The sequence below is a fragment of the Rhodococcus sp. OAS809 genome, from assembly GCF_040546695.1.
Classification (GTDB): Bacteria; Actinomycetota; Actinomycetes; order Mycobacteriales; family Mycobacteriaceae; genus Rhodococcus_F; species Rhodococcus_F qingshengii.
Map to the genome: position 1 here is coordinate 113,257 of NZ_JBEPOI010000003.1, position 53,488 is coordinate 166,744.

General features: G+C 60.8%; 56 protein-coding genes and 1 pseudogene (1 of these 57 cut by a window edge). 46 read left to right on the top strand and 11 right to left on the bottom strand.

All coding sequences use genetic code 11. From position 1 onward, the window contains the following. Both imuA' and ABIE52_RS33235 read left to right on the top strand, forming a co-directional pair. Nucleotides 1–467: the 3' portion of a DnaE2-dependent mutagenesis accessory factor ImuA' gene (imuA', locus tag ABIE52_RS33230; RefSeq protein ID WP_192713242.1), read on the top strand. The gene continues 337 nt to the left of window position 1, outside the view; only the last 467 of its 804 coding nucleotides appear in the window; its start codon lies off the left edge, out of view; its stop codon occupies nt 465–467. Between the two features lie 140 nt (nt 468–607). Next, on the top strand, nt 608–802 hold the full coding sequence (locus ABIE52_RS33235; RefSeq protein WP_354541597.1) for a hypothetical protein: 195 nt from the start codon (nt 608–610) through the stop codon (nt 800–802). A 445-nt stretch (nt 803–1,247) separates the two neighbouring features. Here the strand turns inward: ABIE52_RS33235 and ABIE52_RS33240 are convergent, their stop codons facing one another. After that, nucleotides 1,248–1,622, bottom strand: a complete 375-nt coding sequence (locus ABIE52_RS33240; RefSeq protein ID WP_192713240.1) for a hypothetical protein — start codon at nt 1,620–1,622, stop codon at nt 1,248–1,250. Between the two features lie 355 nt (nt 1,623–1,977). On the opposite strand from ABIE52_RS33240, the gene ABIE52_RS33245 reads away from it, so the two are divergent. The 11 genes from ABIE52_RS33245 to ABIE52_RS33295 all read left to right on the top strand — a co-directional run bounded on the left by ABIE52_RS33245 (nt 1,978) and on the right by ABIE52_RS33295 (nt 7,045). Continuing rightward, on the top strand, nt 1,978–2,241 hold the full coding sequence (locus ABIE52_RS33245; RefSeq protein ID WP_192713239.1) for a hypothetical protein: 264 nt from the start codon (nt 1,978–1,980) through the stop codon (nt 2,239–2,241). Beyond that, entirely contained in the window at nt 2,238–3,023 is a 786-nt protein-coding gene (locus tag ABIE52_RS33250; protein WP_192713238.1) for a hypothetical protein, read from the top strand. Before ABIE52_RS33245 ends, ABIE52_RS33250 begins: the two co-directional genes overlap by 4 nt. Beyond that, the gene (locus ABIE52_RS33255; protein ID WP_354541598.1) at nt 3,020–3,145 is read left to right on the top strand and encodes a hypothetical protein; all 126 of its coding nucleotides are present in this window, start codon (nt 3,020–3,022) and stop codon (nt 3,143–3,145) included. Before ABIE52_RS33250 ends, ABIE52_RS33255 begins: the two co-directional genes overlap by 4 nt. Nucleotides 3,146–3,289: 144 nt before the next feature. After that, nucleotides 3,290–3,562, top strand: coding sequence for a hypothetical protein (locus ABIE52_RS33260; protein ID WP_192713237.1), 273 nt, complete (start codon nt 3,290–3,292; stop codon nt 3,560–3,562). Next, nucleotides 3,559–3,699, top strand: coding sequence for a hypothetical protein (locus ABIE52_RS33265; RefSeq protein ID WP_192713236.1), 141 nt, complete (start codon nt 3,559–3,561; stop codon nt 3,697–3,699). Before ABIE52_RS33260 ends, ABIE52_RS33265 begins: the two co-directional genes overlap by 4 nt. Before the next feature lie 221 nt (nt 3,700–3,920). Continuing rightward, nucleotides 3,921–4,376 carry a hypothetical protein gene (locus ABIE52_RS33270; RefSeq protein WP_192713235.1) on the top strand — a complete coding sequence of 152 codons (456 nt, stop codon included), beginning with the start codon at nt 3,921–3,923 and terminating at the stop codon, nt 4,374–4,376. 88 nt (nt 4,377–4,464) lie between these two features. Further along, nucleotides 4,465–4,773 carry a hypothetical protein gene (locus ABIE52_RS33275; protein ID WP_192713234.1) on the top strand — a complete coding sequence of 103 codons (309 nt, stop codon included), beginning with the start codon at nt 4,465–4,467 and terminating at the stop codon, nt 4,771–4,773. Nucleotides 4,774–4,929: 156 nt separating this feature from the next. Beyond that, nucleotides 4,930–5,280: a hypothetical protein gene (locus ABIE52_RS33280; RefSeq protein WP_192713233.1), complete on the top strand. Its 351-nt coding sequence runs from the start codon at nt 4,930–4,932 to the stop codon at nt 5,278–5,280. Between the two features lie 167 nt (nt 5,281–5,447). Continuing rightward, entirely contained in the window at nt 5,448–5,984 is a 537-nt protein-coding gene (locus ABIE52_RS33285; RefSeq protein WP_192713232.1) for a hypothetical protein, read from the top strand. A gap of 503 nt (nt 5,985–6,487) precedes the next feature. Next, nucleotides 6,488–6,652, top strand: coding sequence for a hypothetical protein (locus ABIE52_RS33290; protein ID WP_192713231.1), 165 nt, complete (start codon nt 6,488–6,490; stop codon nt 6,650–6,652). A 165-nt stretch (nt 6,653–6,817) separates the two neighbouring features. Continuing rightward, on the top strand, nt 6,818–7,045 hold the full coding sequence (locus tag ABIE52_RS33295) for a hypothetical protein (RefSeq protein WP_192713230.1): 228 nt from the start codon (nt 6,818–6,820) through the stop codon (nt 7,043–7,045). A 121-nt stretch (nt 7,046–7,166) separates the two neighbouring features. On the opposite strand, the gene ABIE52_RS33300 is transcribed toward ABIE52_RS33295, so the two are convergent. The 3 genes from ABIE52_RS33300 to ABIE52_RS33310 all read right to left on the bottom strand — a co-directional run bounded on the left by ABIE52_RS33300 (nt 7,167) and on the right by ABIE52_RS33310 (nt 9,745). Continuing rightward, nucleotides 7,167–7,715 carry a DnaB-like helicase N-terminal domain-containing protein gene (locus ABIE52_RS33300; protein WP_354541599.1) on the bottom strand — a complete coding sequence of 183 codons (549 nt, stop codon included), beginning with the start codon at nt 7,713–7,715 and terminating at the stop codon, nt 7,167–7,169. Nucleotides 7,716–7,870: 155 nt separating this feature from the next. After that, nucleotides 7,871–9,247, bottom strand: coding sequence for a hypothetical protein (locus ABIE52_RS33305; protein WP_192713229.1), 1,377 nt, complete (start codon nt 9,245–9,247; stop codon nt 7,871–7,873). 75 nt (nt 9,248–9,322) lie between these two features. Continuing rightward, on the bottom strand, nt 9,323–9,745 hold the full coding sequence (locus ABIE52_RS33310; RefSeq protein WP_192713228.1) for a hypothetical protein: 423 nt from the start codon (nt 9,743–9,745) through the stop codon (nt 9,323–9,325). A gap of 303 nt (nt 9,746–10,048) precedes the next feature. Here ABIE52_RS33310 and ABIE52_RS33315 point away from each other — a divergent pair, with 303 nt between their 5' ends. From ABIE52_RS33315 to ABIE52_RS33325, 3 genes are all read left to right on the top strand, one after another. After that, nucleotides 10,049–10,330 carry a hypothetical protein gene (locus ABIE52_RS33315; protein ID WP_192713227.1) on the top strand — a complete coding sequence of 94 codons (282 nt, stop codon included), beginning with the start codon at nt 10,049–10,051 and terminating at the stop codon, nt 10,328–10,330. 223 nt (nt 10,331–10,553) lie between these two features. After that, entirely contained in the window at nt 10,554–12,518 is a 1,965-nt protein-coding gene (locus ABIE52_RS33320; protein WP_192713226.1) for a hypothetical protein, read from the top strand. A gap of 179 nt (nt 12,519–12,697) precedes the next feature. Next, nucleotides 12,698–13,483 (top strand): hypothetical protein, encoded by a 786-nt coding sequence (locus tag ABIE52_RS33325; RefSeq protein ID WP_192713225.1) that lies wholly within the window; start codon nt 12,698–12,700, stop codon nt 13,481–13,483. Between the two features lie 58 nt (nt 13,484–13,541). On the opposite strand, the gene ABIE52_RS33330 is transcribed toward ABIE52_RS33325, so the two are convergent. Both ABIE52_RS33330 and ABIE52_RS33335 read right to left on the bottom strand, forming a co-directional pair. After that, nucleotides 13,542–13,946: a ParB family protein gene (locus ABIE52_RS33330; protein WP_192713224.1), complete on the bottom strand. Its 405-nt coding sequence runs from the start codon at nt 13,944–13,946 to the stop codon at nt 13,542–13,544. Beyond that, a complete protein-coding gene (locus ABIE52_RS33335; RefSeq protein ID WP_192713223.1) occupies nt 13,943–14,905 on the bottom strand; it encodes a ParA family protein in 963 nt (320 codons plus the stop codon). Before ABIE52_RS33335 ends, ABIE52_RS33330 begins: the two co-directional genes overlap by 4 nt. A gap of 471 nt (nt 14,906–15,376) precedes the next feature. On the opposite strand from ABIE52_RS33335, the gene ABIE52_RS33340 reads away from it, so the two are divergent. From ABIE52_RS33340 to ABIE52_RS33390, 11 genes are all read left to right on the top strand, one after another. Continuing rightward, on the top strand, nt 15,377–15,814 hold the full coding sequence (locus ABIE52_RS33340; RefSeq protein ID WP_192713222.1) for an AAA family ATPase: 438 nt from the start codon (nt 15,377–15,379) through the stop codon (nt 15,812–15,814). 18 nt (nt 15,815–15,832) lie between these two features. Next, nucleotides 15,833–16,585 (top strand): hypothetical protein, encoded by a 753-nt coding sequence (locus tag ABIE52_RS33345; RefSeq protein WP_192713221.1) that lies wholly within the window; start codon nt 15,833–15,835, stop codon nt 16,583–16,585. A gap of 598 nt (nt 16,586–17,183) precedes the next feature. Continuing rightward, nucleotides 17,184–17,477 (top strand): hypothetical protein, encoded by a 294-nt coding sequence (locus ABIE52_RS33350; protein WP_192713220.1) that lies wholly within the window; start codon nt 17,184–17,186, stop codon nt 17,475–17,477. A gap of 47 nt (nt 17,478–17,524) precedes the next feature. Continuing rightward, complete coding sequence (locus ABIE52_RS33355; protein ID WP_192713219.1) at nt 17,525–17,944, top strand: hypothetical protein; 420 nt, start codon at nt 17,525–17,527, stop codon at nt 17,942–17,944. A gap of 85 nt (nt 17,945–18,029) precedes the next feature. Beyond that, complete coding sequence (locus ABIE52_RS33360; protein WP_192713218.1) at nt 18,030–18,479, top strand: hypothetical protein; 450 nt, start codon at nt 18,030–18,032, stop codon at nt 18,477–18,479. A gap of 492 nt (nt 18,480–18,971) precedes the next feature. Next, nucleotides 18,972–19,496, top strand: a complete 525-nt coding sequence (locus ABIE52_RS33365) for a hypothetical protein (protein ID WP_192713217.1) — start codon at nt 18,972–18,974, stop codon at nt 19,494–19,496. Continuing rightward, nucleotides 19,493–20,110, top strand: a complete 618-nt coding sequence (locus tag ABIE52_RS33370; protein ID WP_192713216.1) for an RES family NAD+ phosphorylase — start codon at nt 19,493–19,495, stop codon at nt 20,108–20,110. Before ABIE52_RS33365 ends, ABIE52_RS33370 begins: the two co-directional genes overlap by 4 nt. Before the next feature lie 39 nt (nt 20,111–20,149). After that, nucleotides 20,150–20,797: a Fic family protein gene (locus ABIE52_RS33375; RefSeq protein WP_192713215.1), complete on the top strand. Its 648-nt coding sequence runs from the start codon at nt 20,150–20,152 to the stop codon at nt 20,795–20,797. Nucleotides 20,798–21,012: 215 nt separating this feature from the next. Continuing rightward, on the top strand, nt 21,013–21,372 hold the full coding sequence (locus ABIE52_RS33380) for a hypothetical protein (protein ID WP_192713214.1): 360 nt from the start codon (nt 21,013–21,015) through the stop codon (nt 21,370–21,372). A gap of 44 nt (nt 21,373–21,416) precedes the next feature. Beyond that, a complete protein-coding gene (locus ABIE52_RS33385) occupies nt 21,417–21,776 on the top strand; it encodes a hypothetical protein (protein WP_192713213.1) in 360 nt (119 codons plus the stop codon). Between the two features lie 34 nt (nt 21,777–21,810). After that, a complete protein-coding gene (locus ABIE52_RS33390) occupies nt 21,811–21,975 on the top strand; it encodes a hypothetical protein (protein WP_020907607.1) in 165 nt (54 codons plus the stop codon). Between the two features lie 113 nt (nt 21,976–22,088). Here the strand turns inward: ABIE52_RS33390 and ABIE52_RS33395 are convergent, their stop codons facing one another. From ABIE52_RS33395 to ABIE52_RS33405, 3 genes are all read right to left on the bottom strand, one after another. Continuing rightward, a complete protein-coding gene (locus ABIE52_RS33395) occupies nt 22,089–22,832 on the bottom strand; it encodes a hypothetical protein (RefSeq protein ID WP_354541600.1) in 744 nt (247 codons plus the stop codon). 77 nt (nt 22,833–22,909) lie between these two features. Further along, on the bottom strand, nt 22,910–23,605 hold the full coding sequence (locus ABIE52_RS33400) for an Imm52 family immunity protein (RefSeq protein ID WP_354541601.1): 696 nt from the start codon (nt 23,603–23,605) through the stop codon (nt 22,910–22,912). A gap of 660 nt (nt 23,606–24,265) precedes the next feature. Further along, a complete protein-coding gene (locus ABIE52_RS33405; RefSeq protein WP_192713212.1) occupies nt 24,266–24,769 on the bottom strand; it encodes a hypothetical protein in 504 nt (167 codons plus the stop codon). Between the two features lie 2,474 nt (nt 24,770–27,243). Here ABIE52_RS33405 and ABIE52_RS33410 point away from each other — a divergent pair. The 7 genes from ABIE52_RS33410 to ABIE52_RS33440 all read left to right on the top strand — a co-directional run bounded on the left by ABIE52_RS33410 (nt 27,244) and on the right by ABIE52_RS33440 (nt 33,547). Beyond that, nucleotides 27,244–27,702: a hypothetical protein gene (locus ABIE52_RS33410; RefSeq protein ID WP_192713211.1), complete on the top strand. Its 459-nt coding sequence runs from the start codon at nt 27,244–27,246 to the stop codon at nt 27,700–27,702. Continuing rightward, nucleotides 27,699–28,484, top strand: a complete 786-nt coding sequence (locus ABIE52_RS33415; RefSeq protein ID WP_192713210.1) for a hypothetical protein — start codon at nt 27,699–27,701, stop codon at nt 28,482–28,484. Before ABIE52_RS33410 ends, ABIE52_RS33415 begins: the two co-directional genes overlap by 4 nt. A 51-nt stretch (nt 28,485–28,535) precedes the next feature. Continuing rightward, the gene (locus ABIE52_RS33420; RefSeq protein ID WP_192713209.1) at nt 28,536–28,778 is read left to right on the top strand and encodes a hypothetical protein; all 243 of its coding nucleotides are present in this window, start codon (nt 28,536–28,538) and stop codon (nt 28,776–28,778) included. A 67-nt stretch (nt 28,779–28,845) separates the two neighbouring features. Next, a complete protein-coding gene (locus ABIE52_RS33425) occupies nt 28,846–30,150 on the top strand; it encodes an ATP-dependent DNA ligase (RefSeq protein ID WP_192713208.1) in 1,305 nt (434 codons plus the stop codon). A gap of 256 nt (nt 30,151–30,406) precedes the next feature. Beyond that, a complete protein-coding gene (locus ABIE52_RS33430) occupies nt 30,407–32,440 on the top strand; it encodes a DHH family phosphoesterase (protein WP_192713207.1) in 2,034 nt (677 codons plus the stop codon). Next, complete coding sequence (locus ABIE52_RS33435) at nt 32,437–33,231, top strand: CPBP family intramembrane glutamic endopeptidase (RefSeq protein WP_354541602.1); 795 nt, start codon at nt 32,437–32,439, stop codon at nt 33,229–33,231. Before ABIE52_RS33430 ends, ABIE52_RS33435 begins: the two co-directional genes overlap by 4 nt. Before the next feature lie 49 nt (nt 33,232–33,280). Continuing rightward, a complete protein-coding gene (locus ABIE52_RS33440; RefSeq protein WP_192713205.1) occupies nt 33,281–33,547 on the top strand; it encodes a hypothetical protein in 267 nt (88 codons plus the stop codon). Between the two features lie 125 nt (nt 33,548–33,672). On the opposite strand, the gene ABIE52_RS33445 is transcribed toward ABIE52_RS33440, so the two are convergent. Next, the gene (locus tag ABIE52_RS33445) at nt 33,673–34,185 is read right to left on the bottom strand and encodes a hypothetical protein (RefSeq protein WP_192713204.1); all 513 of its coding nucleotides are present in this window, start codon (nt 34,183–34,185) and stop codon (nt 33,673–33,675) included. A 309-nt stretch (nt 34,186–34,494) separates the two neighbouring features. Between ABIE52_RS33445 and ABIE52_RS33450 the strand changes: the two genes are divergently transcribed. From ABIE52_RS33450 to ABIE52_RS33480, 7 genes are all read left to right on the top strand, one after another. Further along, nucleotides 34,495–35,007, top strand: coding sequence for a hypothetical protein (locus ABIE52_RS33450; protein ID WP_192713203.1), 513 nt, complete (start codon nt 34,495–34,497; stop codon nt 35,005–35,007). A gap of 1,213 nt (nt 35,008–36,220) precedes the next feature. Further along, complete coding sequence (locus ABIE52_RS33455) at nt 36,221–38,278, top strand: DNA primase family protein (protein ID WP_354541603.1); 2,058 nt, start codon at nt 36,221–36,223, stop codon at nt 38,276–38,278. A 59-nt stretch (nt 38,279–38,337) separates the two neighbouring features. After that, nucleotides 38,338–42,234 (top strand): hypothetical protein, encoded by a 3,897-nt coding sequence (locus tag ABIE52_RS33460; protein WP_192713201.1) that lies wholly within the window; start codon nt 38,338–38,340, stop codon nt 42,232–42,234. Nucleotides 42,235–42,277: 43 nt separating this feature from the next. Further along, entirely contained in the window at nt 42,278–42,982 is a 705-nt protein-coding gene (locus ABIE52_RS33465; RefSeq protein ID WP_192713200.1) for a GNAT family N-acetyltransferase, read from the top strand. Nucleotides 42,983–43,065: 83 nt separating this feature from the next. Next, nucleotides 43,066–43,431, top strand: a complete 366-nt coding sequence (locus tag ABIE52_RS33470) for a VRR-NUC domain-containing protein (RefSeq protein WP_192713199.1) — start codon at nt 43,066–43,068, stop codon at nt 43,429–43,431. Then, a complete protein-coding gene (locus tag ABIE52_RS33475) occupies nt 43,428–43,985 on the top strand; it encodes a glutaredoxin family protein (protein ID WP_192713198.1) in 558 nt (185 codons plus the stop codon). Before ABIE52_RS33470 ends, ABIE52_RS33475 begins: the two co-directional genes overlap by 4 nt. Nucleotides 43,986–44,020: 35 nt before the next feature. Next, nucleotides 44,021–46,255 carry a DEAD/DEAH box helicase family protein gene (locus tag ABIE52_RS33480; RefSeq protein ID WP_192713197.1) on the top strand — a complete coding sequence of 745 codons (2,235 nt, stop codon included), beginning with the start codon at nt 44,021–44,023 and terminating at the stop codon, nt 46,253–46,255. A gap of 43 nt (nt 46,256–46,298) precedes the next feature. Here ABIE52_RS33480 and ABIE52_RS33485 read toward each other — a convergent pair whose 3' ends face one another. After that, nucleotides 46,299–46,664 carry an Lsr2 family DNA-binding protein gene (locus ABIE52_RS33485; RefSeq protein WP_354541604.1) on the bottom strand — a complete coding sequence of 122 codons (366 nt, stop codon included), beginning with the start codon at nt 46,662–46,664 and terminating at the stop codon, nt 46,299–46,301. A 659-nt stretch (nt 46,665–47,323) separates the two neighbouring features. Here ABIE52_RS33485 and ABIE52_RS33490 point away from each other — a divergent pair. From ABIE52_RS33490 to ABIE52_RS33510, 5 genes and pseudogenes are all read left to right on the top strand, one after another. After that, the gene (locus tag ABIE52_RS33490; RefSeq protein WP_354541605.1) at nt 47,324–48,406 is read left to right on the top strand and encodes a hypothetical protein; all 1,083 of its coding nucleotides are present in this window, start codon (nt 47,324–47,326) and stop codon (nt 48,404–48,406) included. A gap of 127 nt (nt 48,407–48,533) precedes the next feature. Continuing rightward, on the top strand, nt 48,534–49,628 hold the full coding sequence (locus ABIE52_RS33495) for a hypothetical protein (RefSeq protein ID WP_192713350.1): 1,095 nt from the start codon (nt 48,534–48,536) through the stop codon (nt 49,626–49,628). A gap of 186 nt (nt 49,629–49,814) precedes the next feature. After that, entirely contained in the window at nt 49,815–51,116 is a 1,302-nt protein-coding gene (locus ABIE52_RS33500) for an AAA family ATPase (protein WP_192713349.1), read from the top strand. Nucleotides 51,117–51,235: 119 nt separating this feature from the next. After that, nucleotides 51,236–53,071: a hypothetical protein gene (locus ABIE52_RS33505; RefSeq protein WP_192713348.1), complete on the top strand. Its 1,836-nt coding sequence runs from the start codon at nt 51,236–51,238 to the stop codon at nt 53,069–53,071. 114 nt (nt 53,072–53,185) lie between these two features. Next, nucleotides 53,186–53,488, top strand: a pseudogene (locus ABIE52_RS33510) (hypothetical protein); the annotation flags it as partial.

The following is a 53,488-nucleotide window of genomic DNA, read 5'->3' on the forward strand; positions in this document are numbered from 1 at the left end:
TGATCGGAATGCCCGGACTCGGCCTTCTCGCATTCCACGAGCAAGGCGGAGATTTGGCGAAGGTCGCCCTCGTGCCTCAGCCAAAAGGCGCTGCAATCGACTGCGCCGCGATTTTGCTTGAGGGGTTTGATGTCGTTGTCCTGGGCCTCGCTGGTGGCGCCGTGACGCCCTCTCGTGGACGAGCAGTCGCCGCTCGGGCACGAAGCAAGGGCTCGCTACTTATCGTCACTGAGGGGCAATGGGACGGCCCGGATCTGCGGATCTCCTCGCGAGTTGCCGGGTACACAGGATTGTCTGCGGGACGCGGGCGGGTGACTGGAATTCAACTCGACGTCGCGGCCGCCGGCAAAGGATTCCAGCAACAGACCGGACGCATGGAGATCCGCGACGACGCCGGCCAACTCCGTTGGAATCCCGTCGACACCCCACACGTCACCGCGACGACACCCCTGAGGGCCGCGCTGTGATCAACACCGACCATTGGACCGAACGGTGGCCAGACCACCCCGTCATCAGAACATTCGATCCCCCGAGGGCAATCAGGGTAGACATCGGCCGGGCGCTCCCACTCGGTCGAGGTGGTGCGTCGCGGGCCGATCGTGTGAGCATGCGCGTGAAGACATCCGCGCTCTACATGTCTGGGTATCTCGATGGCGTCCAAAACTTTTGGGCCAAGATGCACGATAATCAATGGCTGGCCGGAATTACCGTGCGCGTCACCGATGCCGGCGGGAACAACAGCGTTGAAATCGACATGCTGGTAACTGCTGACGCCATCACTGAAGCGCCATCGGTGAGCTGACCTGAATGTTCAGCGTCCAATCCTGCAAAAGATGAGAATCTTTGCGTCAGGCGGGGCCGGCAGATCGGCGGTAGCGTTCACCGTGTGATGGCGATCTACACGACCTTGGCTTTGGTTATCGGTGTTGCTGTGCTGGCACCCCGTCCTGTGGGCGGCAGGAAGAACCTGACCACAGTGTTCGGCGGGACCGAGCATGAAGCAGTACGATCCGGAACGCGTTGGGCGGTAGACGTGTTGGCTGCAGAGGGGATTTCTCCCTCCAAACAACCCCTAGTCGCCATACGCGAGTTGCGTCGAGCGAATCGAGGATTGTCGCTCGCCGGGGCCAAGGTTCTTCACGACCAAATGAAGCTCACGCACTAGCTCAGACGGGACCGACCGCGCGCACGAAAAGGGCCGGTGAGCAACACACTCACCGGCCCTACGTGTACAAATTCGACCTAGGTCACCATTCCTGGAGAATGGAGATGTTCGCGTTCCAGATCGCCGGATCGGTGAGCGAGAAGGAAATTTCGCCGCGGTGCGACGCCGTTTCCTCGACCAGCTGGTCAATGCTGGCGTAGACGTACTGGCCGTCGCCCTTGTAGATCGATCCGTCGCCGAGGTACACGTTCCAGTAGTTGTTCGGAATGGGTTCGAGGAAATCCGCGGCGTTGGTGTCGGCGATGAATCGAGTCTCGTTCGGATCGAACGTGACACCGACGTAACCGTTCCCGGAGTACGGAGTCGCGGCGGACGCTGCCCCGGCTCCGAGGACCGCAACGGCACCGGCTGCAACCGGAATCATCAACGCAGCGACGGCCATACGTGAACGGGACATAGGAGACCTCCTGTGACACGAAGGCTGCGCTCCTGCAGCCTCACTTTGATGTCACTGACGGTATCGCATATTTCGGTAACCGAACATTTGCGACAAGATGACCTCGGTCACGTTCAGGTCTGTAGAAATTGTCCAGATAGACCTTCTTCCAACTTTTTGACTAGGTCTAATACAGGAGTTTCGGGTCACCTCGTCGATTGAGTCGGCAGCCCAGCCCTCGCACCGTCCGCCTCTAGCGAATGTCAGGCACTCAATCCGTCCGGTCGGACCACACGTCGTGACGACGTCGTCGTCAACAAGGCGGTGAGTGGGGAGATGAGCCCGAACTCGTCAAACATCAAGGGAGGAAACAACTATGAGCGAAACCGAGCAGTACGCCGTCAAAGTCCGATCCATCTACGAACACACCATGACCGTGGAAGTCGATCCGGAGGCCTACCGAGACTGGTGTGGTGAGAATGACAGCAGCGTCGAGGAGTACATCGATTCGCTTCTCGAAGAAGGGGATTCAGTGATCATTCCAGCTGCTGACGAGGACGGCGGCGAGTTCTACGCCTACGACATCGTCAGCGTCGAGCCGATCGCGCAGCCCGCCCAGACTTCCGAAGGAGAACTGTGAGTATCGAGTACAAGGCGAAACTTGTCTTCAACGAAAATCAGCCGCCCCGATCCGTCTGCTACTGCCAATACTGCGAAAACGAATGGCAACGAATCATGGACGAGCGGGATCCGGACGGCTGGATGTCGCGGCTGCAGAGCTTCATGATCGTGTGCCCCGACTGCGGCTGCAAACGCTGCCCACGCGCCACCTATCACGGGCATGACTGCACAGCCAGCAACAAACCAGGCCAATCGGGCTCAACCTATGGCGATTTCGAGTTGGACACCGCCTGGATGGACGCTGAGAGAGACGAGTTGGTACCTCAACAAGATTCCGTGACAGCTCCAGGAAGCTCGCCATCCGCCGCGTCGCCCGAGGTGGAATTGCGGGCCGCAGCGCCGCATCCGTCCGACTCGATGTGGGATGTGGAGCCCGAGGTGGAATTGTGCCCCGCAGCGTCGCGATTGGCCGACCTGATCGAAGACGGTGGATTCGATTGGTGGACTCCCGAGATTGCCTTCGACCTTGCGCTATGGCTCGTAGACGAGGGAATGGTGATGCAGCCCAAAGCTGAGACCGACGCCCAGTTGTCCGACTTGATCAACTTCTACGGATTTGTCGTCGTCCGGGAAGAACCTTGCGGAGACGATCAAAAACGGGCGCCCGCCATGTGGGAGTACCTGCTCCATAGCGGGTGGGCCCGAGTCGGCCAGAGCTTCAATCCGGATGACCAAACGCCGACACTTCCGGTGACAACGGTCTATACCCGAGAACGCACGTTCGCCGGGGAACCGACGTGACCGACGGCGAATTCATGGTCGTGCTGGAAAGTCGCTTGGCGGAATGGACTGCGGCGCACGGCCGGACGGCGACACCTCCGCTGCAGGCTGTGGCCGGCCCGCCGCCGCGACTGAGCCAGTAACTCTGGCTCACAAACGATTTCGCTCACTCGTTGAGCCGCATAACTCTGGGCAGCAGAGCAGCCCTGCGGAGAAATACCCGAACAGGATCACTGATCACCTCGATTGACCATCGATCCTCCGGACCTCAACGACAGGGGCAACCCATGGCTGCACACACTGACCCGACCGCTGCAAGCAAGAACCACCAACACGCCTACGTCGATGAATGGTGTGAATGCGGGCGCAACGAATTCTTCGGAGTCTCCGTTGTCGATGCAGTACACGAAGTCGTCCAACGAGGGCTCGAACGTGTCGACTCGATCCCCGCATACACATCCGGTCCACGGCCAGCGCTCAATCCCCTCTACAAGTCAGCAGTGCTCGCACTCGCGGACAACCTGCGACGGGCAGTCGACCATGCTGAGGCCGACTCATGACTGCACGGGCAGATGACTCACTCACTCCACTCGAGAACAACGCCCTCAACTGGGTCTTGCTGTGCCAGAAGCTCGAGCTCGATCCGCACTCCACTTCGGTGATCGACGTCCTCCGCCTCGTGAAGACGTCGAAGTAAGCGCGGGGGCAGTGTTCAGACGTATCCAACGCTCGAAATATCTAGAAGCCCTGTGCTTCACGTCGAGGTGGCTCTGACCGGCATACGAAGAATCTTTCGTCCCACAAGCAAAAGACAACCAACGGGCAGCAGAGCAGCCCTGCGGAGAAATACCTGAACAGAATCAGCGATCACCCCCGATCGCACACCGATTCTCCAGACTTCGAAGACAGGGGCACACCATGACCGCACAGACCGCTACCGCTACCGCGCCGGCAATCGAGTCCACCGGCCTCAGTGCCTGGATCACCGAGCAGCGCGCCACCATCGCCGAATGGAACGCGCGCGGCGACCGGTACAACACCTTCGTTGCCGCCTCCCCCGCCGAGACGGTGACCGCCTTCGGCGCCTACATGGAAGACCTGACGGTGCACCTCGATGCCCTCGCCGATCCGGCTGTGACCGGTCTGCCAAGCTACAGCGCCCGCGATCTGCTCACCGAGCTGCGTCATCTGCGCAGCCTCAATGACAACGTCGTGCGCGCCAGTGGCTCCGGCCTCGTCCGCCGCGTGGCCGGATCCCCGCGAAACAAGATCCGCTGGGGCATTGCCGCAAGTGAGGGTTCTGCCTGGGTGTACTCGGAGGTCACCGACCGCACGGCGAAGTCGCTGGCGATCGCCCTCAAGTCCAAGGCATGAGCCCGAGGCCGCACCATCCTGACCGGGGTGGTGCGGCCTTGTCCTTTTTCACCACCGCACTCTCCCGAAACAGGCAGGAGCACAGAACATGAGCGAACGTGACCAACAGTTGATCGGGGCCCTCCCCCACAACGTCGAGCCGCTGGCCAACTACATGAACTATGGCGACGGCGACCAAACCGAACTGCACAGTGAACGCGAGTGGGTGGCGGAACAAGAACCCCATGTGATCCGCGCTCTAGGTGCCTACTGCATCAGTCGTGCCGGCGAGTTCGCTCGAATCGCACAGTACTGCCAGGACGAGTTGGTCGAGTTGGGCGAAATCCCCAAACAGCGCACCCGTCCGCTCGACTTCACGAAACGGGCAGCGGTGTTCGAGACTGCAGAAGGCTCGTGACAACGCGCGGTTCGCTGAATCATCCACCGCTACAGTCGTATCCGCACGAACGCGGGTGTGACAACGAGATCACCGGCCATCATCCGCCGCAACCCGCGCAGCGGATTTCGGATGGTCGGTGAACCACGTCCATTCTCGATCGAAGGAAGTGCAGCGATGCAGACAACGAAGGCCCCTACCCCGTTCCAGGACAAGTTGACCGAACTGTGTGACGCCAAGCGTGCACTCGACCTGCAAATCGACGACATCGCCTTGGCTGCTTTGTCCGAGTTCGTACGCAGCGTGTGGCCCGAGGCAGGAATGGTGCGTGCAGACACCGAATACAACGTCTACGAGGTCACCACCGTCGACGGAGGGCGTGTCCTCGCATCGAGCGAAGACAGCGAAGAAGATCTCGATATCGACTGGTCCGAGATGACGTCGCTGGTGACCAATCTCCCGCCCGGCCAGCGGGGCACCTACACAGCTGTTGCCGAATACGCGATCCCTCTCTCACCGTTGCTCTGAGCCCGCAGAAGCAACGACATCTACCCGCCGGCACAGGCGGGTAGATGTTTTCAGCGCAGACCCTGCGCCGATCACCATGGACAGTCCGACCATCGTGGCACCATGACAAATCAAAACCACCCGCGGCGATATGGTCGTCAGCTAACACCAGTGAAGTTGGGGGAACCATGACCGACAATGACAACGAATTCGGCACCACGCTCGATCTCGGTCGCATCTACGACACCGTTGACCAATTACGTACTGCGCGAGAGGGTACTTCGATCAGGGATGCCAAAGGTCGGCACTGGATCCGTGGATTCAACGATGCGACTGAGCGTCGGTGGCATCGACGCAAGGCGCCACGACTGATCTGGGTGGGTATCGGCGTGGCCGGAGACCGATCCCCATCCTCCGAGGTTCCGCTCCCTGCTACACAGGTCGCCGCCCAGGATTTCTGGCCCACCGCCCTTGTGGAAGGGGCGCTTCCCGCCGCGACGATCGGATCGATCGCCGGAGGCTCCGTCGGCGGAGCGCTGAACCCGGTGTTGATCGGCGCCGCTGCCGGAGGTCATATCGACAGCGCTCTGTGGGATGCGGCCGATGCCACTACCCGTCGTTACTGGCTGGATCTCGGACTGACCCCGGTCCCGGTGTCGATTCAGGGCAGCATCGGCGATGCCTCATCTCGGATTGAAACCAAGCAGGAGAATAGCGAGTCGTAGTGTCCCACAGCCTGATCGGATCCACACTGGTGTATGGATGAGCTGGGCTCGACCCCATGGTTGCCACATGACTGCCGCCTTCCGCTTCGAAGCAACGCAGCAGCAGAGCTGCCGCCGAGGACCGTTGTGAAGAAATCAGATCACTGCGACGAAGGGAACTCCAATGTTTGTCTGCCCCAAGGGTTGTGTCGATAGCCGCAATGCAGGCTTCGAGCTGGAGTTCGGCCTCGACCAGGATCGCAAGCCCGCCTATATCTGCCCTTCCTGCAGCCATAGCTCCCCTGTCAACCTCTACAGCGACCTAGCGCTCGACCTCAGCGCCGCGTAGGGATGCGTCCTCTGTCCGTCATCGCACCCCGAACCTCCAAAGAGGTTCGGGGTGTTTGTTTTACGCCCGAGATGCTCTGACGATCTGTTTCCACCTCGAAACAGTGCAGCAGCAGAGCTGCCGCCGAGGACCGCTGTGAAGAAATCAGGTCACTGCGAACGAAAAGGTGAACACCATGGCGAAGCGTAAGGCTGTTTCTGGCGACGAGGTCGACGCATTCTCGGCCAACCATCGTGCCCACAACTGGCGGGCCGGGCAACGCAAGGCGATCAAGACCGGCGCCAACCGTCGCGACCGACGTGAAGCCCGTCGAGAGGCACGTCTCGAAAACGCTTCCTGATCCATGAATGACTAACCCGTCCAGCCACGGCAGAAACGTCACAGTGACGCTTCTGCCGTGGCTGATTGTTCCTCGGGAATTCGCAACACACACTCTTTGAGAGGCCGCTATGGAGAACACCCTGTACGACATCGACGCGGAGTACGACACCAAACTGGGACCGCGATGGACGCGATCGGGGCACGCTGGATTCCGACCAACGCTCGATTCCACGGAGCCCTCGACCTGATGAGGGTGCGGGCTGGCATCCACCCCGGCCGCAAGGTCTTGTCGCTTCCCGGTATCACGTATCCGTGGACACCCGAGACGTGTCGCGATGTCGACAACCCGAGCATGTGGGTCCTCGACGATCTCGTACTCGTATGCCGCGGCTGCGGCATCAACGGCACGTAGCCGATCCGGACATGACAGAAGCCCCGATTCCTCGACTGAGGGATCGGGGCTTCTCTTTTTCACCAGCCTTGACGGAGCCATCTCGGGCGCACAGCACGTTTCGTGAAGGCGCGGCACGAACTCACGAAGATCGACGTCCCCGGATCTCTTTCAGGCGATCCGAAGCGGCGCGGCGTTCCCATCCGATCGCGCACAGATGAGCGTAGAGCTGGTCTTCTGGGAGCTGTTCTGCTGCCTCAACGAGCGATTCGGCAGCAGCACGAAAACCGCGTCGATATGCCTGAGTCAACACGGCAGCGACGTAGTGCTCGAGGGCATCGGAAGGGACACCGATCGTCATCAACTGTGTAAGCGTGGTGACAAGTTGTCTACCTTGGTGCCCGCCGGTTCGCCCGTCACGCTGCAATGTTGTCAGCACATAGGACCCGGTGTGAGGCTCACCTGCAGCAACGAGTGCGGATATCACCTCGAACAATGCAGCGTGAACAGGCTGATAGAAGTCCTCCGCCTTCAGATCGCTCGTCGCGCGCGCGGCTCGCGCAGCCGGCGCCCACAGGAGTGAGCACAGCATCTGCGCTTCGATATCGAGAGTGGCACTGTAGTCCTCCCTATCGGCTGGATCCTCGCCTATATGGGGCTCAGGGGTCTCGTGCTGCACGTTGCGTGTCACAAGCTGTCCTTCGTGTCGAGGTGTTCGGGTAGTTGCTCTCAAGGGCAACAGACACCCTCCGATCGATCGGCAACTCCGCCACCAGCCCCGACTCCTCGACTGAGGAATCGGGGCTGGCTTCTTCACAGCTGCCCCAATCGTGAGGCGTTGCTGAACTACTTCCCTGCGGTCACCTTCGCCCGCGAGGACTTCGTCTCCGCCGGCGGGGCCTCCGCACCGATGTCGGCGGCACGGTTGCGGGCCGCGATGATCAGACCCTCACGGTTCAACATGCGCGAGTAGCTCGAATCCAGGTAGAGCACCGGAGCGGCGTCCTCACCGTTCATCTCTACAACCTTGTCGAGCAGCACCTTGTGCAGTGCTTCACGTAGCGGCCCCGAGCCGCCTCCGTAGACGTAGATCGCCTGCGTAACCGCGCCGACCAGGTCCAACACTCGTGAGAGCTCCATTGCCACTTCGTGGACGAAGAAGTCCGAGGCGACCTCGGTCTCCTCGACGACCCGACCGTGGAACTTGGCCTTGAGCGGGTTGACCTCGAGCTGGAGGAAGTTCGCCAGGTGCTTCCGCCCTGCGAAACCGTGCTGGTCGCCCTTCTCGGTCATTGCCTCGATGGCATTCTCGAGCACAGTGCCGTAGCCGGAAGTCAACGTGCGGGAAGCGTCGGCGTTGAAGCGTCCTCCGGTGAATACCGGGAAGTTGACCGTGCCCTCGCCGACATCCACTCCGATGGTGTCCGTCGCCGCGAGCAAGTGCTTTGCCTCGATACCGTCCAGTGCGACACCACGGCTCCGCACATCCGTGAGCAGTCGTTCCATGAGCGGCTCACCGAAGTAGTTGATCGCGTACTGCGCGCTTGCACCCTCCGGCACGACCAACACACTGTCGAACACGATGTTCACAGAGACCGGGGTGACGAAATTGTTGATGCGCACCTGGTGCACCAGCGGCTCGCCCGAGGTTCCGACGAAGCCGGCCGCGTAACTGTTCCGATGTACCTCGTACTCGCTGATCGGCAGGGCCAGACCGAGCACGGCGCGCACGGTCAGCGACGTAACGGTGCTGTCAGGGTTGTTGGGACTCGGCAGCTGTCCGGTCGCTTCGACATAGTCGCGCAGCGCCTTGGCGGCGAGAATGCCCAGGACCAGGACCTTCGAGAGCGGCTGCTCGGCCTTGGATTTATGGCCGACCAGGTCGAACGCATCAACGCTCGACGCCTTGGTTGCGAGTGCTCGCCTCCCGATCACGCGGCGGTAGGTGTCCGGCACCAGATTCGAGCTGAACAGCAGGTCAGCGTTGTCGAACCACTCGTCGCCGGCGAGCACTTGCGGTGCTTCCGCATCCGGCGTCTGAAGTAGATTCGGCCGGATGAGTGTCGCGGCAACGCTCGGCATATCGATCATGCTGACGGGCACGGCGTCGCTACGGGTCTTGGGGTCAAGGCTGCGGTCTTCCACCACGCCCTTGACGTAACCGTTGCCGATGTCGAGACCGGCGGTGTATTCGAAGATTCCCGCCTGGGGGTTGCTGCTCATCGTGTGTTTCCGTCTCTCTGTGAGGGTCCGATCCGGTGCAGCTGCCGCCGCGGCCGGAATGAGGAACTGTCGCTACTACTGCCGGAACATGTCGTGGATGTCATCGCTCGGCGCGGGTTTCGGCGCCGGCTTAACAGGTTCCGGTTCTGGTTCCGGTACAGAAACCGGCGCTGAGATCTCCTCATCGACCGGCTCTGAAATCTGCGCCTGGGGCGCGGGAGCAGCTACCGGCGAGTTGCCGGAGGCCGCGATCGGGGTTGTTGAAGGGCCGCCCTTCAAGGTCGTCGCGGTCAGCGATCCCATAGTTTGTTCCAGCACATTCACCGGGCCAAACTCGTTGACCCACATTCGGATCAACATGACGATCGCCTGCGACTGAAATCTCACCCCCTGCGCTGCGAGAAACGCGTCGACATCGGGATCGTCGACGGGCATCTGAAGCCGCAACGGGTATTTCTTCGGTGGCGCTTGTTCGTGCGCGCCATTCTTCCGGCTCATATCGGCACCTGTCCTCTCTCTGCACCGTCACAGTCATACGGTCACTCAAGGGACACGATAACTGATTCAGAGCCGCATACTTGGCTTCCGACACACCTTTGAGCCGCCGTACAAGAGCCACTATAACTGTCTGACAGTTATATAGCCATTTATTTGTACGTACTGCGGCAACAGGGTCAGGAGCAGAGGTCAACGTGGCCGTCGGTGCCCGCTTGTGACCGCATTCACAGCCTCTGGACCCGAAAAAACGCCATTTATGCGCCCTGCGTGTCGCTGCGACACGGCCCTCGATCGTCCTGCACTATGAATCTCGACAAAGTTGTGACAACTTTGTCGAAACAGGACGAAATGGCTGAAAGGAGTTCACTCATGGGCATGGCAAGCAAAGGGCCGCGCACAGTAGTTACCTCTCGCGTCCCCAATGACCTGTACGAAATTCTGGAGGCCAGGCGTGAAGAAGCCGGCGTTCACTCTGTCAGTCAGTTCGTCTCGTATGTGCTGGCGGATTATGTCGGCCGCACCGATTTGATCCTCGAAGTCGATCAGAAGGCCTTGCCGAAGGAGGGGGTCGTGCCAGCCGCCTGATACCAACTGGTCTGGTATTTATGTTTCACTCAGTACCAGTTACCTATACATCCAGCAACACCTCCTGAGCTCGACAAAGAAAAAACCCCCGAACCTGCGGCAAACAGGAACGAGGGTTTGTATCGAGTTTTAGGTGAGAGCCAAGCGACCAACTTGATTCTCGATGTTGCTTACCCCCGAAGGGATTGTCTTGACGGACAAGCCCAGGGTACATCGTGCCCTGATGAAGATTCAACAACCAGTTTTTTCGCGTGTCGAACAGCCGGCACCGGACGCTGACTCTCCGCTGCCCAGGTGGAATGAGCTCTACAACCTGATCGTCGACTTCAGTGTTCCCGGCCGAGCTTTGACCAAGGCCACCGACGGCACGGATGCCGCACAATCACTGAAACCTGGCAACCCGATCGCACTCATCGCCGAAGCCGAGGTGCTCGGCGGGGGTGTCGCCGCCCATGCTGTGGTCGCTCGCATCCGACCTGACCTTCTGACGGTCGACCTTGATGGTTGCGCTGACGTCATCCAGTCCGCCGTATTGGATGCCGCTGAGATCGTGAACGCACCGCTCGTCCACCTGGCCGCTTCCGGATCACCTGATTCGGTCCACATCGTGTTCGCGCCGCCTACACCGTGGGCGCGAATCCACCTGAACAGCCAGATCGATGAGATTCGTACGTGGGCCGGATACGACGCTAATGCTGTCGATGTCCTCACCCCTGCTCGCTACCTGCGCTTGCCAGGATCGGCGTCACTTAAACCCGCCGGTGATTTCTGCCGGCCGATCGACGTCGATGGCACGCCCCTATCCGCCACTGCTGCCGCCGCCCGAGCCCGCACGGCTATCGAGAGCATCACCGAAACCCACCACGTCGTCGGTCATGCATTACCGGCTGCTCGCCAAAAGCGCCCGCAGGAAACGAATACGGGAAGTGAAGCCCGTATCGTCCGGACATCTTCTGAAGACGCACTACCTGATGTGATCACCGACTTAGCGCCGCGTGCTTGGCGCCGTCGAAGGCGGTTCAGCGCTACCGACTGGCGTCTGTTCATGAGCCGCCCGGCGGTCGGTAGCCGCTCAGACCGGGCCACTGAAGCCGCATGGAAACTGTGGCAGTCAGGCATCCGCGACTGGTCGATGGCTGGCTGGTACTACCGCAATTGCTCGGTCTTCGAAAAGTTCGCTATCCGGGACGGCAGGACCCCCGACAGTAGTCGGGCGCATTGGGAATCCATCGCCACCCGGGCACGTGCGCACCGCCCACCACTGAGCGGTGCCGAGCACGCGATTATCGACCGCGTCCGTGAACAGCTTTGCACCTGGACTGACCGTCCTGCCCAGGCGATCGCGATGCTGGCGATCCTTGAGCATCGCTTCACCGATGGCCACGGTCTGGCTGACCGCCCTATCGCCGTCCGGGATCTCATGTCATGGCTCAATCTCGCCTCGATCGGTACAGCCAAGCGCCTCCTCGACAGTCTCGTCGAACAAAAGGCTCTCGTTGCCTCCACCCCGTACGCACAGACTGCCCCCCGAGAAGCCTCTCGGTACTCGCTTGTCGACCCGGAGGGTGGTTTATCCCGGTCATATTCAGAACATGACGTCACAATTCCTGCAGGAACCCCCCACCCACTAACACCCACTCACGGCCAGCCGCTCTCCCCCCTCTGGGGGCTACTCGGCGCCGACTGCTGGCGGGTCTACTCGCACCTTGCGTCAACCTCTACCCCCACGGCGTCCGCGGCTCTAGCCTCCGAAGTTGATCTGCCGGTGGGTACCCGCCGTTACGGATGTCTACGTCTGCTTACCGCTCTGGTCGATGCGAAGCTGGTTGAGCGGGTCGGTTCAGGGCGCCAAACAAAATGGGTGGCTCTCGCAGGTGACGCTGTCCGACGGGCAGAAGAGGCCACTGGTGCACTGGTGCGACTGAAGGCGCTGCGGACTCGGATCAATGCTGAAAGAGCTGCTTGGCACGCTGAGACCCGTACGGAGCACCGCAGGGCTCAGCGCGTGCTGCGCCGGATCCTTGACGGCCTGCGCGAACGCTCGCAGAAACGACAACTCGAACTTGAATTCGAGGTTGACGAGGGGTTCTCAGCTGCGAGTGTCGCAACAGCTCGTCCGACCGTCCGAACGAAGCGGGGGCGACAGATGCGCCCGCCGGGACGTCCATCAGGCCGGGGAAGTCCCTAGATGAGCGCGACTACTGCGTGATCACATCTTCTTCGCCGCAGTCTGGACTCAAGCAGCTCATGACAGTCTGGTGACAACGACTCCCCGGTGATGAAGTGATTGCGCCCTGTCCGTTGAGAATTGGGGGGGCCAACATCGATAACCGCAGCTCAAGATACGGAATCACGAAAGGAATCCCTATGGAAACGAATGAACGCACGCACATAACGATCATCGGCTGGCCAACTCCGAACGGAGAACCGGCCTTCACGCTAACGGGGTATCCAAACCCAGACCAGGAGGTGACTGCGCTGGCGGCATTTACTGCCGCCATCTGGCGGTCTTCTCCCGATGAAGTGATCGGCGCAGTGCTCTGGGACACCGAGTTCGATCAAAGTAGGTTCCACGAGGCCGCCGACAGCTCCTTGATCGTTGAAGATTCCGACGATTGGCTGACGCAGAATCCAGCGGCTGTTGTGTCAGCCCGTGAACGTCTAATGGAGACGGTCACCAAATACCTCTTCGGACCGAACCCGGCGCGGGTTGATGGTTACTTGAACACTGGACAATTCGTGTCGGTATTCAACGATTCGGCGGCCCCGGTCGACGAGCACAATGACGAGTACCAAGCGGTAGCTGGCCTTGCGGAGCTCCCAGAGCTGAGTCCGTACAGTGACTTCGCCCCAGACCCCGAAGAAACCACAAACGAAGCTGCTCTACCCGAGCTGCCTGAGTACGACCGGGTCGTTGACAACAAAAGCCTGGTTTGGGAGGTCAACTCAGCCATTCCCACTACCGTCGAAGCTGACCTGCAGCATTCCGGGAATTCGGGGCATGGGGCCGTGCGTATTCATAAGTTCGGTAAAGACTCTGAACTATTCGTCGACGACCTCCAGCTCGGGGAGGTTGAGGCTATGGCGGTAGCCATGATTGCGGCAGTGCGCGAGATTCGCTCAATCCGCGGACTCCGCCAGCTGTCGGACTAAGTGCATCTAGGTCATCCCAGTTGCAGGTTCGTGCGCGCCCCTGGCGGTAGTCAGCCCCTCATGATCCAGACAGCGGCCGACCAGGCGAGAACGGAGCGTCGACTCCGTCGAAGTCCTCTCCCCCGTTGTGCAGTTCCGCCCGGCGCAGCATTTCGCCTGCAACAGCCTTTTCGACGAAGTGCGACCAATTGCGATCAGATTCCGCTGTTCGTGTGGCGTTGAAGGCAAGCCGAGCCTGCGTGTACACCTCCGGCGAGATGTAGACCGTCACCGCCTTGTTGGCCGGCTTCGGCTCTCCAGGTGTGACGGGCTGCTCGTCTTGCTGCGGTGGCACCGGCGTAACCACCCTGTTCTTCGCCCGCATGGCCGACAGGTCACCGGTCACCGGGCGCGCGACTGGGGTGGCGGCACCACTATTGGAGACACGCTGCAGTCCACCGACGCTGCGTCGATGTTCGCTCATGATGAGACCTCCTGGGCCAGTGCTGCTGTCCCTTCGGTTTCTGCTTCGGTGATGCGGCGAATGAGTTCTTCGGTAACACCCACGAGATCGTCTGCGACGGATGTGGAGGACTGCGGCGCAAGGGTTTGCGCCTGAGCCTCCCCTCGAAGCACCTCGTACCACTTGGGGCCGTTGCGCACGACCTCATCGAGTTCGTGCGCGAGGAGTCCCCGTTCGCGCGTGGCCAGGGCCGTAGCTTCGGAATGCCTCACGGTTCGCTCGAAAGTGACATCGAGGCTGCCGCCGAATGCCTGAGCGATCGCACTGCGAGCTTGCTGCTGAATCTTCGTGGCCGACTTGCCGATTCCGGTGAGTACCACACCGAGAAGATCCAAGTCGGGATTGTCGGAGAGAACAGCGTTGAGTCTGTTCATGACGCCGGCCATGCCTTTTCGGCTGGACGCATCGCTCTTGACCGGGATCAGCAGCCAACGAGCGGCCGCCGCCGCCGCGGTCTGCAACGATTCGTCGCCGGGCGGGCAATCCAGGAGGATCATGTCGTACTGGTGTGCAATCGGCGCTAAGGCTATCGCGAGAGCGAGCTTCGCCCCTGCTGGATCTTTCGCCATTCTCGCGGTGAGGGCGGCCGTGGCTGCCTCGAGATGGGCGCCACCCGGCGCAACGTCGAGATTCGGACGAATGTCACGGATTGGTTCGAGTGGGGCTCCGAATGCGAGTGCTTGGGCGAGGTTTTGACCCTCGTCATCGGAGTCGGTGTTGGTGTATCCGAGATCCTCGGCGACGTTGCCCTGTGGGTCGAGGTCGACGAGCAGGACTCTGTAATCAGAGGCTGCCAAGAGACCTGCGATGTTGGAAGCCAGCGTTGTCTTGAACACTCCCCCCTTTGAGTTGATGAGCGCGACGACTCGTCGCAGCGCTTCCGAATTGCGTTTCGGAGGCACTTTCTCCCTTGTGGCCATTGCTTCTCCCTCCGTCGAGCTGTGTGCGAGTGGGCCGTTTTTGCAAGTAATGCTTGTATTGCTGGCTATGCCTTCAAGGCTTGTATAGCCAGCGGTGGTGACAATACTCCGAATCCTTGCAATACAAGCATTACTTGTACTGGCGTTTCCTTGATGGACCCTGTTAATGCTTGTAATCCTGGTATTGCTTTTGTGCAGTTCAGAGGCTTTTATGCCCTGCACCTTCCTTTGGCAAGCAATGCTTGTAAACCTTGTATTTTTCGTTCGAGACTAGACGGCAAAATGAGCACAAGGGTCCCAAGGAGCCAGCAACGCCAGCAATGCAAGTAAAAAAAGGATTGCTGGTATTGCTGGCAAGCAGCTCAGCTGCAGGTGATGTCTCTCGTCGGAGAGTTGGCACAGCCAACAGCGGATGAACCACGATCGCTGCAGTAAAACCTGCCGCCGACACCGACGAGGAGCTAAACGCTGATGCTGAAGATCACGACCGGACTACCCGGCGCAGGAAAGACCACCTACGCACAGGCCTGGGTCGCGGAGGACCCTCACAGTCGCTGCCGCGTCAACCGTGACGACCTACGCGCCATGTTGTTCAACTCCCACGGCAAGCTCGGTCCCGAGCAAGAGGACGCAGTCTCGGCCGCCGAACTGACCAGCATCGCGATCCTTCTGGGCAACGGGATGGACGTCATCGTCGACGCCACCCATTTGACCGAGCGCAGTCGTGCGAAGTGGGCCGACTTGGCCGCATCCATGGGTACCGATTTCGTCGTCCACGAGGTCGATACGCCCCTTGCCGAGTGCATCCGCCGTGACACAGCGCGCGGTGCGCAAGGTGGTCGTTGCGTCGGAGCAGCTGTGATCACCCAACTCGACGCGAACCGGCGCACGGTTGCGCTCGCCAGCTGACAGAACAGGAAGCCTGACATGACAAGCAGAGAAATGCCCGCTGAACTGGTCAATCTCATGAAGTTGGCGCTTGCCGGCGGGAACATCGACGAGGTCAGCTTGGGTTTCGAGGGCCTCGGCTACGACTTCTACGCACCCATCGGCTGGTTCCTGTTTTTGACGAAGGTGTCTCCGGAGTTGCGTGTTCGCGTAGGGGAGACCCCTCATGCCGGCGACGTAAAAGGTCTAGAGCCGGAAATGCTCCGGATCAGCGCCCACGTCAGCGACCCGGAGCCCACTGCGTATTTGGGCACTGATCCCCAGAGCGGTGAAGCGCAGTACTGGGACGCAGCCGCCATCGCACAATGGATCGAGACTCCTCGCGACGTTGGCACAGTCGGTGCGCCAGTGGCCGCGCCAGATGAGCACATTGACCTTGCCATCTCGGCAGCAAAGCTCGGTTGGTGCGTGACCCGGCAGCTCAGTAGATATGGGCACAGCCCAGATCCTTCCCTGGTGAACCGTCCGATCCCCGCCTCGGTGAGTTACCGGTTCACGGCCGACAACTACGCCTACAACGACGAGACCAGCGCACATCATCGCGATACCGGTGCCGATGTGTCACTGAATCTGGTGCTGGGCACCGATGAGCAGGCTGCGACCTGGGGCTACGCCCTGCAAAACGCCCAGCGCGTCGACCCGATACAGATCACTGCGGCGGTGGCCCAGGTCCCACCGTGGTACGCCCGGGTGGCGAGATTCGATGAAGATCTCGACGAGTGGGTGCTGTGACTTGAGAAAGCTGACCGTATCCGCGGTGGGGGAGACGGCGCGATGAGCCGTCACCATCGATTCGCTCATCTCGGGACCGACACAGCCGCGTCTCTCTTTCGGAGCCTTGCAGATCAGACAGAGGCGGGTGGCCACGGCGTCAGGATTCTCGCCTGGCGCCGATTTGCCATCATCCTCAAAACCGACAACCCGCCGGATGGTTCAGCGGCTGTTGATTTCACAGCTACAGCGGAAGATCTGGAGTGACAGTTATATCGTCTTTTGTGAGACGGTACAGCGACGGTGCACAAATATACCGCCGCTAAATGCGCACTACTGCGGCTATACAGTGGCGTCCCACTCTCGTACTTTGGCGGAAGTGTCACGGCTTCCGTCTCTAAAGAGCCACGTATACAGATATAGCGGCTCTAAGGAGGCAGTACATCTGTCTCCGATCTCTGAGCTGGCTGTCCACTGTTGCTGCACAACCCGCACCTGCCCTCGCGACAGGTGCGGGTTTTCTCGTTCGCGACTGCAGTCCGCCGCGGCACTGGCGCAGCCAGTGCCGGAATGACGACTGAACCTCAACCCGACACATCGACTTCCCCTGGAGGCACCCATGACCAACGAGCCGCACACGAGCCTGACCGGCATTGACGACAACGAGCTGCCCCCACACCACGGGAAGAACCCCATGGGTAATCCGGTCTGGGTGCTCGATCGCGACTCAGCTCGCCCCACCATCGTGGAAGCCGACCTCGCGGCCAGTGCCGGATCGAAGACGGGAGCCGTGCGGATTCACCAGCTGTTCGGGGCAGACCTCGATTCCGGAGTGCCTCACGACGTCGACGAGATCGAGACGCTGGGTCTGGCTCTTGTTGCCGCCGCACGCGCAGCGCGTGGCGGCAAGTGACCGAGGAACTCGCGGCAACCCCACAACACTCACCATTGGAGCCACGCATGAAACTCACCATCCAGCCGATGTTCCCAGGTCAGCGGCGCAACAGTCCTCGCCACGACACCATGTGTTCAGACCTTGCGGGACTCACAGCTCTGCCGCCAGCCCTGTTTGTCGCCGACGAAGCCGGCCTCACCGTCAGCTCGTCAGACGGATGGACAAGCTCTGTACGCGCCCTGATCGGCGTGGGCGCTGACGACGAGTTCAGCAGTGCAATCACGCTCATCTGCACCATGCCGGAGATCGGAACCATCGTGATCCCTCACGAAGTCGACCTCAGTGGCTCCGTCAACGACGTCATGAACGGGTGCGCCATCCGCCTCGCTGTCGCCCTCGTGGAGGGGCGAAGCGACCCAGACGTGTGGAGCCAGCTGACGATCCTCGACTACCACGGCAACGTGCTCGCCGAGACCCCCTTCTGAAATCGGGCGTGACCGGCGCAGTTGGCGGAACCGACCTCGAGCGAGATTCAAGCAATCACGCACCCGTGAACATCAGGAGACACCTTTGAGTAGCGCAACTTATTCGACCGCGCAGTTCCAACTCCCGCTCAGAACGACAGGTCGAGCCCTCAGCCAGCTGGCGTCAGAGCTCGTCGCCCTGTTCGAGGGCGCGGTCCCTCCGCACCCGCAACCGGGCCCAGAGGGATCAATCCTCACCCTCTGCCTCGCCATCAAACAATCGCTAGGCCTCGGTGACGACGGTTGCATCGAAGCCGAGCACCAGGGTGACACCTTCAACATCAACGCCAGCGGGGAAGGTCGACACAACAGGCTTCTCGAAACAATTACGATCCTCGCGGCCCATGACGTCACAGGTGAGGTGTGTTTCGAAGACACGGACCTCGTTCACACGGCCAGCATGAGGTATCGCCTCGCGGACGGGATTGTTCACATCGGTCGCGGCAACCTCGTGTACGTCGAGGATCCAGCTGAAACCGAGAGCCCCGTCAGCTGACCCACCCGGGAACGCCCCAGAGCCCGCATCTGCCCCAGGCAGGTGCGGGCTCTTCGTTTTTTGCTCTTCCGCGCAGCACCTTATCGGTGGTCGGCGAAGCCGACTGCGGAGAATCTGCGACCTCACCGACACACACAGGGCGGACACATGGACACCGATCACGACTACACACCTGGCGACAACCACGGGGCAGCCTCGACGCACTACGCAGGTCCATTTTGTAGCTGCAGTGACTACTCCTGCCCGGCCAGCAATGACCCCACCGCTCCTTGTATCAACGAGGATCGGTCACCGGTCAACGACACCTGGTGCCGATGCGGCATCAACGGCTGCGCCGCCCACCACACCAACCATCCGTGCACCTACCCACCCGAACACCCCGTCCACCACTGATGGGCATGGTCGGGGCTTGAACAACACGTCCGTGCGTTGACACAGTTGACGCAAACGCGGACACTGGGGTTGACGCAGTTGACTGTATTGGAGGATCTGATGAACACCCTCGCCGAGCAGGAACGCAAGCTACTCGACCTGCTGACCAACTCCGTCCACCGGACGTTCGCCGACGCACGCGCAGCCGGCGTCCCCGCCGAGGTCTTCGACGACGTCGAATCAATCGCGCGTTCGATGGCCGCTGCACTACCCACCACTCACGTCTACGACCTCCTGGTCGGCCCGTTCTACGACACCACAGGCCTGACACAGTGGCGGAATATGAGCCGCCAGGGCATCAACAAGGCAGTCGCCGCCGGCAGCCTGATCGCCTGCCGCCTCGACGGCGGGCAGTGGGTCTATCCCACCTGGCAGTTCACCGACTCGGGCAGCGTCCACCAGCACCTGATCACCCTGTGGACGACCCTGCGTGGTGCCGCCGACCCATGGACCTGCGCGATCTGGCTTCGCAGCCCACAATCTGAACTCGGCGATCGCAGTGCAGTCGACTGGATCACCGACGGCTATCCCATCGATACAGCCCTCGAGCTGGCCCGCGCCGACGCCCAGCGGTGGGCAGCGTGAGCCGTGACGATGTCGCGCTCGGCCCTCCGTCCCGCCCGCTGCACGGGTTCCCCAGCTGCGAACTCACCTCGGCGCAGTCACTGCACCGCGGGCACCGCACCGGAAACGGTCCGTGGTGGTTCTCCTCGAGTGGGGGAGGGCGGTTCGATCTGAACCCGCCGCGTGGAACCTGCTACCTCGGGTTCGACGAGCTCACCGCCATCCGTGAAACCGTCGGCGAAGCACTGGCGAAAACCGGTGTGATCAGCGAGGACTTCGCAACCGAACGCCAACTCTCCACCCTGACTGTCCCGGACGATCATCAACTGGCCGACACCTGCACGGACGAGGCCGCGGATTTCGGTCTGACCCGAGAACTCGCATCCATGACCCCCTACGCGGTCCCTCAAGAGTGGGCAGCAGCGTTCGACGCCCACTTCGCCGGCATTCGCTATCAGACCCGGTTCACCACCGGGCCGAACCCCAACGCGGTTGGCTTGTTCGGGGACGCCGGGGAGGCCTCCTGGCCGATCGACCCAAACCCCGAGCCCTTCGTCGCCGCTGCTCGACGCTGCGGCTTCATCGTCGCCAGCCCGCCACGGGCAGTGCGCATCGTTCCACCACCCGTGGCCTGAAACGCCCGCGACCACCCACTACAGAAAAGGAGAACTCTGTTGTCCGCGATCAACATCACCGACCTGGCCGGCGCCGTCTACTCCTCGGGAAGGGTGTTCGACGGCCTCGCCACAGGTCGACTCGACACCGAGAACTTCCTGCGATCGGGAAGCCTTGCCGGAGTCTCCTCGCGCTCCGACCTTGCGCTGCTCGAAGACCTCCGAGACGTCGCACAGTTCATCATCGATCACCACGATCAGCCGATCGACGCCACCTACGTCCGCGCCGTCAACGCTCAGATCACGCGAAGCGGCGCACTGCACCCCGGTCAGCTTCGCACCGACGACCAGCAGATCGGAGTCCACACCCGACACGGGCGGCACACACCTCCCGCATTGACCGAGGGCGGCCTACAACAGCTCATAGCCTCGTTGACCTGCGAGGATGTGACCGAACACGCGCTGGATTTGTTCGTCGAGCTCGCCAAAGCTCAACCCTTCGAGGACGGGAACAAGCGCACAGCGTTGTTCGTGGCGAACAGCCTGCTCATCGGCGGCGGCCGGATGCTCGTCGTTCCCGTCGACGAGAACGATCCGCAGCTCTCGGACACCTTCAACGATCTGCTCGCCAAGGCGTACCTCCGTGACGAGCACGCCGCGGTCAAAGATCTGCTGCGCGAACACGGCCTCATCGACCTACCGCGCTGAGTAGGGTAAATCCCGTCAGACTGCGCACAGCTGACCAGCACCACAGAACCCGCACTCTGCCTCCATGGCAGGTGCGGGTTCTCTGTTTTCACGTGACAGCTCTCAGTCGACCAGACCGCATCGAGGCAGTTGGCAAAGCCAACTTCGGAACAACTGCGAACCAACCAGGTATCCCGACCGTCCGAGACTGGCACGCATCGAGCAGGAGAAACACCATGACTGTCACCACCATCGAACGCGCAGAAATCACCCTGCTGGTCCTCCCCGCAGAGCCGGGCCCGCGCGTCAGCCTGCTGCACGCATACCCGATTGATCTCGGACAGTCTGCCGACGAGATCGGCGCCGAGCTCGACGCGGTGGCTCAGCTGGAAGGGGCCACACGCGATCAGCTGGTCGTCGCTGGTCTGGAGTTCGCGGATCCCGACCAACACAACACCAATGTCACCTTGAGCAGCGCCGACCTCGACGGGATCGCATGGGTGCTCGGCGACGGCGGACTGACGCTCAACAGCGCCAAGGGCGTGCTCGGAGTCCTGGAGCATCTCGCCTCGGTCGAGGTGCCCGTCTACGCCTGAGCGCGCCCTGAAACCCACACATCACTCTGACCAGGAGAAATAAGATGGCATCCTCTGCGGTTATCAGTATCGTTGCCCACACTGACCAGGGACTGCGCTTGATCCCAGGTCTGACCACACCCTCGTCGAGGGTCTACCGAGACGCTCTCCGCGAAGCCTTCACCCCGGCTGGCTCCGATCCGGCGATCGCTGAAGCCTTCGACCTGGCCGCCAACTCGGAGGAGGGGTTCCCCATCCCGCTGGCGGCGATCTTCGCTCCCACAAGTCCCGGAGTGGCGACCGACCAGATCGCCCACGAGCTCCCTGACCTGCACACAGACATCTCCGAGATGCTCGTAACCCTCGAACAGCTCACCACCGACAGACCAATGGACGACATCACGTTGTTCGTCTCGTACGAATAGACCACCTGCCCGCACAACCAGAAGGGAGCCGGCCATGGCCACCAAGAAGAGGACTGATGCAACCGCACCGGCCTCCCCGGAACAGTTGCGGGCCCGCCTCGAGCTGCGTCGGTCGTCGGCCGCGTCCAAGCATGTACCCGCCCCGCGCAAGGGCACACGCCGCAAGCAGCGTGCCCGCGCCATCGCGGCAGGATGGTAGAGGCAGAGAAGCGCCAGTCCCCGAAGACCCAATCGACCACGAACCCGCATCTGCCTCCATGGCAGATGCGGGTTCTTCGTTTTTGCTCCGACCGACTGAGGCCACCGCAGTGGTCACAGTCGCCGAAAACCTTTGGGGATATGGATGTCCGGTCGTTCGGTCGGCAGTCCAGCTGCTGCCCGAATGCTCCGGATGTCCTCAGCGGCCAACGGCGTGGACAGATTCTTCTGGATGACGATTGTGCCGTCCTGGTAGGGAAATGCCTCCACGCTGGGCGGGAGCTGCGTTTCCTTGATCGGCAATTCAGGAGCGAAGTAGGTGCAACTGCCCACGATCGCGTCACCCGGCACGTTGTACTGAGGCGATGATTCGGTTCGGCGGTAGAGCACGGTGACGCGAGAGTCCCAGATGTCGGTCAGCCCTTGGACCAGCTTCAACGACAGCGAAATCAGTGATTCGTCGGCAAAGGCACATACGAATGCGCCGGCCCCCGAGGTGCCCCCAAAACTGATAACGACTCTGACGTCGCCGGCATCCGAATACAGGGTCATGTGCCGCGGAAGCGAGAGCGGGTACACACCGTCGGTGGCGTCGGGGGAGCGCCTGCGCTCGACCAATGCAGCTTCGATCGATTCTTCCGTCGGAGGTACGAGGATCTGACGGATATTCGACCCCAAGGCCTGCTCGACCCCGGCACCGTCGGGGAGCGGATCCCCGACGGTTTGGTAAAAGTCGACGTCGAAGACCGGATCCAGCTCTCGAAGGAACTGTAGCGACCGCGCTGCCAGCGCTGCAGTGACCGATTCGGCTTCCGGCGGGTCCTTCCGCCCGATGACATTCACAGTCAATCCAGACATCGGATTGCGGCGTAAAGATGGGGCAGGCACGGTCACTCCCATTCGAATGCGTTCTGATCAACCAACCGGGCCATGCGCTACACCGGGTAACCCAACGCCGCCCGCACCGCCACTATGTCGGCGGCAGCGACGTGCATCGGTTCGTCCCCCAACCGAATCAACGTGCCAGCGGGCAGTTCCTCGATCGCCGCAGATCGGGGGAGTTTGCTGCGATCGAGTGTGATTCCGGAATGAAAGTACGTTTCCCATCCCACCTGGATCTGACCTCTCACTCGCGGTTGCAGATCGAGGTAGTCGCCGATGCTCCACCGAGCTCGATCCGGTTCCCAATGCTTGACGATCACTTTCATGATCGCTTCTCCAATATCCGGTTCGAGCAGGTGTCGGAGGTTGTCGGTGAGCTGCGTCTCCGTCGGCAACGACACCCGAACACTGTTGGGAGCACTGGTTTCGAGTCCGCCGACCCACGCGCCGATCCGCCGCGCGGTCCCGTCTTCCGGTGACAAGTCGACGTCGTAGCCCGGTCCTGGGGTGTCCGAATATCCCATTTCGTTCGAGCGGGAATGCTCGAAGATTCGCACCAACCCGTCCACGCTGAGATCCGCGGGCACCTTGTCGAACTCGGCAGTCGAGACCCACGGCAACGCCAACTCCGGGTTGATCGCTTCCAGGTCGTCGAGGAAAGCCCGCATCGTCTGCGCCACCTCTTGACTCGACTGCACCCGCGTGCCCCAATATCCGCCCACTGTCGGCCGCCGTCCGAAAAAGCTCATCGCCCCACCTTCTCCAACCCTCGAATCTTCATTGTCGCGACGGACACAGCAGACTCTGGCGAGTTCAGCACATCGTTCGGTCATCTCGCAGCGCACGACTGTGTGCCGTTCGGCACCCGAAGAACCCGCACTCTGCCTCCACGGCAGATGCGGGTTCCTCCTTTTCGCTACAGGTCCCGGTCGTCTCAGTGCCGCCGTACAACTGCACAGCAGCCGTCCAGGTGACGCAATTACCGGCTTCTGGCACGCACTTAGAGGCCGTGAAACAGTCATCTATATGGCTACATAGCTGTGCACACGTTCGACCGGGCCGGAACTATGGCCGCACACTCGTCCCTAACGGGACGGTATACCTGGCCAACCGGCTCATAAGTGTCTGTATAACAGTTAAACCGTCTCTAGTCTGCCGGTACTACTGTTCTACTGTCCCTTAACTGCCTCCATAACGGTCAGGCTCCAACCGCTGTGCCAGCATCTGAACGGTCTCCATCACGGCTGGATCAGCGCTGACCGAGCAGTGTTGAGACAGCGCAATGGCCGTACAGCAGCCACTATGACGGCATAACCAGCATCAACCCTGTGACCTGCGCTTTTACTGTGTGCGTGACTGGGTACAGAGAGCCTGCACCCCCCGACCGAGAGGGCCGACATGTTTCTCCGCTAACCCGGAACCGACCCATTCCTTCCCGGAGAACACAATTCGATGACCTGTTTCTTTCTATTCACGTAATTGGTGTCCACTTTCGCCGAAATAACTCCACGAATCACGAAAGCAAACCCGTTCGATTCACTGCTGGGAATGCCACGAAACAAACATTCCGACGTTCGCCGCTTATCGCGGTCAAGACCGGGGCCGAAACGGACCACAAGAGACCGCGTCGGCGCGAAAAGCTCTTTCGGCACACGGTGGCACCAGGTATTCGATTCATCGTTGAGAATGACCTGGTAACCCCGCCGCTTCGCGCCGGGAGCGGCCGCAGAAAAGCGCTGCAGCCGCCACCACCGTGTGCCGAAAGAGCCGAGCCTGTCTCCATTGTCGAGGCCACCGACTGCGCCGGAGTCAGCATCTATCCCTGTTTCCACCGGCTGCGCCGGAGCCTGTGTCCGAGCCTCGCAGGCCGGCACGAAAACCCTGTGCAGGCCCGCAGCCAACGCGTGCCGCATCGGGCCAGTCGAGGCCGGAATCCCCGCCCTCATCGGCCCCTCTGGGGCGGGCTGCGACCCATCCGGCAGCGCCCCCCGAGGGCGGACAACTTACCCCCGCCGAAGACGCACCCTGTGACGTCACGGCCGTTCCCACGGCAGTCCCGCCGCGGTCTCTTCAGCGGCCTCCAGCCGCAACGATCCAGCCCCGATCAGACCGTGTCGCGCCCCGTAACCACAGGCCCGGCGATCCTCGGCCGCAACCAGCCGGCATCGATGCCGGCGACCCGCCTGTATCTGACCCTGGACCCGGATCACCCCGGGGGAAGCGAGTGGCGTCTCGACGCCGGCGAACCAACACCGGCGACACGAACCCTCGGGCGCGAGATCGCGCCCAACCCCAGCCGCCTGCGGCGGCCACACAACCCGGCCTACGGCCCGCTCCAGTGCTGTCTTTTCGTGGGGCCCTCACCGGTGCCAGCTTCTCTGTCATACGCGCTCACGCGCGGGCACCGGACCCACGAAAGGCCAACACCTGCGCGCACGTCGGATCGAGCCCGTACCGACCCGCCTGTGTCTGACCCTGGACCCGGCATGGGTCTACGACCGCCACCCGATTCCGGAGACAGGACAGCCGCAGCGATGCTGCGACCACACGGCGACCCGATGGGGACACGAGCCGCTTCGCGACCCGTGTAAACACTGACGCCACCACAGTGGGACGACGCCTCTCGCTCCGCTCGCCAGGCGCCGCCAACGTTGGCGCAAACCCAGAAACGGGGTTTGCGCCAACGCCGTCAGTGACGCAGCTCATACACCCCACCGGCTCACCGCTCTTAACTGCGGAAACAGCAAAACGATGCCATCCTTGCGACCCCCGTTCCGAAGCCGTCTCACGTATCTGCGACCGGTCGCAAGGATGGAGAATCTAACCTGTTTCCCCAGTACGCCACGGGCGCAACCTCAACTCGCTGACGCTCGTAGTCGGATGCTGTGGCTCGATTCGAAAAGGGCATAAGGAGTCGTGACGCACGGCGGGTTTCGTTCGCTTCGCTCACTACACCCTTGTTTGCCCGGCAGAGCCGGGACGACCTCCTCGGCTGGCGCCTCGTCGCCCTCGCTGGCGCTCGGGTCCTTATCGCCTTCGGATCACTCAGTCCGGTCGCTGCGCGACCTCCCTCGCTCACCTACGGCGCCCCCTTCGGGGTGCCCTGGTCCGCCGCGGCGGAGTGCCCGGAGCGGTGCTCGACGCTGGCGCGCCTGCGGCCCGTTCCGGGTCGGTTACTCGCTCGCTCGCAACCTCGGGTGCCGCTGCGTCCTGTCGGCCTGGTTCGCGCCCCTGGCGCGCTCTGCTGTCACGGTGGGGCCGCGATCAGCCGGCGTCCGCTCGGCTGCTGCGGCTGTGGCGGCCATGCGGCCGTCTGCTGTATCCCCGCCTCGCTCGCTCGCCGGGTGGGTCGGCCGTCCCAGTCCGTGACGGACGATCGGATGCAACGCTGGTCCGATACTTGGAGTATCGGGCTGCCCTCAGCTGGTCTCCATGGTCGAAGTGCTCGCTCCGCTCGGCTTGATGCAAGGCCTGTTGTGGATGCTGCAGCGAAAGGCCGCGTCGCTCCTCAGTCGCTGAAACCGCACCCTTGTGACACCAGCACTCCGACTTGCCCCGTCATGACGTCACCCCTCCCATCGGCCCCCGAAATGGACGGGCGGACCGGCAGTGGATGTCCTCGGTGGCCGGCTCCGGGTCACTCTCGAATCACGGGGAATCGAAGACGTTTGAGACGCTCTCGACGACCGCACCCGGAGGGTGCTGCGGGAGCGCGCGTGTCAACGCATCCGCGGATCCCCAGCTTCCTCTTTCACGGTTGCATTCGGCCGATAAGACAGTCGGTCGGCATTCTGCTCGGAACGCATCTGCGCCCGCGTTGTATCCAGGTGCTCCGACCGTTAGGAATTTCCGCTGCATTAACGTCGGGTCCTTCTCCGTAGCCCCACGCAGAAGGAAAATCGGACATTCTTCGAGATGGCTCTGACGCCTCATGAGGTACGTGCGGGAGTTTTCAGAAAACTCGCTCATGTCTCTTTTTTCGCCAAGTCTTTGCGCATTGTTTTAATGTCCGGTTTCATACTGCAGCTATCGAGTCGACGCTCCATCAATGACGCAGGTGTATAGCTTCCACTGCGTTGAATCCCGCCAGCGGAAGTGTCCTATTCGCTGTCCGAATAAATCGACATGCAGCCAATCGAGGCGAGCGGTGACCCCTTTTTATCGCTGTTGGATGAATAGGTTCCGATTGCCGCTGCCAACTTTATCCATCGGAGCACCCGCAGCATCTGTTTGGCCGCGCGAACGCGGCCCGGGTGGAGTGCTGATTCACCTCGACTCGGTGGAAGCGCCTCCAGTGCCGCCTCGTCCGATCGATCCCGTCCCGCGTCATCAACGGTCACGCCGGCCGTCGCGGCGAAAACCAGAACCCTCCGAAAGGCAACCCACCATGAGCACCCACCTGAGTGTCGTTCTGCATCGAATTCCGTCATTCGTTCCGGGCCCCGACTCCGCCGAGCAGCGTGAACGAAGCACGTATCGGGCCATCATCGACCGCGCGCCTTCCGGCTTGTTGGCGGCCGCGTTAGTTTCCGATCACGACTTCGATGTGGCTCCGTTCGGTATCGACGATGTCGACTTCCATGACGGAGCCTTCGCCCCAGTCGCCGCTTTCATGAATGACCCACGGGCTGTTACCGCTGCCCGCGAGCACTTGTATGCGGTGGTGGATTCACATGTGATCGGCTATCACCGCCACCGCGCAGACATCAGAATTGGGGATACCTGGGCAGCCGTCTACGCCGGCCAGTCGTGCGGTGACGAGCCGTTCGAGGGATTCGGCGGTGTGTGTGCGTTGGCGACGCTCCCGGAGCTGACTATCACCTCGGTTTCCGGAGTCCCCCAGTGAGCCTGCACAGCGAGGTATGCGCCGCGATCTCAGACGGAATGAATCCCGCGGTTGTGAAGTGGGTGACGAAGAACCCGGACCTGACCGGCGGCATGGTCGCCCAAGAACTCGACAAGCGCGCATCCATCGTCACTGCAGTGGACTCGCTGCTTTCGCACCTTCGAGCAGATGTGCGCGACGTCGTAGTCCAACGCATCGAATCGGTGCTGGAGGCGGCTGAGGCTCGCCGCGCGTTCGGGCTGCCCGAAGTCAAGGCCGTCCTCTCCGACTATCAAGCGGCCACCGCTCGTGGTCGGGAGGCCGCGCGGCTCGAGACCGCCGACGACCGTTACGTACCGGCGGCTGTAGTGCGTCGGGTCGACAGGCTCGCTGCCCGGCTACTCCGTTTCGAACACGAACGCGACAGTTTCACCGGCATGGCGCCATCCACGGTGACCGCCGAGATCGACCGCGTCAGTTATCACCTTGCCTACTGGAGGGGAGTACGCGCCGAACAGTTGTCCAACGGCACAACCATGGCCTACAGCCCGGGCGTCGTCGTCGACGGTGATCACGTCCTCCACGGGGGGCAATGGAATCCAGTCGTCAGGGTCAATGCCAAGTCGGTTTCCGTTGTCTCCGTCCTCGACGGCAATCTGACCGACCGCGTCATCTACGCCGAGATCGAAGGTCTGCGTACAGCCGGTGGCGATGTTGTTCGCATTGTCGACGGGGCGCGGGAGATCGACACACACGTCGAACCCGCCTCCAGCTCTCCATCTCGGTTCGAGGTCGCATCGTGACCGAATCCGCCATACCGATTTCTCGTACTTACGAAAGAAAGGACCCGCGCCATGCTGGTCACCATTGAAATCCACGACTCTTACGTCAACGGTGACGAGTTCACACGTACCGAAGCGGTGAACGTAGATCCACCACTTGTCGGTGTCGGCATCGACGATTGGGGCGACAACGCGTTCTTCGGGTTCACCGGGCAAGGCGGTCAGTACATCGACATCGACAGCACTCACGAGGTCAAAGTTCTCGAGTGCGTCGAGCAGCCTGATCTCGTCGGCAAGACCTTCCCCTATGGCTGAGCCCGGGCTCAGCACGCAGACTCCGGACCTGCTCACTACTTCCCGCTCACACACAGGAATCCCCACCATGACTCAGATTCACATCGCCGAAGCCCAGTTCGTCGACCCGCGCGCAGGCAACGACAAGTTCTATCGAACCTTCGTCATTGGCTCCCGCTGGGTAACTCAGTACGGGCGCAACGAGACTGTCGGTACGTTCAGCAAGATCGTCGAGGCAGCTTCCGAAGAGGCTGCGGCCGCTGCAGCTGCCGCCAAGTTCACGTCGAAAGTGAAGAAGGGCTATATCCCCTCGCGGAACGGGTCGCTGATCTTCGACAGCACCATCGAGGCAGGAAGTCTCACTCTTCTCGACGAATTGGTATCTCAGCTGCCTGCACCGGGTGCAGTAGGTACATCGGTGGTAGCCGCCGACCCCATCGCGGCCGTCGATCTTGGCCCTGAAGTCTTGAGCGACCTGACGCACCTTGTGGATGACGCACTGTCCTCCGCAGGTGTGACGCCCACGGAAAAGTCCGCGCCGCTTTCGTCGCTGCCTCTTCGTCCAATGTTGGTCGCAGTGCTGCCGGTCAACGACATCGACGCTGTCATGAACTCCGACAACTGGGTCACGCAGTTCAAGTACGACGGTGACCGCGTCCTTGTCGAGGTCACCGACGGCGAAATCCGTGTCCTCAACCGGCAGGGTGAGATGAAGACCCGAAACGTGGGCCGCACGCAGTTACTTCCGTTCACTGCCTTGCATCGCGGTCGGTGGGTGTTCGACGGAGAGATCGTCGGCCGCACGCTCGTCCTGTTCGATCTCGTCAGCGCCGCCTCGGATGCTCATACCTGGGTGACAGACAACGACCCCTTCACTGTTCGTCACGATGCTCTCCAGATCATCGCTGGTGTGCTGGGGGTCGAAGAAGCCGGTCAGGTCACTGCTGGTTCCGTCGTCTTCGCCCCTGTTGCTTCGGGGAAGGAGGCGAAGGCTCAAATGCTCGCCGAGATCGTGATGGAGTCACGCGAGGGCTTGATCGCGCGACAATCCGCCGGCCTCTACGAACAGGGACGCCGTTCACTGGATGTGCTCAAGCACAAGCTGATCAAGGACGTCGACGTCGTGGTCACTGCTCTTCACCCAACGAAAGAATCTGCCACCGTCTCGGTTTACGACGATTTGGGGACTCTCGTCGAGGTCGGTGCGGTATCGGTCCTGGGTAAGGGACCGGTCTGCGTCGGGGAAGTATGGGTGGTGACTTTCCTCTACGTCAGCGACCCGACGCACCCGCGTCTAGTTCAGCCGCGACTGGTGCGCCATCGCACCGACAAGGGCGCTGCGCAGTGCCTTCTCGATCAATTCGCTTCTGCCGGCACCAACCGGATCGTCTGATCTCGCGCGAAGGCCCGCGCGGGTGCAGGCTGCTTCGTCGAACGAGCCGCCGCCCGCGTCCACAGCCCCAGAAGGAAAGTCGTCCTTCTGGGGCTGTTCTAGTTCCAGAATAATAGTTTTGGACTATCTCAATACTCCATATATAAGCTGGTCAAAGCCATGCGGAGTTTCTCTCATAGAATGATAAACTTGCAAAGACGCAACTATTAACCTCCGTGCGACCATGCCGCCGGACCAACAGAACGGACCCCGCGCCATGTCCACTCCGACCGATCATCTGATCGACAGTGCTATTGCCGGCGCCTTCAATTTTTCGACCCGTCGACCTTTCGACATCATTCGTGAACGCAAAGGTTGGAACGCCACCACCTTTGACCAGCTCGAAGCGTCGACCGATGCCGCGCTACCCGATCTCGACCGGGCTGTTGAACTCATTGCCGCCGCAGTCGCAGACGGCCGCACCATCACCGTGCTCACCGACTACGACATGGATGGTGTCGCAGCGGGCATCCTCACCTACGCCGGTCTCGCTGAGCTCGGTGCGAACGTCGAGTTGGTGGTCCCTCACTACGAAGGTGCGCGCGACGTGACTGCAGACAAGGTCGACCAGGCTCTTGCTCAGTACCCGACCACGTCGCTGATCATCACGTGCGATGTCGGTATCAACTCCAACGAAGGAATCGATCGCGCGCACCAACGCGGTATCGAGGTAATCGTGACGGACCATCACATCCAGGACGTGGATATGTGCCGTGCCGATGCCGTTGTCGATCCGAACCGCACTGGTTGCACCTATCCGGAACCGGACATCTGCGGTTCTCAGGTGGTCCTTCACATTCTCAGCGCGTACGCGCGGGCTCACCGACCGGACAAGGTCGGTGCAATCACGATGCTCTCGGTATTCGGCGGTATCGGCGGCCTTGCTGACGTGATGCCACTGCGAGGGCAGACTCGCAGCCTCGTACGTCGGGCCATCGGGTTACTCGTACTCGCTCTTCCCGAGGTGCCGGTTTATACGAAAGAGGACACCAACCGCGACGAGAACCCGATCAAGTATTACCAGGTCGGTGAGTGGAACATCGAGAATCCTGACTCGATCGACCCTGATACCTCCACCCTGATGAAGATCGTCAAAGGCCAGCCACATGACCGGCGATACCGTGAAGCGCTACGTGGGCTGTCGGTGCTGTTAGCTCGGCTGATCGGGGCGGGCAAAGTGCGCTCGGTCGAAGATCTCGACGTCTCGTTCCTCGGATTCACCCTGACACCGATGTTCAATGCGACCAGGAGGGTCGCCGCGGACATGGCGGATTCGTTCATGGTGTTCGTCCCGGACGCTGTGCGCACCTCTCGACCCGACTACTCTCCACACATGTTTGCCAGCGATCAGAGCATTGAGCAGGCTCGGTTCGTCGCAGCAGACACCTTGGTGCTCAACAACGAGACCCGCAAGCTCTTGTCCAAGGCTGCAATGGAGGAACTTCGCGACGAAGAACAGCCATACTCGCCCTACCTCTGGTTTTCCCGTTGTGCACCAGGTGTCCTCGGACTTCTCGCGGCCACTCTTCTTTCGGAAACCGGTCTGCCGACGATGGTCGTCAACCCTGACACCCTCTCCGGATCCGCCCGTGCCCCCGAATGGTTCGACGTACTCGGGTTCGTCGCATCGATGGACGATCCTCGGCTCCGCGCCGCTGGTCACCATCAGGCCTGTGGTGTCGGAGCAACCGATCAGAAGGCGCTCTCCGACCTGGTGTCGGCCATCGACGAGCATGTCCGTGCTCTACCCGAGCCCGACCCTGCGGATCTGCGAGCAGACCTGCACATGATCGACATCGTTTCGCTCGCCGATCTCCACATGTCGGGGACTGACGTGCTGTTGCGTCTACAGCCGGACATTGCGCTACCTCTCGAGCCCGAGCTGGTTGACCTTGCGAAGTCTCTCGAGGAACTCGCTCCGTTCGGCCAAGGTTTTCCGGCTCCCGATATTCGGGTGACGTTCCAACCTGCGCACGCGTCGATGACCCTGATGAGCAGGACGGAAGAAGCCGGCGAACTAGAAAATGGACAGGTACCCGCGCCGGCGGATTACAAGCATCTCAAGATCACGACCGGTCACGGCCTGGACCTGCTGTGGTGGAACAACGCTGATCAGTACCAGGCCCTTTCCGATGCTGCGCTGGTCACCGCGACCATCAACCTCTCGACCAACCGGTTCGGCGGCAAGATCCGCCCTCAAGCGATCGTCTCGTCCCTGGTTGTTCATCCGGAGGGGGCCTTCGCCGAGTGACAGACCAGTCGAACGGCGACACCCCCCGCAGAACTGTGTTCATGCGGGGGGTGTCCTCATCGGCGCTCGTGCTCGGCGCACTTCTCCTCGTCGCGGTGACGCTGACCCTGCCTCGTCTCCTTCACAGCAGCGGGATGGGGCCCGTGACCGCAACTTCCGTCACCATGATCGCCGCTGCGCTGCTCATCAACCGCTTCGCACCGTCTCTAGCTCTTTATCCACGCATATTGGACGTCTCCGGTTCGAGATGGGATCCGCTACTCGTCACCGTCGCAGTCTTCGGCGCTGCAACCTTATGGTTGGCTGGCGCAATCCTGGCCCGAATCCTGGTCGCTGACGATCGCAACGTCTCGGCCCCGACTTCCAGCGACCCTTACCTGCTCACATTGGCTTTCATCCTCGTGATCGCCCCTGTCACCGAGGAAATCCTCTATCGCGGACTGCTCCAAGGATCCCTGAACCGATTGGTTCCCGCGGCCGCGTCAGTGCTGCTCACAACTTTCATCTTCGCCGGCGTTCATCCGCGGCCGCGCGACATGGTCGCTGCTGTCGCCATCGGGCTGTTGGCTGGAACCCTGCGTGAGGTGTTCGGAACAATGACGGCGCCGATCCTGGCGCACATCGCCATGAACACAGCTTCGATGCTCGTACCGTCGGCCGCGGTGTCTGCTCTGGCTCACTGCCCGGCCGCCGTCCCTGTGCTGGTCCTGCTTGTGCTCTTCCTGCTCCTCCTCGCCTTCGCCTTTCGCCGATCGTGCGCGACCGTCGGTGAGAGCATCGACACCAACTGACACCCGCTCGATACGCTACGAAGCTCAGCCCAACCAAAGGACAAACCCGTTGCAATCGAACATGATTCGCACCCAGATCACCGTGACACCCGTCGCTCCCGTGCCTGTCGTAGAACGCTTCAAACAGATCGTCGGCAATTTCGACCCCGTCTGGTGGGTCCTTCTCGTTGCGGCCATCGCCGCCGCGGCTCTCGGTGTCGCGGCCAGGTCACAGGAACTCAGTATCGGTGACACTCGCCTGTCCGCGGCCGTACTCGGCACGGCCGCGGCGCTACTGGGTGGGCTGTCGGTCTTTCTCCTGTTCTGGGGTGTCTGAGCTCGTTCTCGGATTCGATCCGCCCAACTACCGATCCGGTCGCTCTTCATCAGACCCAGATCAACGATCGGGCCTGATCGCTGCAACTCGACTGACCCGAGGCTGACTCCGGAAAGGGTCTCAGGTCAGTCGACCACTCGAACCGGATCGACGCCGATCAAGGATCCGTCGGCGACAGCGGCGGGGTGCACCAGATACAGACCTTCCCCGTGCTCTCGCTGCAATTCACCCAACCAACTCGACGCCAGATTCTCATCTCCCAGCACTAAGGACACTCCGCAGAGGTCTGGGAGGAGTCGGTATCCCACTGCAGGGTCGCCGGCTACCGCATGGCGCTCATCGTGTGCCATGTACTCCCGTCCCTCTGCGGGAAGTTCGGACAGTCCGGCCGCGCACAGCTCGCATGCCGTCACCACTGCACAAGGCCGCAACGCGGTTCCGACACCCAGAGCGCCCTCCTTGTCGTCGGCGTTGAGCCAGAAACACTGCACCTTCCATTCGGAGCTGCGCCCACGCACATCGACAAGGTGCGCTGTCGCCGGATCAAGTTCTTCGGGAAGTGCGCCGCGGCTCCGCGCTGCGCTCCACTGCTCGACTTCGGTTCCTGCCGGCGCTCCGAGATTGTCTGCTGTCGTCATTTTTCCCCCTCATTGTTAGGTCGACCGAATATCGTCGAGATTATTCATGTCCGATCGTTCAGTGCTTTGACCTGCGCAAATCGAACGAAATCGCGGAATAACTATTCTAAACATATATACTACGGGCGCGCTTGTCGGGGACAAGTGCACCTGACGTGTCCCCGGTCCTTTCGGCCCCGGAACAACGCCGTCCCTGGCACCGGCGGAGCCCGTACCTGGGGTTGTTCGGAAGGATGTCGCAGCCTGGCCAAGGCCAGGCGCCGTCTTGCCCCCACGTAGCAGTTCACCGACACAAGAAGGAACGCAACAATGAAAGTCGCAACCGCGTTCTACGACGAGAACAATCTCCTCGTGCCGCCCACCAAGCTGTGGACAGGTCATCACCCGACGATGAATCAGCTCACTCTGCAGGGTGGGTACTGGCACATCTGCACCAAATACTTCGAGTCCACCACCATTCGCGACGTCATCGCGGAGGCCGCACTTCAGGCGATCATCGAACACAACGGAACCGTCATCTACGACCAGATCGACGACGTTCCCTACACCGATCCCGAGACCGGAGAGTTCATCGGTTGGCGGTACTACATCCAGTACGTCATCGAAGAGCCGGGTTACAAGCCCTTTCCCAGCTACGCAGCCACAGCTGACCGTGTCGGCATCTCCCCCGACTTCGTGCAGCCCTACGACGGAGTAGCCGAACAAGGTCCCGACTACCAAACGCCCCGGCCACAACGGCTTTCGGCATTACAGGCCTTGCGGGAAGCTCAGGTGCACCACAATCCGCAGAGCCGTGGTCAGTCTCACGAACCGTCCTTCTGAATGGGCCAACACAAAAATGCCCCGCTGAACTGAAGGATGAAAACAGTCCAGCGGGGCATCAGCCGTTCCTCTGACCCACGCTCAAAGACTAACACGATGCCGACGAGTAGACAAAGAACTCCAATTTTCTCTGGCAATTTTCTCTGACCGCCGCAGTCCTTGTTGCACAACAGGACTGCGGCGGTTCACGTTATTCGAGGATAAACACAAGTCGGCTCGAATATTTATCGGTATCGCGATCTCGAACCGCTGTAACACTTCCGCGTACCATTCTTTTCCCGCGTGCATCCCTGTGACCTGCGCTGATGAAAATCAGCGAAAACGAGGTACGCCGACCCCGTGAAAACGGGTACAACCGCACAAGTCGCTGACCTGCAACTTCTCGCTCTCGGGGCGAAGTTGTACCCGTTTTGAACTTTTGCGGCCCCGAAAAACCTTTCAGGGAACGGACATTCGACTGTAGGTGCGTTCGGGGACTTTCCAGGTAATCGCCGGTACAACGGCATGTCGGTGGTACAAGTGCGGCATCGGCACAGGTCAGCGTGTTTCTGGCTGTACCCCTTTTTCTTTTTCAGAGTTAGTAGAAATCGACAGGGTGATACTGCGAATTGCGGCATTGACCTGCGGCGGCAGGTGTCGATCGGGTGTACCGCTTTCGTTCGAAGGAAAAAAGGTACGTCCAACGCGAAGTGTTACCGACTCGAAGCCTCCGGATCGCTTCAACCTCGTTGCGTCGTCCCTGTCGAGATTCACAGACCTCGCATCAGGCGTGCAGCCAGCCTGCGCAACCGCGCTCCGAGCGCAGCAACTCCGAACGCGCCCGACACGGCAGGCGCTCCGCCCTGAGTTTCCAAACAACTACTTCTGGTTCCTCAATACAGAATTAGCAGGAGAAACTCAGCTACGAGCAAACTAGGCATGTGACCTCGTAGGATATGTCTTCCGACTATCCGGGCTAGATCTCGCAAGTTCCTCACCAGCTTGTCTTCGGAGTTTCTTGGCGGTCGCGTGTTTGTCGAGTATCGTCACGATCAAGCCTTGACCCACAACCAAGGTGACTGAACCTTCGGAAACAGCTTTCAACCCAGCGAACGGTCGTACAGCGCCCGGTGCCAGTGGCACCTTGCCGCCTCGCTTGCACAGCGAACTGCACCCACACCTTGCAGCTGTGTCCTGCGGACCGTCACGTACCGCTAGACGAAAAAGGATGACTATGACCTCCCTCTACCTCGTCGACACCGAACCGGGCCTCGCCCCCGACATCACTGCTCGATATACACCCAGCTCTGATTTCGAGCACGCCAGTGACGGAAAGCCTTTCGCTGAATCGGTGGCTGTCATCAGCAAGCGCTGCGCGGATTCCTACCTCACGGCCGACCGCATCCCAGGACTCAAAGCAATCTCGCCCGCCACGGTTCACGACGGGTTGCTCAACGAGATCAACAAGCAGATCCTCGTCCAGAACGAGCGCATCAAGAATCTGGAGGTCCACGGCACCAAGCGGATTCCCTTGACGCAACTGGGATTCGCCGAGGTCGCACGATTGATCCTGGCGCTGTACTCGATCATTTCGATATCACCGTCCAGCCGGAACTCAGACCCCGACCTCAATGTCCTGGCCGCGTACGACGACAACCCGCAGAGCCCGACGTACGGGACATACCGATCGTCACAGGGGCACATCCGCTCGATCGCCAGGCGGTACTGCCTGAATCTCACGACCAGAGATTTCGCCGAAATTATTGCTGCTCTGAGTGATTCCGCACCCAAACGCACCCGAGGCGACAACCAGGACCTGATCGCCGTGAACAACGGCATCGTCGACTACAACAACGGCGACCCGAAATTCATCGACTTCTCCCCCGAGTTCATCTTTCTCGCCAAGCTCGATGTGGCCTGGAACCCGGAAGCCGGCAACGTCGTGATTCACAACGGCAGTGACGGCACCGATTGGGACGTCGAGTCGTGGATGGCGAGTCTTTCGGATGATCCCGAGGTCGTCGAACTGCTCTGGGAGATCGTCGGCGCCACAGTGCGGCCTTACGTTTCGTGGAACAAGTGCGCGTTCCTGTTCTCGGAAACGGGCAACAACGGCAAAGGAACTCTGCTCTCTCTCATGCGAAATCTGCTCGGTGTGCAGTCGTACGCCAGCATCCCGCTGGCCGACTTCGGAAAGGACTTCCTCCTCGAACCACTCACCCGAGCCAGCGCGATTCTCGTCGACGAGAACGACGTGGGCACCTTCATCGAGAAGGCCGCCAATTTCAAGGCGATCGTCACCAACGACGTGATCACGATCAACCGAAAGTACAAGTCCCCCATCGCCCACCAGCACTTCGGCTTCATGGTTCAGTGCCTCAACGACAAGCCCACCATCAAGGACAAGTCGGAATCGATCTATCGTCGACAGCTGTTCGTGCCCTTCACCAAGTGCTTCACCGGGGCCGAGCGCAGGTACATCAAGGATGACTACCTCGTTCGCTCCGACGTGCTGGAGTATGTGCTCAAACGTGTGCTGACCATGAGGTACTACACATTGAGTGAACCTCAGGCGGTGAAGGACGCCCTCGAAGATTTCAAAGAGAGCAATGACCCGATCCGTGCGTTCTGGGGCGAAGTCAAAGGCGAATTCACCTGGGACCTCATCCCCTTCCCATTCGCGTACGACCTCTACAAGGCATGGATGGACCGCAACATGCCCAACTCGAAACCGCTGGGTCGCAACAAGTTCATCGACTCGCTGGTAACTCTCGTTCGATCGGATCAGCACTCGATGTGGCTCTGTGAAGATCACCGGACTCAGTACCGTCCGGGTGATCGGATGACTGCTCCCGAGGAACTCATCTACGAATACACGCTGGTTGATTGGGCTAACGTCGGCGCCCCCAAGACCAACCCGAAACAGTTTTCGACACTGCCTGCTGACCGGCAGAAGAACAGCTACCGAGGTTTGATTCGCCGTGAGGTCAACGAAACGAGTGACACCGCGACGCCGCCATCTCAGCCAGCTCAGGGTTTCACGGCACCAGTGGATGCCGGTGTGGCATCCGATGTTCCGCATAGGACCGCAGAAGCGGCCCCGGAGGCGATCTGCGCACTGATGGATTCAGCGCAGAGTTCCAACGCAACTCCGACTACATATATCTCCGCTGTGAGCATCGATTACCCGGACGTCGTGGACCCGTTCACCGTTGACACGGGGATCAGTCCGGCGGGCTATCTGTCCGAACACACCCCGGACGTACCGGGATCGCCACCGCTCACCGAATGACCCAACACCCAACCACACCGAGGCCCCTCGGCCGATCAGACCCATAGGAGACCTCGATCATGACACCGACCCCGTACACCAGCAAGGCTCCTGCGACTGCCGCGGACTCGGCATTTCTGTTCTATGACATCGAATCGCTGCACAACGCTTTCACCGTTGCGTTGTACCGCACCTCCGAAGCTGCCGCCGTCGTCTACTACCTGATCGACGAAGACCTCGACATCGGCCTGAGCTCCAAAGCCGTCCGGGCTGCAGTCGCAGATCCAGACGGTGCGCTGATGAGCCAGCTCTACAGGTCCAATCCGGCATTGCTCGCGCGTCAACGTGAAACGCCGCATGGTGTGCTCGGACGGAACATCCAGTTCCTGGATCTCACTGACGACAACAACGCTCGATCGCTTGCCCGCCTACTCGGCGGTGTAGTCGACAAGGGTTTCGTGCACACTCGGCGGGAGTGCCCGATCAGCGGAACGCAGATCGTCTGCGACACCCATCCTGACTACGACCATCGCCTCCCTGAGCATGCCTTCGTCACCGGCTACAACTCAAATCAGTACGACACCACGATGCTCGCTCTCTACTTCTCACTGCGGTTCGACGAGCAGTACCAGCCACGTCCCGTCACTGCCGCCCAGATGCGTAGCCACAACAACGAGATGTTCGCACTCGCCAAGAGTGACGATCGCCCCTCGATGTCGCGCTACCTTTCACATTGCGGCAACCGCCGGGCAGCGCTCATCCGAAGTAACTGGTTGTCCTCAGGACGGCACCTCGACGTAGCTAGGCTCAACGAAGCGCAGCAGAAGGTCGCGCTCAAGCGCCTACTGGGAATGCTCGGTCACCAAATCCTCGAATCCGAACGGCTTTCCGGGCCCAACGCGCGCCTGGATTCGCTTGAAGATTTCTTCGACCTGGTCGCCTACAACATCTCCGACACCGTGGGTACCGCGTTGCTGTTCCACGACAAAACCTACTCGGGCAGTTTCGACCTGCGATCAGGTCTGCTGCGCACCTTTCCCGAGACGGTGTTCAATCACGCAGGCGACTATCGGACTCCGGTCCTGGACACGGAAAGGGTGCTCACATGGCCGAGGCCGCGACTGACGACAGACACTTCGTCAGCGCAGTTCGCGGGACGTATCCTTGCGCCCTACCGCGATCTGCGCGCCATTCCAGGACATATCGCCGATCTACCGGTTGTCTCGTTCCGCTATCCGGATCCGCTGGGACACAACGGGTCGACGATTGGTTCCGCCGTGAACGTCCTCACCGCTACAAGGGACTTCTTTTTCGAGACGGTTCCCACCAACACGCCGGCCGGAATCGCTGCACATCAGCAATTCGAAAAGGTCTACCGGTACTACCGTCGGATCGAAGGTCTCAACTTCGATCATGCTCAGCACAAAGACTTCGCACCGGTAGTCGTCAGTGGTCGTATCTCTGCGTGGTTGCGAGCTGCGGCAGCGCGTGAAATTTCTGCAGGTTCCACGACCACGTCGAACTCTCCGCAACTCACCCAGTTGGCTGCGAGGTTCGTTGAACTGTTCGGTGGCACCGTTTCAGCTGCCGACGCCGAGCCTCACAGGTTTGTTCTCGGAGATTTCGCGGCATTGAGCAACCAACTTGTCGAAGCGGCCAACCTCGACACCTCGTTGACGCGGATTCAGCACGCGGAATTGATCGCGGACATCAACCGGCTCAAGATCATTGTCTTGGCCAAAGCTGATGCCGCCCAACCCTACTGGTATTGCGACCGACCAGTGTCTTTCGTCGAGACCATTGTCGAATGGCATACCGATCGTAACCATGCGGTGAACGTCTCCTACGATCTCTCCTCGATCGCCAAGCTGCCGTGCAACATCGCCTATTTCGACAGTGAGGGTGAACCGACCAGCTGCTTCGCCACCTTCTCCACCGGCGGGATCCACGGTGCGGAGGCGGATTTGGTGGCGTTCAACGCCGAACGGGACGCCTCGAGGGAGCGATGGACCCTCTTTCATGCCGCTCTCGCTGCCTCGGCCGGTCAGTTCCGGGCGGCTATCGAGCGTCTCTCCGACGACTCGGTGGATCCTCTCGACTCCAAGACCGAGAAAATCGTGCGCGATGGGATCGAGTGGGTTACCGAGAATGCCTCCGCAATGCCAGCGATGACCACCGCCGCCGGACAACGGTATTCCGGCGAGGACTTGGCCATGGCTGCATGGTGGATTCGCAAGAAGATCCGCATCGACGTTCTCGATCCCACGAATCAGGAGGTAGTCACTGTCGAATGGGGTGACATCCTCAAGTCCGGAACGAAGGCGAACAACCCGATCCTGCGTGATCGTCCGAAAGGTGACCGCGGCGTGGACCTGTTCGCCGCGCGCGACATCAAAGAAGCACCGCTGTTTCCCGTCGGTGCCTCTCACGATGACAACAAATTGGATCCGAAGTACCGCTTCACTTCCGTCGCCGATGTCATCCACGAGGACTTCACCAGCTATTACCCCCTGATGTTGGTCAATCTCGCAGCGTTCACCAATCCTGACCTGGCCGAACCGGGGCAACCTGCTCCTGACAAATACAGTCAGATTTTCGGGGACAAGGAACGGTACGGCAAGCTCCGCAAGGACCGATCCCTCACTGCGGCCGAGCGTGAGAACTACAGCGTTCTGCGGGAAGGGACCAAATTGATCCTGAACGCAGCCTCCGGCGCTGCTGATGCACGGCACGACACACCGATTCTGATGAACAACATGATCATCACCATGCGAATCATCGGTCAGCTCTTCAGCTGGCGAATCGGGCAGGCTCAGACGTTCGCCGGCGGGCGGATCGTCTCGACCAACACCGATGGTCTCTATTCGACACTCGATTCCGAGACAAATCAGAAGGTACTCGATCAGCACACCGCAGCCATCGGCGTCGAGATCGAACCCGAAGCCCTGACCTTGGTGTCGAAAGACTCCAACAACCGCGTCGAGTTCCTCACCGCCGAAGAATCGTTCGAGATCCTCACGGACGACAGCCACGGAGCGCCGTCATACCGACCGGAGGAGATCAAGGGCAAACCTTGGTACCGAGTTGTCGCCTCTGCCGGAGGCGGAACGCTCGCGTGCTGGGCCGGTCCGAGTCCGCGCAAAGCGTTGGCTCATCCGGCGATGGTCGATCGGCTTCTGCTCGAATACTTCAAGCTCGTTGCCGGTGGATACACCCCTGCTCAGCGTCCCGTGCCCTATGCGCTGACAGAACCGGTATCGATATCCGAACCGATGGACTTCGGAGCCATGCGTGAGGTCTTGACCGAACTCCATCGTCATCTGGACGTTCGGGATCTGCTCAAGCTCTATCAGAACCTGCTCGCATCCTCTCTGTCCGCCGGCACCTACCTCTACGCTGCCCCGCACCGGACAGATCCCCTGTCCGGGCAGGTCATCGAGGCCACCGACTCCGCGCAGCTCACCTTTCCCGGTGATCCTCGCAATGTCACCGAAGACGAGATGTTGCTCCGTGAGGGCAACACACTCAATCGGCATCCGAAGGCTGCATCTGTGCAGCTCCTCGGTCATTTCACCCGAGTCTTCCTCGTCCACCCGGACAAGGTCGACCGTGACCTCTTCGGAGAACCGTTGGTGATTGCGGCGGCGAAGGCTCGAAGTGTGAGTGCGAACCTGTGGTCTTCCCGCGAGGCCAAAGGTGTGCGACCGACCAATCCGAATGGTGCTGATCCCATCGCTCAGCATCTGCTCGATCTGGCCGGTGAGGATTCGGCCCATCGCGGCCGTACCTGCGATCTGATCCTGGCCCGGCACAGCGGAGTGGACCCGTCGACACCAATGCTGGTGTTCAACCACACCATCGCCGATCACCCGGACACTGCTCTACTCGAGCATCTACTCGCCGCGATCGACACCGAGGCATATATCCAGCTGGCGGCCACCTCGTACGAGGAGAACTGGCGCAACACCGCAGCATGACTGACCACATTGATCAACACACCCTGCAACATGAAGGAGTCAGATGACGAACCGTATTCATATACCCGAGGTTGGTCCCGTATCTCTCGGGTCCAACCAGGTGCGGCTACGTGAACCCTCCCCGCTGGACGGACTCGCGTGGTCGCGCCTGCGTGTGGACGACGCTGACCGCCTTGCGAGTCGCACTGAAGGTCTTGTTCCGATCGATACTGCCCGCCGATGGGCGGCACAGAACGGCACGGCGAATTGGATGAATATCCAGCAGACGGCACAGCATCGGATCGAGCGCGGTCTCGGATTCTCGTGGGTCATCGAAGTCGATTCCCAGTTCGCCGGTCAACTGGAGCTGACCGGCCTGTCCCAGGCTCCTCATCACGCTGCGCGTGTGGGGGCCTGGGTCGGGCGTCGATTCGCCAGTTCCGGAGTCGCTTCGGCAGCCTTGGCCCTGGCACTCGATTACGCCTTCGGATCGACTGACCTCGAACTTGTCGAGGCACTCATCGACAGCGACAACGAGCATTCACGGCGGGGACTGATCTCGATGGGATTCCGTCCTACCGACGAGCAGCAGGATCTTCGATCAATCTGGGAATCTCACTATCAGCGAGATCCAGCGGCCGAGCTGTTCGAGATCACGCGCAATGATCTCCCTGCAGGGGCCCTCTCGTTCGTCGAGCACGCCCTCCGTGGGATTTCTCGGCGCACTCGCCGTACCGACGACGGTGTGGGGGAAGCCGATTCACGGTGAGTCACGCTCTCACCCCGATTGAACGTGTCATCGAGGACCATCTTGTTTCCGCGTGTAAACAGCATCACCTGCTCTGTTTGAAGATGACCTCACCGGGTCGGCGCGCCGTCCCAGACCGGCTCCTTATCGGTCACGACAACCGCGCCGACCCGGTTCTGCTGTTCGTCGAAGTCAAGCGGCCCGGTCAGGCGCCTCGTCCCAATCAACGAGCCATGTTCACTCGAATGCGCGCGCACGGAGCGCACGTCGTGGTGGCTGACTCGATAGAGGCTGTCGACCAGCTGCTCGACGACTATTTCCTGCACAGCTCCTGCCCGATCTCGCTGCGCGATCCGTGCGCCTCCCCCATCCCGGGGAGAGCGGCTTCCGTCCTGGTCCTTCAAGACCACCCCTCACTGCAGGTAACGCCGCCCGCGACACCTGCAACCACGAAAGAGAACTCCCCATGACTTCAGTACTCGCCCACAGTCCGGGATCCACCGGCACTCTCGATGCCAGCGGACTGGCACCGCTGCACCCGCATCTCCCACACATCGTGATGTACACGCTGCCGACCTGCCCGAAGTGCGACCGCCTCAAAGTCCTGTTCAAGGCGGCCAAGCTCCCAGTTGTGGCCGTCGCCATCGATACCGAGGTCGACGCGTACACACTCTTCCACGATGAACTGCAGGTCAAAGAGACCCCTGTTGTTCTGGTACACAACACGTTTCAAGAGCCTGCATATTTCAGTGGATTCGACTCGGACCGAACTCGGATCGTGATCAATGCAGTATTCGCACGTCTGGAAGCTCTTGCCGAGTCCGGCGAGCTGACTTCGATCGAGCACTATCTGGCTGACCTCGCGGCCGGCGTCGAGTCAAGTAGTCGTCCGTTCATTCGACCGGAGGCATTCGCGGCGATGGCCGAGGGTCACCTCCACTGGAACGGTGTGCAGTCCCCGCGTATCACCTCGCCCACGCTGCTCCCGAAATTCCGTTCCGAGAGCCCCGCACTACTTCGCTGACCGGCGCTGCCGGGATCACACATCTGGAGATGACCATGACCGCATCGACCACCGTGACCGGTACACCTGTCGCATCGAACCCGGCTCTGCCGGTCTGGATGCAAACCATCGAAGACAAGCTCAAGCCGTTTCAGAAGAGGGTGCGGGAGTTCATCCTCACCCGGCCCGCGTCGGCAGTCTGGATGACGATGGGGAGTGGAAAAACCCTGGTCACCCTCTCGGCACTGTCGTATCTCCGCGAACCTGGTCACATTCTGGTCGTCGCGCCCCGCAACATCGCGGTGGACACGTGGCCTGAAGAAGTTTTCGACTGGGACATCCCACTGAGGGTGACTTCGCTGAACATCACCCCTCCTGGGATGCGAGGTAAAGACGGCCGTCCGAGCAAGGGACAACGGAACCTGAAGCCTGACGAGTTCAAGGTCCTCGTCGACAACATCGGTACCGACAAGCCTGGTATCTACACAGTCGGTGTCGATCGCTTCACAGATCTCGTCAAACGCGTCATCTATGCCGGCGAACCTCGTGTGCGACCTGCTGGCTGCCGTCGTGATGACGGCGTCGTCGATCTCGATACCCTGCGTGACGCAGTCGGCAAGATCGAAAGCCGTTTCGCTGCACTCTGTCTGGATCATCTCAATGCTCTCGATGAGACGCAGCGAGATGCCTCCGCGGAGACTTATGAGCTGATCAAATCCGCTCTCGCGCAGGCACGGCTGGTCAAACTCAAGCCGGCCACTGTGTCCGGGGCGGCTCCGACAGTGGTCGTAGCGCACCCGGATCCGAAGACGGCGAGGATGCTTCGCTCTGACCAGGTACGCGAGGATCTGGCGAGCGCAATCACCGCCGTCACGGGTGAAGAGTTCCGGGTTGCGGTCAACGTGGCCAAACCTGATTTCTCGTTGTGGCCATTTCCGACAGTCATCATCGACGAGGCGCAAGGATTCAAGAACCCACAGTCCAGCCGTTGGAAAGCGATGGCTGACGTGCGACCCTACGTCCGCCGCGTCATCGAACTCTCAGGTACGCCGAGCCCGGAAGGCGCTCACGAGATCTGGCCTCAGATATTCCTTCTCGACCAGGGCACCACCCTGGGTACCAGCTACACGGACCACCTGAGGGCATGGTTCACCCCTGCTCAGACCATTCAGAATCAGGTCACTCGCTGGGAGATCAGTCCGCACAACGAAGCTCAGTTACATCGAGCGCTCTCGCACGTAGCGGTTTCCGCCGAGAATTCAGAGCTCAATCTCATCGGGTTCGCACCGCCTGTCACTCATGTCGTTCCGATGTCCGACGAGCTGGTGCAGGCCTACGACGCCTTCGGGCGCGACGCATTGTTGGCGGTACTGCTCACTGGTCTGGCCGAGTTGCGCAGGAAGGTCTACGACGACGTCATGTTGGCCACGGCAGACATGTACGTGGTGACGGCGGACGAGGACACGGTTCGTGCGCACGCTAAAACCGCCGGTCTCGACAAGACGGAAACCGACGAGATGCTAGCTGGAGCCAGGAGACAAGCGATCGCGTCCACTGGGGACCGTGTGCGCGCTCAAGCTGCACACGATGCGCTCACTCTCGACGATGCCTCTGCCTTCTATATCGAGGCCGCGAACGGTGGTGTGTTGCGCAACAAACTTCTTCAGTTCGCCGCCGGCGCTGTCTATCTCGACCTGGACAAGGACGCCGACGGGTACGACGTCGCAACCGAACTGACCACGCGGCCGACGCTACGTCTGCATTCTGGCAAGTTCGACAAGGTGGTCGACATCTGCCATCAGCACTTCGCCGGTGGCGGTCAAGGATCAGTTCTGATCGCCTATCGCTTCGACTTCGAGAAGACAATCCTGTTGCATCATCTGCGCCAAGCCGGCTATCCCGGTGCTCGCGAGTACAACGGGATGCCGGACACGAAGAAGGCGTGGAATCGCGGCGAAATCCCGATCATGCTGGTGCATCCAGCTAGTGCCGGTCACGGGTTGAATCTGCAGTTCGGCGGCAATACGTTGATCTGGACGACGTTGCCTGATTCCAACGAACATTTCGGGCAGACTCCGGCCAGGCTCAATCGCCTCGGGCAAACCAGACCCGTTGTGGTGCATACGATTTTGACCGAGGGAACTCTCGATATGGCTATGCCCGAGGCTCTGGCGGACAAAGAGGCGAGCCAGCAGCGACTGCTACTGGCCACTCGGTCCGAATTGAAGTCCGCATTCACGAGCGTTGTCGCTGAAATCAACAGCGGCGTTACCGGTGCTGATCAGAGATAGAAGGTAGGTGCCAAACCCCGTGCCGGCCGGGTGCGGGGTTTGGCTATCTCTTATTCTCGAGCAAGCTGATCGGTCCGATACCTCGAGCTTCGTGGTACTTGTTGATGATCTCTTTGCTGACCATCCCGCGATCGCCGACTTCGATTCCGTTGGCCTTGGCCCACAGACGAGCCTCATGGTGCATCGCAGCATTTAGTGAACCGTGCGCGTTGCGGCCGACCTTCTTGACCTTGCGGCCCTTCTCTACGACGTCGAAGACTGACAGTGCCTTCAGTTCTTCCTCGAGGTTGTCCGCATCGACATCGACCACAAAAATGGCGTTGTCGAAGACCACACCGACCCGGTACCAGTTCTCGACCTCTTCGCCTGTTACATCGCTGTATACCGTCGTGGACTGTTTGACCGACATGCGCCTGGACCCTCACCTTCTTCTCGCATCACAGGCGCTACATTCTGCCTGATCTCGCATTTAATTCGAATAATACACAGAGGCGACACGAAAAACCTCTTTACACAGGTCAGAGTGCACGCTGGAGCGACAATTGTTTCTCGGCCAAGAACTGATAGTAAATACGTAACCGTGACGACTGGTCTGGTTTCTCGCTTGCAAATAACGAGCAATCGCCGAAAGGGGCAAATACCCCGACGAGCGCCGGAGGCGCCCGCGAGAAGGATTGCGGTGTGTCTGTGAAATAAGGAGATCATTCGGTCCTTTGGGGCCAGTGCTCTCCTTTGGGGGGTTGAACCGCCCTCGTCTCGAACTGACCTGAAAGTCAGGAATGAGCGAGGGTGGTTCAACCAACAAAGCAGACATATCCGGATATTCGTCAAAACAAACTTCGTTCGCCGATACTCGCGCGCAAAGCCCCAGGTCGAACATCCATCTGGGGCTGAACTGCGCTGCGGTGGCGCATTCTGCAGCACCTCTATCCGTCATAGCCCCGGTCGCTCAGGGGCCTGTGCCGTTCCTGTCTACGACCCATCTGACAAAGGACCTCGACTCTTACTGCTCGTTCGAGTCGAGGTGCCGAGCCCTGTACACACCCCCCACACACGAAAAGAGCCATCATGACTGCTCCCAGCTCGACCAACATCCGTCCGAACATGACCATCGTCGTCCAGGGCGCCGTTGCGTTTGCGCGCACCGCGAGTCTGATCGAGGGAGACGAGCTCGAACGTCGCGTGAAGAACACGAAGAGCATGTACCCGACCCTCGAGCCACATACTCTGATCAGCCTCTCGCAGTGCAAGATCGTCCCCGCTGACCCAGCTCAGCTCTCCTGGGAAGAGGCATACGTTCAGAGCCTGTTCTACGAGCACAAGAAGAACCCGGAGAAAGGGCTCGGTTTCGAGGCGAAGAACGTCACCCGCAACCTTCCGACCCTGCTTGCCGCTGATCCCGACAACCAGGGCTCGTTTCGCCAGATCGTCGACGTCGAAGGTGAGATCGCAAAGGACACCGTTGTTCGGGTCGTGGTCAGCACCTTCCAGTCCAAGGACAAGACCAGCGGTCGACTTCACCCCAAACTGGGTCTCGGTCTCGAAGCGATCCTCGTTCCGACCCCCGAAGTTCCCTATGCGCCGAGGTCGGCAGGCGCCCGCGCCCTCGACCTCTCGGCCTTCGGTATCACTCTCAGCGCGCCGCTGGTAGCCACCAACGGCATCGAGAGCGGGGCTCACAATGAGAATGAGGTTGTGGGTACGGACGAATACGGTCTGCCTGCGGCTCCGGTTCAACCCGCTCAGCCTGTTCAACCGGTTGCTGCTCAGCCTGCGGCTCCGGTCCAGCCTGTTCAGCCTGTTCAGCCGGTTGCTGCTCAGCCTGCGGCTCCTGTTCAGCCGGTTGCTGCTCAGCCTGCGGCTCCTGTTCAGCCGGTTGCTGCTCAGCCTGCGGCTCCTGTTCAGCCGGTTGCTGCTCAGCCTGCGGCTCCTGTTCAGCCCGTTCAGCCTGCGGCTCCTGTTCAGCCCGTTCAGCCTGCGGCTCCTGTTCAGCCGATCGTGCCGGTGTCCCCGGCCTACCAGGTGGCTACTCCGGGTGCACCCGTTGCTCCCGTTCAGCCGGCCGCGCCGGCTGTAAGCAACCCTGACGATCCCTTCGCCGGAGCGCCTTCTCCGAACTGGGGCGGCGCAGGGATACAGCTGCCGGCATGAAATCCACGTGGCGGCGGATTGTAGAGATCTGAACGACACAGGGCCGCAGGCTCCTCGAAAGAGGGCCCGCGGCCCTGTTGTTTTTTCGACCGCCGTCACTCACTAAGCAGAAGGACCGTCTTCGCCCATGAGCGCACACCAGCACACCGACCCAACTTCGGCGTTCCCCGAGTTCTACACCAACACGCACATCCGTTCAGGCCTTGCGCAGCAACGTCTCTGGACCGTTTCGGACTTCGACAAGAGACCTGTGGATATCGTCTCGGCCCTCGATACCTCGCCAACGTGCCCGCGCTGCGGCCGACCCGATTGCAACGAAGTTCACGGCGCCCGAATCTCGGACGCGGCCACCCAATTGCTGACCCTCGACGAACTCACCGCGATGGTCCCCAACGCCCGCAACGTCGCCACCCATCTGGACTGGCGTTCAACCGGGCTGATGGTTCTCGACATCGAACCGGACTGCCCCACCGAGGTTGCCGACCAGCTGCTTCGTCTGGTCACCGGGAACGCAGCGTCGCCTCGGCCGGAAGCCCTGTACGCGGAAGTGTCCAGTTCCGGTCGCGGATACCACCTACTGCTCCCCCCACCGGTGAACCTGGCACATTTCCCGCGAGCTGCACATGCGACGAAACTTCAACATCCACGACGGTGGTACGAGGTCTTGCTCTATCACTGGATCACCTTCTCCCGTCGGCAGATTCCGCCGGAGCGTCTCGCTGCTGCCGTCGCCGAACCCAAAGGTGATCAGGTCAGCTGGGCAGGAATCTTCGCGCAGCTGGTCGAGATAGCACCGGGCGGCACAGCCACCGGCGACGGAACGCCTGGTCGCTTCGACAAAGCGCTTGCATCCTCAGGCGGTGACACCGAATTGGCAGGCATGGAAATCGAAGTCGCTACGGCTGTCATCGACCAACTCGGTCACGAGATCGGAAAAGACCTGAACGACGATTTTCACGGCGACACCTCCAGATGGGAGATGTCCCGATTGATACCTATGGCCGCTCTCTCGCAATCCAAACTCCGTGTCCGCCAATCGATCAACCGGATCACCGGCGCTGACGCTCAGACTCCCGAACAGGACCGACAGCAATTGCTCCGGGTCGTTCACCACGTAGCTCGTTGCACCCTGCCCCCTCGTACCAAACACGACGAACCTCGCTCTGGGGTCTCCTACCTGCTCAAGCGGTGTGCCGAGGCTCTGGACCATCTGGATGCGTGAAAGCGAAAAAGATGGTGGTTGTTGAGTGTTCGTAGTCGGCGACTCGAACGAAGTGCGAACGGCCGTCGCGCCGAAGGCGCACCCGGAGATTGTCAGAGCGCGGTGTCTGCGGAGGGATGAATCAGACACCTCTCCGATGCACACGGACCTCACCACACCACCCCGAAACGAAAAGAGATCACAGACATGACCTTTCTTCTGAACAGCGACTTCATCTTCCGTCACCTTCGCCCCGACCTGCGCAACAAGCGGGTTGCACCCTTCCTTGCCGGCCCGCCTGCGATCGGCAAGACCATGGCTGTGAATGCTCTCGCTGAGAGCGGAGACTTCGCGGTGTTCTCGATCGATGTCAACACACTCTCAGACGCCGCCGATCTCACCGGTGTGCGAACCGTGCCGCATCCGACGAAGGAGAACAGGTTCGTACAGGTCTTCTTCCCGCACTACACCATTCAAAAGGCCAACGATCACGCCCTGGAGAATCCTGACCTGCTGGTGATCATCCTTCTCGACGAAATCAACCGCACCAGCTCCGATGTGACCTCTGCGGCGCTGACGCTGCTGACGTCGCGTCGTTGCGGCGACCTCGAGCTCGCTGACAACATCAGGTTCATCGTCACCGGCAACGACAAGGGCAACATTTCAATGCTCGACAGCGCGTCGCTGACTCGTTTCGCTCTGTACCCGGTTCGTCCTGACGCGAATGTTCTCCTCGATTTGCTCGGTGAGGATCTGCAGCCTGCGATTCGGGATGTGCTCACCGAGCACCCCGACTGGGTCCTGCAGAATCCGCAGCCTGCCGGAATGGTCGCGGTCGTCGCTGACGAGGACGACGAAAACGGCGGCAGCGGCACAGTCTCCGAGACTCAGATGGCTGAGTTCACGAGCCAGATGGACGATGCGCAGGACATGAGTCAGTACACGGCGCCGCGCACCATCGAAGGTCTGAACCTTTGGATGAACGAACTTGGCAACGCCGTGATGGCTGAATTGGCCGCCGAAGAGGGTGTCAGCCCCGACGGGCAGACCACCACCGAGCTCATGCTCGGCATGTTGGCTCACACCGGCAACACTGCATTCACCGCTGAGGTGCATTCCAAAATGCTGAACGCACTGCTGGCTCCGACGGCTGGATCCGCAACCGGTGCGGTCACGATCGCTCGCCCCGCTGCTTGGGACAGTCTTCGTGCCGCGAAGACCCGAACTGAGATCGAGCAGATCATTGGTGCACTCGACGAGAACAAGCAGGCTGAAGTCCTCATCTTCGCTTTGACCACCAGGGACGAGAACAAGCTCTCCAAGGATGTTCTCGATCTGATCGTCGACTTCGGCGCTCTTCGGAGTCTCGACAGGGATCAATCCTCCGTGCTTCTCAATCGAGGCACCTCCGGCACCCTCAACCCGGCCTCGGTCAACTACTTCCTGGATAAGTCCAGTGCCCCGCTGGTCGTATCACTGACCCCGATTCACTCCTACCTCGCTGCCTGATTCCACCACCCCGAGCCCCGGATCGCGATGTGCGATCCGGGGCTTCGGCGTCGCCTGCCGGTGACTTCGCAAACCAGGCTGGGACAACTCCCCTCGCACTCCAGAAAGGGCCACTTTTCATGGCAATCACCGTTTCGGGGCAGACGCCTCATCGCCTCAGTGCGCACGACTTTCCGCCGCCCCTGGTTGCCAACCCGGCTGAACCCGGCGCCGAGTACGACCCTCAGGTGGCTCTCTCGGCGTTTGCCGGCGAACATCTTCTCCGGCCGCTTGTTCCCGGTATTCCAGCTCACGCTGTCGACTCCATATCGGGGGCGCCCCTGACCGCAGAGGATCTCGGGAAGATTCTGGCAACCCCGATCATCGTCGAGCTGTACACGAAAACCACCTCAGGCGACACCCCCGAGAACAACGCCGCGGCGTTGGATCTACTGACCCAGACCACTGAATCGATCTCACGTGATTCTCACCCCTACATTCGCCAGGTCTTCCTGAACCAGGGCCTAGGCCAGTTGGGTCTACCGGCCCCGGCGCCCGGCCGCGTGATCTATTCGGTCGAGAACGCAGTGTCACCGTCGGCGAAGGAGCTGCTCCAGCTGATCGGCGCCGGCGCATCACCTACTGCCTACGGCGAGGGCGATACCGCATGGACCGGACTCTTCGTCTCCCTGTCCGCCACCTTCCGGCCGGCGACACTCGGTGTAGCGATGCTCGGCCCTGACACTTTCGTGCGTTTCGGCGAACACCTCATGTCGGTGGCCTCCGCGTTGCACGCCAGCGGCAAGATCACCAGTGAGGTCCTCGACAGATGCCGTCAGTGCGCTGCCATCGAACTCAACGATCTCACTGAGGCATTACGCCTTCGACCGCACGCAGGCTTTCCGACAGAGGATTACTCTTTCGCTCGCCTGGTCGTTCACTCGGTGCATTCCTTCGTCAAGGGTGAACAGATCAGTGCTGAGCACGCCGGCGTTCCCGCTCAGGCCGCGTTGCTTCCCTTCGATCTCAGTGAATTGATCTGCCCCGAAACCATCGTCTTCGTCAATGTCGACGCTCACGCTCGCCGGGATCCTGCCGACATCCGGAAACAGTGGACTTGGATCACCAACAAGCTCGCCGGTGGTCTGAAGATCATGTCGATGAAGTCGATCACCCGCCTCGGAGCTGCAGACAATCGGTTGCGGGATGCGCAGCGCATGGCCGTCAACTCGCGTGATCAGGCCGACGCGAAGACCAAGCGTGACGCCGAGCCGTACGACTTCTTCGATGCCGCTCCCCCTCCGGAGCAAATCCTGCTCGACCTCCGCGCCAAGCTCAACCGCATGGCCAAGGTCAACAAGTCGGAGAACGTCAGGATGTACAGACAGAAGACCTTCTCCCGCGCCAACCGTCGTCGGCCCGACAACCCGGATGTACCCGGCACCACCGTCCGCCAGGAGTTCATGCCCGACATTCATTACTACCCGGACACCTCGGGTTCGATGAGCCTGCAGGACTACATGGACGGCGCGTTGTTCTTGATGATGATGGCCAAGAAGTTCGACATGAACTTCTACTTCAGCTCGCACAGTCATCATCTGGCTCCACAGGTTCTGCTGCCGGTCAAGGGTAAGTCGCTGGCTCAGATGAAAAAGCTCATCGAGGCGGTACCCAAAGTTGGTGGAGGCAACGACTTCACGTTGATCTACAACTTCGTCCAAGCCAGCGCCGACCGTCGGCGCCGCCTCAACGTCGTCGCCACCGATTTCGGTTGGGTGGCGAACTCTTCACACATGTTCACTCATCCGGAGAACATCGTGTACCTCCCAGCGTTCGACCGCTCGAGCGAGTACGGCTGGGAGTCGGTCAAGCGCAATTGCGCAGCCTTCATCAACTCGATGCGTCCAATCGATCCGGATATCGACGCCAAGATCCTCGGCATGGGTTACGCGGGGACGGCATTCGAGCCCACATGAGACCAACGGGAGACAGCGGCTTCTAAGCCCTTGTCTCCCGTTGTCCGCACATCCCACACCCACTGTCTCGGCTTCTCTGCGCCGTTTCTGCACCTCTGAGAGGACACCCACCCCATGACACACCAAAACGCCACCCGGCCCAACGGGTTCGAGATCCAGGCCAAGGACATGCACGACTTTTCCGATGAGGACCCGAGTTCCGGCTCCGCACCGGGTTCGGGGCCGACAGGTTCACCCGGTTCGACGAGTGGCCTCGGCGCGATCATGGGTGGGCTCCTGCCAGGGGCGTCGACCCCGGACGACCCGGATGACATCGCGAAGTCGATGCTCACCGACTACAACGACAAGTTCGTCTCCGCTCTGCCCGCAGAGTTCCGCGACGACGTGATAGACCGCGCTGCCGCTGCCCTGATCAGC

What these genes read in the sequence shown, in the direction of transcription:
- ABIE52_RS33235 (WP_354541597.1), top strand. Translation starts at nt 608, where the DNA reads ATGCGCGTGAAGACATCCGCGCTCTACATGTCTGGGTATCTCGATGGC.
- ABIE52_RS33240 (WP_192713240.1), bottom strand. Translation starts at nt 1,622, where the DNA reads ATGTCCCGTTCACGTATGGCCGTCGCTGCGTTGATGATTCCGGTTGCA.
- ABIE52_RS33245 (WP_192713239.1), top strand. Translation starts at nt 1,978, where the DNA reads ATGAGCGAAACCGAGCAGTACGCCGTCAAAGTCCGATCCATCTACGAA.
- ABIE52_RS33260 (WP_192713237.1), top strand. Translation starts at nt 3,290, where the DNA reads ATGGCTGCACACACTGACCCGACCGCTGCAAGCAAGAACCACCAACAC.
- ABIE52_RS33265 (WP_192713236.1), top strand. Translation starts at nt 3,559, where the DNA reads ATGACTGCACGGGCAGATGACTCACTCACTCCACTCGAGAACAACGCC.
- ABIE52_RS33270 (WP_192713235.1), top strand. Translation starts at nt 3,921, where the DNA reads ATGACCGCACAGACCGCTACCGCTACCGCGCCGGCAATCGAGTCCACC.
- ABIE52_RS33275 (WP_192713234.1), top strand. Translation starts at nt 4,465, where the DNA reads ATGAGCGAACGTGACCAACAGTTGATCGGGGCCCTCCCCCACAACGTC.
- ABIE52_RS33280 (WP_192713233.1), top strand. Translation starts at nt 4,930, where the DNA reads ATGCAGACAACGAAGGCCCCTACCCCGTTCCAGGACAAGTTGACCGAA.
- ABIE52_RS33285 (WP_192713232.1), top strand. Translation starts at nt 5,448, where the DNA reads ATGACCGACAATGACAACGAATTCGGCACCACGCTCGATCTCGGTCGC.
- ABIE52_RS33290 (WP_192713231.1), top strand. Translation starts at nt 6,488, where the DNA reads ATGGCGAAGCGTAAGGCTGTTTCTGGCGACGAGGTCGACGCATTCTCG.
- ABIE52_RS33295 (WP_192713230.1), top strand. Translation starts at nt 6,818, where the DNA reads ATGGACGCGATCGGGGCACGCTGGATTCCGACCAACGCTCGATTCCAC.
- ABIE52_RS33305 (WP_192713229.1), bottom strand. Translation starts at nt 9,247, where the DNA reads ATGAGCAGCAACCCCCAGGCGGGAATCTTCGAATACACCGCCGGTCTC.
- ABIE52_RS33310 (WP_192713228.1), bottom strand. Translation starts at nt 9,745, where the DNA reads ATGAGCCGGAAGAATGGCGCGCACGAACAAGCGCCACCGAAGAAATAC.
- ABIE52_RS33315 (WP_192713227.1), top strand. Translation starts at nt 10,049, where the DNA reads ATGAATCTCGACAAAGTTGTGACAACTTTGTCGAAACAGGACGAAATG.
- ABIE52_RS33320 (WP_192713226.1), top strand. Translation starts at nt 10,554, where the DNA reads ATGAAGATTCAACAACCAGTTTTTTCGCGTGTCGAACAGCCGGCACCG.
- ABIE52_RS33325 (WP_192713225.1), top strand. Translation starts at nt 12,698, where the DNA reads ATGGAAACGAATGAACGCACGCACATAACGATCATCGGCTGGCCAACT.
- ABIE52_RS33330 (WP_192713224.1), bottom strand. Translation starts at nt 13,946, where the DNA reads ATGAGCGAACATCGACGCAGCGTCGGTGGACTGCAGCGTGTCTCCAAT.
- ABIE52_RS33335 (WP_192713223.1), bottom strand. Translation starts at nt 14,905, where the DNA reads ATGGCCACAAGGGAGAAAGTGCCTCCGAAACGCAATTCGGAAGCGCTG.
- ABIE52_RS33340 (WP_192713222.1), top strand. Translation starts at nt 15,377, where the DNA reads ATGCTGAAGATCACGACCGGACTACCCGGCGCAGGAAAGACCACCTAC.
- ABIE52_RS33345 (WP_192713221.1), top strand. Translation starts at nt 15,833, where the DNA reads ATGACAAGCAGAGAAATGCCCGCTGAACTGGTCAATCTCATGAAGTTG.
- ABIE52_RS33350 (WP_192713220.1), top strand. Translation starts at nt 17,184, where the DNA reads ATGACCAACGAGCCGCACACGAGCCTGACCGGCATTGACGACAACGAG.
- ABIE52_RS33355 (WP_192713219.1), top strand. Translation starts at nt 17,525, where the DNA reads ATGAAACTCACCATCCAGCCGATGTTCCCAGGTCAGCGGCGCAACAGT.
- ABIE52_RS33365 (WP_192713217.1), top strand. Translation starts at nt 18,972, where the DNA reads ATGAACACCCTCGCCGAGCAGGAACGCAAGCTACTCGACCTGCTGACC.
- ABIE52_RS33380 (WP_192713214.1), top strand. Translation starts at nt 21,013, where the DNA reads ATGACTGTCACCACCATCGAACGCGCAGAAATCACCCTGCTGGTCCTC.
- ABIE52_RS33385 (WP_192713213.1), top strand. Translation starts at nt 21,417, where the DNA reads ATGGCATCCTCTGCGGTTATCAGTATCGTTGCCCACACTGACCAGGGA.
- ABIE52_RS33390 (WP_020907607.1), top strand. Translation starts at nt 21,811, where the DNA reads ATGGCCACCAAGAAGAGGACTGATGCAACCGCACCGGCCTCCCCGGAA.
- ABIE52_RS33395 (WP_354541600.1), bottom strand. Translation starts at nt 22,832, where the DNA reads ATGTCTGGATTGACTGTGAATGTCATCGGGCGGAAGGACCCGCCGGAA.
- ABIE52_RS33400 (WP_354541601.1), bottom strand. Translation starts at nt 23,605, where the DNA reads ATGAGCTTTTTCGGACGGCGGCCGACAGTGGGCGGATATTGGGGCACG.
- ABIE52_RS33405 (WP_192713212.1), bottom strand. Translation starts at nt 24,769, where the DNA reads ATGCGGCACGCGTTGGCTGCGGGCCTGCACAGGGTTTTCGTGCCGGCC.
- ABIE52_RS33410 (WP_192713211.1), top strand. Translation starts at nt 27,244, where the DNA reads ATGAGCACCCACCTGAGTGTCGTTCTGCATCGAATTCCGTCATTCGTT.
- ABIE52_RS33420 (WP_192713209.1), top strand. Translation starts at nt 28,536, where the DNA reads ATGCTGGTCACCATTGAAATCCACGACTCTTACGTCAACGGTGACGAG.
- ABIE52_RS33425 (WP_192713208.1), top strand. Translation starts at nt 28,846, where the DNA reads ATGACTCAGATTCACATCGCCGAAGCCCAGTTCGTCGACCCGCGCGCA.
- ABIE52_RS33430 (WP_192713207.1), top strand. Translation starts at nt 30,407, where the DNA reads ATGTCCACTCCGACCGATCATCTGATCGACAGTGCTATTGCCGGCGCC.
- ABIE52_RS33445 (WP_192713204.1), bottom strand. Translation starts at nt 34,185, where the DNA reads ATGACGACAGCAGACAATCTCGGAGCGCCGGCAGGAACCGAAGTCGAG.
- ABIE52_RS33450 (WP_192713203.1), top strand. Translation starts at nt 34,495, where the DNA reads ATGAAAGTCGCAACCGCGTTCTACGACGAGAACAATCTCCTCGTGCCG.
- ABIE52_RS33455 (WP_354541603.1), top strand. Translation starts at nt 36,221, where the DNA reads ATGACCTCCCTCTACCTCGTCGACACCGAACCGGGCCTCGCCCCCGAC.
- ABIE52_RS33460 (WP_192713201.1), top strand. Translation starts at nt 38,338, where the DNA reads ATGACACCGACCCCGTACACCAGCAAGGCTCCTGCGACTGCCGCGGAC.
- ABIE52_RS33465 (WP_192713200.1), top strand. Translation starts at nt 42,278, where the DNA reads ATGACGAACCGTATTCATATACCCGAGGTTGGTCCCGTATCTCTCGGG.
- ABIE52_RS33470 (WP_192713199.1), top strand. Translation starts at nt 43,066, where the DNA reads ATGACCTCACCGGGTCGGCGCGCCGTCCCAGACCGGCTCCTTATCGGT.
- ABIE52_RS33475 (WP_192713198.1), top strand. Translation starts at nt 43,428, where the DNA reads ATGACTTCAGTACTCGCCCACAGTCCGGGATCCACCGGCACTCTCGAT.
- ABIE52_RS33480 (WP_192713197.1), top strand. Translation starts at nt 44,021, where the DNA reads ATGACCGCATCGACCACCGTGACCGGTACACCTGTCGCATCGAACCCG.
- ABIE52_RS33485 (WP_354541604.1), bottom strand. Translation starts at nt 46,664, where the DNA reads ATGTCGGTCAAACAGTCCACGACGGTATACAGCGATGTAACAGGCGAA.
- ABIE52_RS33490 (WP_354541605.1), top strand. Translation starts at nt 47,324, where the DNA reads ATGACTGCTCCCAGCTCGACCAACATCCGTCCGAACATGACCATCGTC.
- ABIE52_RS33495 (WP_192713350.1), top strand. Translation starts at nt 48,534, where the DNA reads ATGAGCGCACACCAGCACACCGACCCAACTTCGGCGTTCCCCGAGTTC.
- ABIE52_RS33500 (WP_192713349.1), top strand. Translation starts at nt 49,815, where the DNA reads ATGACCTTTCTTCTGAACAGCGACTTCATCTTCCGTCACCTTCGCCCC.
- ABIE52_RS33505 (WP_192713348.1), top strand. Translation starts at nt 51,236, where the DNA reads ATGGCAATCACCGTTTCGGGGCAGACGCCTCATCGCCTCAGTGCGCAC.